The sequence below is a fragment of the Streptomyces sp. CA-243310 genome, assembly GCF_050936775.1.
Lineage (GTDB): Bacteria > Actinomycetota > Actinomycetes > Streptomycetales > Streptomycetaceae > Streptomyces.
Genome location: NZ_JBNJMF010000001.1, coordinates 3,073,820 through 3,130,115, shown reverse-complemented (window position 1 = coordinate 3,130,115; position 56,296 = coordinate 3,073,820). Strand labels below are relative to the sequence as shown.

At 73.5% G+C, this 56,296-nt stretch carries 46 protein-coding genes (1 of these 46 only partly in view); 28 read left to right on the top strand and 18 right to left on the bottom strand.

What is annotated here, in order from left to right; translation table 11 throughout:
* Nucleotides 1-185 precede the first annotated feature (185 nt).
* Both ACQEVM_RS13970 and ACQEVM_RS13965 read right to left on the bottom strand, forming a co-directional pair.
* Nucleotides 186-524: a MerR family transcriptional regulator gene (locus ACQEVM_RS13970; protein ID WP_433078465.1), complete on the bottom strand. Its 339-nt coding sequence runs from the start codon at nt 522-524 to the stop codon at nt 186-188.
* A 205-nt stretch (nt 525-729) separates the two neighbouring features.
* Entirely contained in the window at nt 730-1,458 is a 729-nt protein-coding gene (locus tag ACQEVM_RS13965) for an NADPH-dependent F420 reductase (RefSeq protein WP_433078463.1), read from the bottom strand.
* 516 nt (nt 1,459-1,974) lie between these two features.
* Between ACQEVM_RS13965 and ACQEVM_RS13960 the strand changes: the two genes are divergently transcribed.
* From ACQEVM_RS13960 to ACQEVM_RS13915, 10 genes are all read left to right on the top strand, one after another.
* Nucleotides 1,975-3,690 carry a BTAD domain-containing putative transcriptional regulator gene (locus ACQEVM_RS13960; protein WP_433078461.1) on the top strand — a complete coding sequence of 572 codons (1,716 nt, stop codon included), beginning with the start codon at nt 1,975-1,977 and terminating at the stop codon, nt 3,688-3,690.
* Between the two features lie 109 nt (nt 3,691-3,799).
* Complete coding sequence (locus ACQEVM_RS13955; RefSeq protein ID WP_433078459.1) at nt 3,800-6,022, top strand: TOMM precursor leader peptide-binding protein; 2,223 nt, start codon at nt 3,800-3,802, stop codon at nt 6,020-6,022.
* Nucleotides 6,012-7,955 carry a TOMM precursor leader peptide-binding protein gene (locus tag ACQEVM_RS13950; RefSeq protein ID WP_433078457.1) on the top strand — a complete coding sequence of 648 codons (1,944 nt, stop codon included), beginning with the start codon at nt 6,012-6,014 and terminating at the stop codon, nt 7,953-7,955. The genes ACQEVM_RS13955 and ACQEVM_RS13950 overlap by 11 nt, the downstream gene beginning before the upstream one ends.
* A gap of 51 nt (nt 7,956-8,006) precedes the next feature.
* Nucleotides 8,007-9,551: a SagB family peptide dehydrogenase gene (locus ACQEVM_RS13945; RefSeq protein WP_433078455.1), complete on the top strand. Its 1,545-nt coding sequence runs from the start codon at nt 8,007-8,009 to the stop codon at nt 9,549-9,551.
* 55 nt (nt 9,552-9,606) lie between these two features.
* Complete coding sequence (locus tag ACQEVM_RS13940) at nt 9,607-12,420, top strand: lantibiotic dehydratase (protein WP_433078453.1); 2,814 nt, start codon at nt 9,607-9,609, stop codon at nt 12,418-12,420.
* Nucleotides 12,408-13,469, top strand: a complete 1,062-nt coding sequence (locus ACQEVM_RS13935; protein ID WP_433078451.1) for a lantibiotic dehydratase C-terminal domain-containing protein — start codon at nt 12,408-12,410, stop codon at nt 13,467-13,469. Before ACQEVM_RS13940 ends, ACQEVM_RS13935 begins: the two co-directional genes overlap by 13 nt.
* 26 nt (nt 13,470-13,495) lie before the next feature.
* The gene (locus ACQEVM_RS13930; protein ID WP_433079995.1) at nt 13,496-14,590 is read left to right on the top strand and encodes a peptidase M50; all 1,095 of its coding nucleotides are present in this window, start codon (nt 13,496-13,498) and stop codon (nt 14,588-14,590) included.
* A gap of 118 nt (nt 14,591-14,708) precedes the next feature.
* A complete protein-coding gene (locus tag ACQEVM_RS13925; protein WP_433078449.1) occupies nt 14,709-15,656 on the top strand; it encodes an ABC transporter ATP-binding protein in 948 nt (315 codons plus the stop codon).
* Nucleotides 15,653-16,408, top strand: a complete 756-nt coding sequence (locus ACQEVM_RS13920; RefSeq protein WP_433078447.1) for an ABC transporter permease — start codon at nt 15,653-15,655, stop codon at nt 16,406-16,408. Before ACQEVM_RS13925 ends, ACQEVM_RS13920 begins: the two co-directional genes overlap by 4 nt.
* On the top strand, nt 16,405-18,423 hold the full coding sequence (locus ACQEVM_RS13915; protein WP_433078445.1) for a TOMM precursor leader peptide-binding protein: 2,019 nt from the start codon (nt 16,405-16,407) through the stop codon (nt 18,421-18,423). Before ACQEVM_RS13920 ends, ACQEVM_RS13915 begins: the two co-directional genes overlap by 4 nt.
* 93 nt (nt 18,424-18,516) lie before the next feature.
* On the opposite strand, the gene ACQEVM_RS13910 is transcribed toward ACQEVM_RS13915, so the two are convergent.
* Nucleotides 18,517-18,690 (bottom strand): thiazolylpeptide-type bacteriocin, encoded by a 174-nt coding sequence (locus tag ACQEVM_RS13910; RefSeq protein WP_007268044.1) that lies wholly within the window; start codon nt 18,688-18,690, stop codon nt 18,517-18,519.
* Between the two features lie 194 nt (nt 18,691-18,884).
* Between ACQEVM_RS13910 and ACQEVM_RS13905 the strand changes: the two genes are divergently transcribed.
* Nucleotides 18,885-20,144 carry an amidohydrolase gene (locus ACQEVM_RS13905; RefSeq protein ID WP_433078441.1) on the top strand — a complete coding sequence of 420 codons (1,260 nt, stop codon included), beginning with the start codon at nt 18,885-18,887 and terminating at the stop codon, nt 20,142-20,144.
* A 136-nt stretch (nt 20,145-20,280) separates the two neighbouring features.
* On the top strand, nt 20,281-20,772 hold the full coding sequence (locus ACQEVM_RS13900) for a hypothetical protein (protein WP_433078439.1): 492 nt from the start codon (nt 20,281-20,283) through the stop codon (nt 20,770-20,772).
* Between the two features lie 59 nt (nt 20,773-20,831).
* Here ACQEVM_RS13900 and ACQEVM_RS13895 read toward each other — a convergent pair whose 3' ends face one another.
* From ACQEVM_RS13895 to ACQEVM_RS13880, 4 genes are all read right to left on the bottom strand, one after another.
* Nucleotides 20,832-22,193 (bottom strand): FAD-dependent oxidoreductase, encoded by a 1,362-nt coding sequence (locus ACQEVM_RS13895; protein ID WP_433078437.1) that lies wholly within the window; start codon nt 22,191-22,193, stop codon nt 20,832-20,834.
* 182 nt (nt 22,194-22,375) lie between these two features.
* Nucleotides 22,376-22,909 carry a GNAT family N-acetyltransferase gene (locus tag ACQEVM_RS13890; protein ID WP_433078435.1) on the bottom strand — a complete coding sequence of 178 codons (534 nt, stop codon included), beginning with the start codon at nt 22,907-22,909 and terminating at the stop codon, nt 22,376-22,378.
* 232 nt (nt 22,910-23,141) lie between these two features.
* On the bottom strand, nt 23,142-24,347 hold the full coding sequence (locus ACQEVM_RS13885; RefSeq protein WP_433078433.1) for an alpha/beta hydrolase family protein: 1,206 nt from the start codon (nt 24,345-24,347) through the stop codon (nt 23,142-23,144).
* Between the two features lie 141 nt (nt 24,348-24,488).
* Nucleotides 24,489-27,317, bottom strand: coding sequence for an XRE family transcriptional regulator (locus tag ACQEVM_RS13880; RefSeq protein ID WP_433078431.1), 2,829 nt, complete (start codon nt 27,315-27,317; stop codon nt 24,489-24,491).
* A gap of 166 nt (nt 27,318-27,483) precedes the next feature.
* Between ACQEVM_RS13880 and ACQEVM_RS13875 the strand changes: the two genes are divergently transcribed.
* Both ACQEVM_RS13875 and ACQEVM_RS13870 read left to right on the top strand, forming a co-directional pair.
* Nucleotides 27,484-28,410 carry a hypothetical protein gene (locus ACQEVM_RS13875; protein WP_433078429.1) on the top strand — a complete coding sequence of 309 codons (927 nt, stop codon included), beginning with the start codon at nt 27,484-27,486 and terminating at the stop codon, nt 28,408-28,410.
* A complete protein-coding gene (locus tag ACQEVM_RS13870) occupies nt 28,403-28,816 on the top strand; it encodes a peptidase inhibitor family I36 protein (protein ID WP_433078427.1) in 414 nt (137 codons plus the stop codon). Before ACQEVM_RS13875 ends, ACQEVM_RS13870 begins: the two co-directional genes overlap by 8 nt.
* 150 nt (nt 28,817-28,966) lie before the next feature.
* Here ACQEVM_RS13870 and ACQEVM_RS13865 read toward each other — a convergent pair whose 3' ends face one another.
* Nucleotides 28,967-30,034, bottom strand: coding sequence for a GNAT family N-acetyltransferase (locus ACQEVM_RS13865; protein WP_433078425.1), 1,068 nt, complete (start codon nt 30,032-30,034; stop codon nt 28,967-28,969).
* A gap of 54 nt (nt 30,035-30,088) precedes the next feature.
* Entirely contained in the window at nt 30,089-30,601 is a 513-nt protein-coding gene (locus ACQEVM_RS13860; protein WP_433078423.1) for a hypothetical protein, read from the bottom strand.
* A 222-nt stretch (nt 30,602-30,823) separates the two neighbouring features.
* On the opposite strand from ACQEVM_RS13860, the gene ACQEVM_RS13855 reads away from it, so the two are divergent.
* The 4 genes from ACQEVM_RS13855 to ACQEVM_RS13840 all read left to right on the top strand — a co-directional run bounded on the left by ACQEVM_RS13855 (nt 30,824) and on the right by ACQEVM_RS13840 (nt 34,870).
* On the top strand, nt 30,824-31,393 hold the full coding sequence (locus tag ACQEVM_RS13855; protein WP_433078421.1) for an HPP family protein: 570 nt from the start codon (nt 30,824-30,826) through the stop codon (nt 31,391-31,393).
* A 153-nt stretch (nt 31,394-31,546) separates the two neighbouring features.
* Nucleotides 31,547-32,296 carry a VOC family protein gene (locus tag ACQEVM_RS13850; RefSeq protein WP_433079993.1) on the top strand — a complete coding sequence of 250 codons (750 nt, stop codon included), beginning with the start codon at nt 31,547-31,549 and terminating at the stop codon, nt 32,294-32,296.
* Nucleotides 32,297-32,354: 58 nt separating this feature from the next.
* Nucleotides 32,355-33,398, top strand: coding sequence for a PHP domain-containing protein (locus tag ACQEVM_RS13845; RefSeq protein WP_433078419.1), 1,044 nt, complete (start codon nt 32,355-32,357; stop codon nt 33,396-33,398).
* 110 nt (nt 33,399-33,508) lie between these two features.
* Nucleotides 33,509-34,870: an NAD(P)/FAD-dependent oxidoreductase gene (locus ACQEVM_RS13840; RefSeq protein ID WP_433078417.1), complete on the top strand. Its 1,362-nt coding sequence runs from the start codon at nt 33,509-33,511 to the stop codon at nt 34,868-34,870.
* 5 nt (nt 34,871-34,875) lie between these two features.
* Here ACQEVM_RS13840 and ACQEVM_RS13835 read toward each other — a convergent pair whose 3' ends face one another.
* Nucleotides 34,876-35,739 (bottom strand): UbiA family prenyltransferase, encoded by an 864-nt coding sequence (locus ACQEVM_RS13835; protein WP_433078415.1) that lies wholly within the window; start codon nt 35,737-35,739, stop codon nt 34,876-34,878.
* Nucleotides 35,740-35,818: 79 nt separating this feature from the next.
* On the opposite strand from ACQEVM_RS13835, the gene ACQEVM_RS13830 reads away from it, so the two are divergent.
* From ACQEVM_RS13830 to ACQEVM_RS13820, 3 genes are read left to right on the top strand one after another with little or no spacing between them, the layout of a single operon-like run.
* Complete coding sequence (locus tag ACQEVM_RS13830) at nt 35,819-36,880, top strand: type III polyketide synthase (protein WP_433078413.1); 1,062 nt, start codon at nt 35,819-35,821, stop codon at nt 36,878-36,880.
* A 13-nt stretch (nt 36,881-36,893) separates the two neighbouring features.
* Nucleotides 36,894-37,433 carry an isoprenylcysteine carboxyl methyltransferase family protein gene (locus ACQEVM_RS13825; protein ID WP_433079991.1) on the top strand — a complete coding sequence of 180 codons (540 nt, stop codon included), beginning with the start codon at nt 36,894-36,896 and terminating at the stop codon, nt 37,431-37,433.
* Nucleotides 37,430-38,455: an NAD(P)/FAD-dependent oxidoreductase gene (locus ACQEVM_RS13820; RefSeq protein ID WP_433078411.1), complete on the top strand. Its 1,026-nt coding sequence runs from the start codon at nt 37,430-37,432 to the stop codon at nt 38,453-38,455. The genes ACQEVM_RS13825 and ACQEVM_RS13820 overlap by 4 nt, the downstream gene beginning before the upstream one ends.
* A 67-nt stretch (nt 38,456-38,522) precedes the next feature.
* On the opposite strand, the gene ACQEVM_RS13815 is transcribed toward ACQEVM_RS13820, so the two are convergent.
* On the bottom strand, nt 38,523-39,494 hold the full coding sequence (locus tag ACQEVM_RS13815; protein WP_433078409.1) for a hypothetical protein: 972 nt from the start codon (nt 39,492-39,494) through the stop codon (nt 38,523-38,525).
* Nucleotides 39,495-39,677: 183 nt separating this feature from the next.
* On the opposite strand from ACQEVM_RS13815, the gene ACQEVM_RS13810 reads away from it, so the two are divergent.
* The 4 genes from ACQEVM_RS13810 to ACQEVM_RS13795 all read left to right on the top strand — a co-directional run bounded on the left by ACQEVM_RS13810 (nt 39,678) and on the right by ACQEVM_RS13795 (nt 42,158).
* Nucleotides 39,678-39,995: a hypothetical protein gene (locus ACQEVM_RS13810; RefSeq protein WP_266953185.1), complete on the top strand. Its 318-nt coding sequence runs from the start codon at nt 39,678-39,680 to the stop codon at nt 39,993-39,995.
* Between the two features lie 90 nt (nt 39,996-40,085).
* The gene (locus ACQEVM_RS13805) at nt 40,086-40,274 is read left to right on the top strand and encodes a DUF6381 family protein (protein ID WP_266953183.1); all 189 of its coding nucleotides are present in this window, start codon (nt 40,086-40,088) and stop codon (nt 40,272-40,274) included.
* Between the two features lie 16 nt (nt 40,275-40,290).
* The gene (locus ACQEVM_RS13800; protein ID WP_433078406.1) at nt 40,291-40,803 is read left to right on the top strand and encodes a mycothiol transferase; all 513 of its coding nucleotides are present in this window, start codon (nt 40,291-40,293) and stop codon (nt 40,801-40,803) included.
* A 194-nt stretch (nt 40,804-40,997) separates the two neighbouring features.
* Nucleotides 40,998-42,158 (top strand): serine hydrolase domain-containing protein, encoded by a 1,161-nt coding sequence (locus tag ACQEVM_RS13795; RefSeq protein WP_433078404.1) that lies wholly within the window; start codon nt 40,998-41,000, stop codon nt 42,156-42,158.
* A gap of 31 nt (nt 42,159-42,189) precedes the next feature.
* Here the strand turns inward: ACQEVM_RS13795 and ACQEVM_RS13790 are convergent, their stop codons facing one another.
* Nucleotides 42,190-43,542 carry a M64 family metallopeptidase gene (locus ACQEVM_RS13790; protein ID WP_433078402.1) on the bottom strand — a complete coding sequence of 451 codons (1,353 nt, stop codon included), beginning with the start codon at nt 43,540-43,542 and terminating at the stop codon, nt 42,190-42,192.
* 132 nt (nt 43,543-43,674) lie between these two features.
* Here ACQEVM_RS13790 and ACQEVM_RS13785 point away from each other — a divergent pair, with 132 nt between their 5' ends.
* Nucleotides 43,675-45,024, top strand: coding sequence for a tetratricopeptide repeat protein (locus ACQEVM_RS13785; RefSeq protein WP_433078400.1), 1,350 nt, complete (start codon nt 43,675-43,677; stop codon nt 45,022-45,024).
* Nucleotides 45,025-45,034: 10 nt separating this feature from the next.
* Here ACQEVM_RS13785 and ACQEVM_RS13780 read toward each other — a convergent pair whose 3' ends face one another.
* Nucleotides 45,035-45,568, bottom strand: a complete 534-nt coding sequence (locus ACQEVM_RS13780) for a putative immunity protein (protein WP_433078398.1) — start codon at nt 45,566-45,568, stop codon at nt 45,035-45,037.
* Between the two features lie 3 nt (nt 45,569-45,571).
* Nucleotides 45,572-48,448, bottom strand: a complete 2,877-nt coding sequence (locus ACQEVM_RS13775) for a TIM-barrel domain-containing protein (RefSeq protein WP_433078396.1) — start codon at nt 48,446-48,448, stop codon at nt 45,572-45,574.
* Nucleotides 48,449-48,636: 188 nt separating this feature from the next.
* Here ACQEVM_RS13775 and ligA point away from each other — a divergent pair, with 188 nt between their 5' ends.
* Nucleotides 48,637-50,682, top strand: coding sequence for an NAD-dependent DNA ligase LigA (gene ligA, locus ACQEVM_RS13770; protein WP_433078394.1), 2,046 nt, complete (start codon nt 48,637-48,639; stop codon nt 50,680-50,682).
* On the opposite strand, the gene ACQEVM_RS13765 is transcribed toward ligA, so the two are convergent.
* The 3 genes from ACQEVM_RS13765 to ACQEVM_RS13755 all read right to left on the bottom strand — a co-directional run bounded on the left by ACQEVM_RS13765 (nt 50,672) and on the right by ACQEVM_RS13755 (nt 53,039).
* A complete protein-coding gene (locus tag ACQEVM_RS13765) occupies nt 50,672-50,920 on the bottom strand; it encodes a hypothetical protein (RefSeq protein ID WP_433078392.1) in 249 nt (82 codons plus the stop codon). The genes ligA and ACQEVM_RS13765 overlap by 11 nt on opposite strands.
* Before the next feature lie 141 nt (nt 50,921-51,061).
* On the bottom strand, nt 51,062-51,736 hold the full coding sequence (locus tag ACQEVM_RS13760; RefSeq protein WP_433078390.1) for a response regulator: 675 nt from the start codon (nt 51,734-51,736) through the stop codon (nt 51,062-51,064).
* A gap of 7 nt (nt 51,737-51,743) precedes the next feature.
* Nucleotides 51,744-53,039, bottom strand: coding sequence for a sensor histidine kinase (locus tag ACQEVM_RS13755; RefSeq protein WP_433078388.1), 1,296 nt, complete (start codon nt 53,037-53,039; stop codon nt 51,744-51,746).
* 193 nt (nt 53,040-53,232) lie between these two features.
* On the opposite strand from ACQEVM_RS13755, the gene ACQEVM_RS13750 reads away from it, so the two are divergent.
* Nucleotides 53,233-55,434 carry an MMPL family transporter gene (locus tag ACQEVM_RS13750; RefSeq protein WP_433078386.1) on the top strand — a complete coding sequence of 734 codons (2,202 nt, stop codon included), beginning with the start codon at nt 53,233-53,235 and terminating at the stop codon, nt 55,432-55,434.
* Between the two features lie 100 nt (nt 55,435-55,534).
* On the opposite strand, the gene ACQEVM_RS13745 is transcribed toward ACQEVM_RS13750, so the two are convergent.
* Nucleotides 55,535-56,296, bottom strand: the final stretch of a protein-coding gene (locus tag ACQEVM_RS13745) for an ABC transporter permease/substrate binding protein (RefSeq protein WP_433078384.1). 1,035 nt of this gene lie beyond the right edge of the window; only the last 762 of its 1,797 coding nucleotides appear in the window; the start codon falls outside the window, past its right edge; its stop codon occupies nt 55,535-55,537.

The following is a 56,296-nucleotide window of genomic DNA, read 5'->3' as shown; positions in this document are numbered from 1 at the left end:
ATGAATCGGGGGGAGCACTTGAAGTCTTTGGGAACCACAACTGCAACTGAGAAGAACAGTAGCACAGCGCTAGCCGGTGAGCGCGGAAAGTTTTCGCCTCTCGGCCTGTCGCCACATAAACCCTGCACGCGTATTCGCTGAATTTCTACAGCGGCGGCAACAGGTATGAGCCGCAGGCCCGGCGCTCAGGGGGTCCTGTCGTCGGCGGGGCCGGGGCCGGTCATCCGCGCATTGGCCCGCAGGGCCTCGTCCAGCTGGTCCTCGAGCGCGATGATCCGGCACGCGGCGTCGACCGCCGTGCCCGCGTCGACCAGCTCCCGGGCGCGCGCCGCGAGGTGCAGCTGATGGCGGGAGTACCGGCGGTGGCCGCCCTCCGAGCGCAGTGGAGTGACCAGTCCGGCCTCTCCGATCACGCGCAGGAAGGCGGGCGTGGCGCCCAGTATCTCGGCGGCCCTGCCCATCGTGTAGGCGGGGTAGTCGTCATCGTCGAGACTGTCGGCGAGCGGGGACTTCTCGGGGGGCATGACACCTTCGTTTCGCTGGCTCACTACGCCAGAAATACTAGGCCTCTCGCTCTCCAATGACTACATTCGTGAGCACAGATTTACCTGACCGGGTGAGGGATCGCCCTCCGGACCGGGTGCGACGTGCCATCGGGGGCCGCACGCGCTTCGGACGAGCGGCGGCCAGGCCCGGGCGTGGCCGCCGCTCGTCCGACACACGGCTCGGTCAGCCGCGGAAGTCGGCCGTCCGCTCCGGGGAGGCCTCGGCGAGGGCCCGGGTAACGGCCGTCACGCCGGCGCGCAGTCCGTAGACCGGGGTGCCCGGCTGCTGGCGCCAGGACTCGTCGACGCCGCCGGCGTCGACGGTGTCGAAGCCGAGTGCGTCGATCAGGTCGCGGACGACCTTCTTGGCCGCCTCGTCGTCTCCGGCGACCGGTACGGCGATCCGGTCGGGGGCGCCCGACGGCAGCGGCTTGTCGAGGATGTCGTCGGCGTAGGTGCCATTGAAGGCCTTGATCACCGGGTGGCCCAGGTGGTTCTGGGTCCAGCGGCTCTCGGTCAGGCCCTCGTCCTCGATGGCGGCGATGCGGCCGTCCCGCTGCTTCGGGTAGTAGTTGCCGGTGTCGATGACGGCGAAGCCCTCCGCCGCCCCGTCGAAAAGACCCGCCGGCAGGTCCGGCACGTTCTTCAGCGGGACGGTGACCACGACGATCTCGGCGCCGCGGGCGGCGTCGGCGACCGTGACGGGGGTGGCTCCGGTTTCCCCGGCGAGGGCCGAAAGGGTTTCGGGGCCTCGGGAGTTCGCCACCGAGACCTCGTGGCCGAGCGAGGTGAGCCGACGGGTGAGGTTGCCGCCGATGTTGCCGGCGCCGATGATGCCGATCTTCATGAGCTCTCCAGTGCGTGCGGAGTTCGGGTGTCGCGCTTGTCCGAACCTCCGGGAGGCGCGCGGCATTCCACCCTTCGGCGACCGATTTCACGGTTCCCCCGTACGGACGACTCCCGGACCCCGTGACGGGTGCGGCGCGGTCCCGGCGGGCCGCAGTGCGTCCCGGGCGGGACGCGCGTTCGGCTTCCGATTCTTCAAGGCCATCGTGGCCGGATTCGACCGTCGAGGATCAGTCATATCGCCGGCGGGATAACGATTCTCATTCGTGCCGGGCAGGCCCCACACTCATGATTCGTTTACGCCTGAACCTTTTTGACGAGCCGCCGGTAACTCCACGGGGCGGTCATGTGACGGAAAGGAGAGGAACACCCGTCACGTCGGATTCGAGCCGGCGCATGGCTCGACTTTCACAAGATCCGTTATGTAGTGTTCCGTTTGTGCACCGCCCAACGGGGGGCGGGAGAGCAGCCACAGGTTTGGTATGGACCAGTTCCGTACCGGGTCTCGCTCGCGGGCTCGGCCGACCACCGCCCCCGTCATTCGCCGTTCCGCTCCATACGTGACCCGACACGGGGGACCTTCATGCGGTTCCAGCTTCTGGGGCCCTTGAGTATTGCCCACGGCCCCGAAACCGTAGTTCTCAAACCATCCAAACCAACCAGCCTGCTCGCCGCTTTGCTGTTGCATCCGGGCACGGTGGTTTCCACCGACTATTTGTTGCGAGCCGTGTGGGACGAGGAACCTCCCACCACCGCACGGGCCGCACTTCAAACGTGCGTCCTGCGACTGCGCCGACTATTCGTCAAGTACGGCATATCCGCCACCACCATTGAGGCCGTACCCGGTGGATACCGTATGGCCAATGACGTCGAGACCCTCGATCTCGCACTGTTCCGATTTCTCGCGGGACAGGCCCGGGCCGCCACCGGCGAGGAAGAGGAGTTGTATCGACTTCGCGCGGCGCTCGCCCTATGGCAGGGGCAGCCCCTGGCCAACGTGGCCTCGCGCATGCTCCAGCGGGACGCCGTCCCGGCCCTGGAACAGGAGCGGTTGCGCGTCCTGGAGCGCGTCTGCGATCTGGAACTCGCCGCCGGCAATTGCCATCAGGTGCTCGTCGACCTCTACGAGGGCGCTCGCCGGCATCCGGTGCGCGAACGCTTCACGGAGCAGCTCATCGAGGCGCTCTACCGCACCGGGAGACAGGCGGAGGCCCTGGCCGAGTACCGGGCGATCAAGGATCGGCTGCGCGACGACCTCGGCGTCGATCCCGGACCGGGACTGCGGCGGTTGGAGCTGGCCATCCTGCGGGCCGAGGAACTCGGGCGGCCGGTCCCCGTCGTCACGCGAAGACCGCCGGTGGTCGTGGAGTTGCCGGCCGCCACCACCGAGCGGCTGTCGCCCGTGACGGGTTTCACCGGACGCGAGGCCGACCGCGGCGCCATCGCGGCACGGTTGACCGCCCCCGGCGGGCCGCGGCTGGTCGTGGTGTCGGGTGCGCCCGGGATCGGCAAGTCGGCCCTGGTCCGGCAGAGCGCGTACGAGGTACAGGACGCCTTCCCCGGAGGGGTGTTCACGGTTTCGTTGACCCGGTCGGACGGGAGTCCCGTCGACGTCGAGGAGGCCCGCAAGCTGCTGGCCGAACCCGGCGACGGCAGAAGGCTGTTGATCCTCGACGACGCCGTCGGCGCCGGGCAGGTGCTGCCGTTGCTGCCGACCGCGGGCGACACCTCCGTGGTGGTCAGCAGCCGACGCGGACTCGCGGCCGTCGTCGCGACCCGCGGAGGCTCCGTGCACCGGCTGGACGTCCTCGGGGCGAGCGAGGGGTACGCGCTGCTCGCCGGACTCGTCGGGGAGGAAAGGATCGCGGCCGAGGAGGAGGCGGCTCGTGAACTGGCCTCCGTCTGCGGGTACTTCCCTCTCGCCCTGCGCATCGCCGCAGGCCGGCTCCTGACCCGCCCCGGGCTTTCGGTCGCCGACTGCGCGGCGTGGCTCGCGGAGGATCCTCCCGTACGGCTGGCCCTGGCGGAGGATCCCCGACTGTCCGTGCCCGAGGTGTTCGGCCAGGCCCTGGCCGCACTCGGCCCGGAGCCACGCGAGGCGTTCCTGCGTCTCGGCTCGCTCGAACCGGGGGCCGACCTCACGTCCGCCGGGGCCTCGACCGTCCTCGAACAGCTGGTGGAGGCCGGGATGCTGGAGGACGGACCGCCCGGACACCCGTACCGTCTGCACGCCCTTCTGCACGGCTACGCGCGTCACGTCGCGCGAGAACGTGCCACCGCCCCTCCCCCGGCGCACTGACACCCGACCACCTCCGCCTCGGCCGACCACGGCCCGGCGTCCCCCACCACAGCTCCCGACCCGTACGTTCCGCTCCCCGTACCGCCCAGACCGCAATCAGGGGTGACCCATGTCCCAAGCCAGTTACGAAGCCGTCGCCACGACCCGGCCCCGGATCCGCCGGGACGTGCTCTTCACGCAGACGCCCGAGGGCGTGCTGTTCCACAACACCGACGGCGGGTTCCGGCTCAACGCCCGTACCGCGTACCGGTTCGCCACGCTCGTCGTCCCGCACCTCACCGGGGAGCACACCGTCGCCGCGTTGTGCGAGGGGCTCGGCGACGACCACCGGGCCATGTTCGGCGAGCTGGTCAAGACCCTCTACGAACGGGACTTCGCCCGCTCCGTCGGCGCGCCCGAGACGGACGCGACGCCGGTCCTCCCGCCCGACGTGGCACGGCGCTTCGCCCCGCAGATCGCCTACGCCGACCACTACGCCGACGACGCCGAGAACCGGTTCCTGCGGTTCCGCGACACGCGGGTGGCGGTGCTGGGGGACGACCCCGTCGCCCGCTGGTGCGCCCTGAGCCTGGTGCGCAACGGCTCGGCCCTGGTCGGCGTGCTGCCGGGACCCGACCTCGGGGAGATCGAGCGGGAGGCCGCGGAGGCCTCGGCCGACGGCGCCCCGGTGGAGGTGCGCCCGCTGGCCGACCTCGGGGCGGAACCCGGTTGGGCCGCGTTGCACGGCTTCGACACCGTGGTGGTGACGGGCGGGACGGCTGCGGCGGCCCGGGTGCTGCCCCTGCTGCGCGCCGGCATACCCGAGGGCCGCACCCTCCTGCCGGCCTGGTCGTACGGCTCCGACGCCGTCGTCGGCCCGTTGATGGCCCACGGGGCCACGGGTTGCTGGGCCTGCGCGGCCCTGCGGCTCGGCGCGAACGGGGACACCGCCGGCGCCTCGGCGGAGCTGTGGAGCGCGCTGGCCCTGCCGGGGGCGCCGGCGCCGGTCGGCCCGGTGCCGGGACGGCCGCTGGCCGCGATGATCGGCAACCTGCTCGGGTACGAGGTGTTCCGCACGGCCTCGGGCGCCCTGCCCGCGGAGACCTCCGGCCGGCTCCTGGTCCAGGACGTGGAGTCGCTGGACGTCACCGCCGAGCCTCTGCTGCGCCATCCGCGCTGTCCGTTCTGCGCGGAGTCCGATCCCGGTGAGGCGGAGCCGGTGGACCTCGGCGCGGCCGGCGCGTCGGGCGCGGTGTCGCTGCCCACGGTGGAGACGGCCCGCGAGGCAGACGCCCTGGTGGAGGAACTGAACCGGCGCTCCGCGCTGGTACGGCCACGCGCCGGGGTGTTCACCCGGTACGCCGACGAGGCCCTGACCCAACTGCCGTTGAAGCTCGGCGTGGTCGAGCTGGGCATCGGTCACACCGGCCGGAGGTCGGTGGCCGCCTTCGACGTCCACCATGTCGCCGGGGCGCGGATGCGCGCGTTGGACGCGGCCGCGCTGGTGTACGCCGAGCACGTGGTTCCGGCGCGCGGGCCCCTGGCCGACGACGGGTCGGTGCCCGTCGTCGACCCGGCGGCGCTCGCCCTCGCGAGCGGGCTGCCGGGCCGGGTCCACGCCTACGAGCGGGCCGTGTCCCTGCTCACGAAGGAGCACGTGCTGGTGCCGGCGGGCGCCGTCAGACCGTTCGGGCCGTACAACGCGGACCGGCTCTTCGAGCGGACCCGGGCCGGGGCGGGCGCCGGTCCCTCCACGGCCGACGCCGCTGCCGCGGGTCTGCTGTCGGCACTGGGGCACGCCGCGCTGCTGCGCGTCGTACGGGGCGGGGGCGCCGCCGTCGTACCGCTGCCCGACACGGACGGGGCGGAGGTCGAAGGGTCGGGCGCCGAGCTGGTGTTCCTCGTACGGTCCGCGGACCGGTTGGGGTTGGCGGTGGAACTCCTGGACCTGGGTGAGGGCGCGCACAGCGGTGCGCAGGTGATGTTGGCCCGGACCGGGGGGCGCTGGGCGGTCGGCGCCGGTCTGGATCGTCGTACGGCGGCGGTGGAGGCGCTGCGGGAGCTGCTGGGCGCGGCGCAGTACGAGGCCGACGCGACGGTGACGGGCTCCGTCGCGGACACCGGTGATCCGCTGCTGCGGGACCTGGACCCGCGCGCGCTCGCGGTGGCGGGCGAGGCCGCCCCCGTCGAGGGTGGGGCCGGGACCGACTGGACGGCGGTGTCGGCGCGCCTGGAGGCCGCCGGACGGGACGCGTACGTGGTGGGGACCGGGTCGGCGGACGTGGCGGGCGTGGGCATCCACACCGTGCGGGTGCTGCTGACCGCGCCGCGGGAGCTCCGCGATGACGCGTAGCGCGCTCGTGGACGGGCTCGGGGTGGAGGCGGCCGGGCGGTTCGCCGACCTGCTGCGGCGGTCGCTGGACGCACTGGGCGGGCCGCCCGTGCGGTTGTCGGTGCTCGGTGTGCAGGACGCGTTCGCCGGTCCCGGAGGGTCGTCGCCCGTGACGGACGACGCCTCCGAGTCCGCTGCGGAAGCCTCCCCGGGCGCCGTGCCCGTCTGGCTGTACGGCCACCAGGCCGTCGTCGGTCCGGTCGTACGGCACGCGGGCGGGGCGGGGTGCCCGCACTGTCTGGAGCGGCGTTGGCAGGGGGTCCGCTCGGTGGCGCTGCGGGACGCGCTGGAGTTGGGCGGGGGCACCCGGCCGGCGGGTGAGTGGCCGTACGCGCACGCCTTCGCCGCCGATGTCCTCGCGGCGCTGGTCGCGGGGGTCGGGTCGGGCGCGGGAGGTGGGCTGTTCCCCGAGGTGCGGGTGCTGGACCTGCGGACCGGCACGGTCCGACGCCATCCGCTGGTGCCCGATCCCGAGTGTCCGGTGTGCGCCGTGCCCGTCGTGGACGTACCGAGGTCGTTGGAGCCGGCGCCGGCGGTGAAGTACCGGCCGGGGGTGTTCCGCACCCGGCGCGTGGAGGAGTACGGCATCGACGTCGGGGCGTTCGCGAACCCGCTGTGCGGGGCCCTGGGGCCCTCCCTGGTCCAGGACGTCTCCTCCACCTCCACCTCGGCGACGATCGGTTGCTTCTCCATGCGGTCGGGCGACTACTTGCGCGAGACGTTCTGGGGCGGCCACACGGACTCGTTCGAACGGAGCGCGCTGGTCGGGGTGTTGGAGGGATTGGAGCGTTACGCGGGAATGCGTGCGCGATCCCGGGTGACGAACGTGCGTGGTTCGCTGAGTGAGTTCGCGGGGCGTGCCGTGGATCCGCGCGAGGTGGGCCTGTACGACTCGGACTTCCACCGGGACAACCCGCGGGTGCGCCCCTTCGATCCCGATCGGGAGATTCCGTGGGTGTGGGGCTGGTCGCTGCGCGATCGGGAACCGCGGCTGGTTCCGGAGATCCTCACCTACTATCACGCGCCGGGTCTGGAGAACCGGTTCGTGCAGGAGAGTTCCAACGGGTGTGCCTCCGGCGGGAGTCTGGCCGAGGCCTGCTACTTCGGGCTGATGGAGGTCGTCGAGCGGGACGCGTTCCTGCTCGCGTGGTACGGGCGCCGGCGACTGCCCGAGATCGACCCGACGACCAGCACGCGGGCATCGACGCGGGCCATGGTCGACCGGCTCGCCCTCTACGGGTACCGGGCGCGGTTCTTCGACACCCGGGTCGACTTCCCGATCCCCGTGGTGACCGCCGTCGCGGAACGGTTCGACGGGGGGCTCGGACGGATGTGCTTCGGGGCCGGGGCCGGCCTGGACCCGGAATCGGCCCTGGATTCGGCGCTGTGCGAGATCGCGACGGACGCCGTGAACCTGGCCGGCCGGACCGAGCGTGACGAGGCCCGGTTGCGGGCCATGGCCGCCGATTTCGACCTGGTGACGGCGCTGCACGACCATCCGCTGGTGTACGGGGTGCCGGAGATGGGCCGACACGCCGATTTCCTGTTGCGCGGGCCGCGGGACCGGCCGCCGGCCCCGGTGTCGGACCTGTACTGGTCGGATGCCTCGGGCGGTGGTGTGTCGGCGGACGTCCGCGAGGACCTCGACCGGTGCGTCGGGGCCGTGACCGGCGCCGGCTTCGACGTGGTGGTGGTCGACCAGACCCTGCCCGAACAGCGGGCGCTCGGCCTGCACACGGTGAGCGTGCTGGTGCCGGGGCTGCTGCCGATCGACTTCGGTTGGTCGCGGCAGCGGGCTCTCGGGATGTCCCGGTTGCGGGGGTTCACGCGGCCGAGCGGATCCCACGACGGGACGCCCGGGGACTTCAACCCGGCCCCGCATCCCTTCCCTTGACGTTCCGTCCGTCAGTTTCGACCGTATCCGCCGACGACCGCAGGAGGACGTGTGGGCTTCGCCCATGACTATGCCGACGCCATCATGCACCGGGGCAGGGTGCCGATGGAGCCCGTCGACTTCGTACCCGACTGGGCGGACCGCCCGCGCGACGCGAAGTTCTACCCGGGCGCCGAGACCCTGCCGCTTCCCGAGCCGGAACCCGGCGCCGGGGACGGTGTGTTCACCTTGCCGCTGCTGTCCGGGATGCTGCGGGACTCGTACGGTCTGACCGGCCGACGCCTGGGCGTGCAGGCCAACACCGACCTGGCGGCGCTCCCGCACTACACGCACGCCAACTGGTCGCGGGGCACTGCGTCCGGGGGCGGCCTGTACCCGGTCGGCGTGTACTGGGTGGCGGGCTCGGGCGGGCCGCTCGTGCCCGGGGTGTACCACTACGCGCCGCACCAGCACGGACTGCGGCGGCTGTTGAGCGGTGAGGTGGGCGCGGAGGTCCGCGGCGCGCTGGGAGCGGGCCTCCCGGACTCCGGCCAGTACCTCGTCCTGAGCGTCAAGTACTGGCAGAACGCCTTCAAGTACAACAACTTCTCCTTCCACGCCGTGAGCATGGACGTGGGCACCGTGCTCCAGACCTGGCGGCTGTGGGCCCGGGAGCGCGGTCTGCGGATCGCGCCGGTCCTCTGGTTCGACGAGGAACGGCTGGCCCGGCTGCTCGGTGTGGTCCCGCGGGAGGAGGGGATCTTCGCGGTCGTGCCGCTGGAGTGGGAGGGCACGGCGCCGGCGCTGCCGCCGTCCGCTCCGGTCGCCCCGGCTCCCGCCGTACGCCACCGGGACGCGGAGCGTTCGCGTACCGTCCTGACCTTCGAGACCGCCGGCCGGATCCACGCCGCCACCCTCGGGCGCGCCGAGGACCGGCCCGGGCCCGGGGCGCTCGACGCCGCCGCCGCGGGTCCGCCGGCCGGCGGCGCCCCGGTGCCGCTGCCGCCGGCGGCGCCCCCGGTCAGGGAGGTCACCGCGGCGTTGCGGGCCCGGCGCAGCAGCTTCGGCCGGTTCGACGCGTCCCGGGCGGTGGCCGCCGATCGGTTGGCCGCCGTGCTGGCCGACTGCGCCGCCGCCACCGTGGGCAGCGACGCGGAAGGGCCGGACGGGCCGCGGCTCACGGCGCTGTACGTCTTCGTCAATCACGTGGAGGGCGTCGAGCCGGGCGCGTACGCCTACGATCCGGACGGTCACGCCCTGCGGCTGGTGGTTCCCGGGCCTCCCGGGCCGTTCCTCCAGCGCAACTACTTCCTCTCCAACTACAACCTGGAGCAGGCGGGCGCCGTCCTGGTGCCGACCGTGCGGACCGCCGCGGTGCTCGACGCCGTGGGAGACCGCGGGTACCGGCTCGTCGGGGCCACCGTCGGCGCGGTCGCCCAGACCTTCTACACCGCCGCCGCCGCGCACGACCTGGGGGCGGGGGTGGCCCTCGGCTTCGACAACATCTCGTACGCCGAGGAGTTGGGGCTGACGGGGACCGACGAGGCCGCTCTGCTGATCATGCTGCTCGGTCACGAGCGGTCCCGGCCCGCCGACTTCCGGCATGAGATCGCCTGAGCCGCACCGCGGCGCACTCCTTCGGCGCAACGACGAGAGAACCAGGACGTTCAGGATGAACACCACCACCGATTGGCACGCGGGCGACCGCTTCATGCTGCGCGTGGCCGGGCTGCCCCTGACCTCGGTCGACGGGCTGCGCGGCACGGACACCCCGCGCTGGGCCGCCGATGTGCTGAGCGCCGAGGACGTGGTCCGCGCGGACGCGGAACTCCTCGGTGACCTGCTGCACCGGGCGGTCGGCGCGACCGACCCCGCGCCGGGCGGGCCGGGCGCGGCCCTGCGCCGGGAACTGCTCAGGCTGCGGCGCCTGGTCCACAACGGGCGGGCGCCCGCCGACCCGGACGCGGCCGTGCGGATGGTCGCCGGGCTGGACGGGGACATGGGGCACCGACTGGCCGGCTGGCTGGAGCGGCGCGCGGCACTGGAGAAGCTGCGGGGCGACGGGGAGGCGTTGCTCGCCGCCGATCTGCGGCGCGGTCGTGACGCGCTGCGTCGGCTGCTCGCCGACGAGCGGGTGCGGCACGGGCTGTTGTTGGCCTCGCCGGTGCTGGAGGCGCAGCTCGACGCGTACGCGGCGGCGACCTCGGACGGCCGCGAGCCGGGGGGTCGCATGCGCAAGGTCGAGCGGTCGGCGCTGTCGTACGTGTACCGAACCGCCTGCAAGACCAGCCCGTTCAGCACCTTCACCGCGGTGGCGACCGGCCGGTTCCGGGCCGGCGCGGGCACCGAGGGCATCCGCGCCGAGGACCGGTGGAGCAGTCGCGTACGGCTGAACGTCGTGGTGCTCGCCCGGCTCGCCGAGCTGATCCTCGCCGACCCGGTGCGCCGCCTCGACCTGCCGCTGCGGCCGGCCTCCGGCTGGGGGCGCGAGGACGAGCGGATCCGGTACGTCCGCCGCTCGGTCACGCCCGGGGACGACACCGCGGCGGTCACCTTCGACGCCGTCCGCGACCGGCTGTTCTTCCTGCGGCGCAGCGGCACCCTGGACCGGCTGCTCGCCCTGTTCGCGGACCGGCCCGAGCTGCGCCGGCGCGAACTCGCCGACTGGTTGGCGGTGGAGCACGGCGCGGCGCCCGCCGAGTGCGAGGCGTACGTGTCGGCGCTGATCGAGCTCGGGATGGTCCGGGTGCCGTGCCTGGACACCGAGGTCCACGACGGCGATCCGCTCCCCGCCTTCCGGCGGTCGCTGGCCGCCCTGGAGCGACCGTGGGCCGACGATCTCGCCGCGCTCCTGGACGGGCCGGCGCGGGCGCTGGAGCGCTACCCGGTCGCCGGACCGGCGGAACGGGCCGCCCTGCTGCGGACGCTGCGCGGCGATCTGGGAGCGGTGGCAAGGGAGTTGGGGGCCCCACCGGACACGGCGCTGCCGCAGACCCTGCTGTACGAGGACGTCAGCGCGGGCCGTGACCTGTCGTGCCCGGCACCCGACTGGACGTGGGACGGGGGCGCGCTGCGCTCCGTCGAGCGGATCCTTCCCGCCTTCGACCTCACGCTGGCCCAGCGCATCACCTTCGAGGGGTTCTTCACCGCCCGCTACGGTGCGGGCGGTCGTTGCGAGGACCTGTTGGGTCTGGTCCACGACTTCCACGAGGACTTCTTCGACCAGTACCTGTCGTTCACGGCCCGGCGCACCCCGTTCGACGCGCACGGGGAGTACGTGCCCGAGGAGAACTGGTTGGGTCTGTCGGGACTCCGGGCGCTGGACGCGGCGCGGAGGGCGTTCGTGACGCGGATGCGGGCGCGCTGGTCGGCCCACGAGGAGACCGGCGGGGCCGGGCTGCGGCTCACCGAGGGAGACGTGGCGGCCGTCGCCGTCGAACTGGAGGGTGTGGCAACCGGGTTCGCACCGCGCTGCCACCACCTTCAGTTCGCCCGGGACCCCGCCACGGGTGACCGGATGACCGTGCTCAACCGCTCGTACGGCGGTCTGTCGTTCCCCTTCAGCCGGTTCACGCACGTGTACGAGGAGGGGCCGGGCGGACGCCCGGACCTCGCCGGGGAACTGCGCGGGACGGCCTCGCGGGTGACTCCCGTGGGCGCGGTGTTCGCGGAGGTGACCGGCGGGCCGGTGACGACCAACCTGAATCTGCACGGACCGCTGACGGACTACGAGATCGTCTGCCCGGGAGAGAGCGGGACCCTGCCCGAGGACCGTCGGCTGGACCTCGGCGACCTGTACGCCGAGCACGATCCGGGGACGGGGCGGGTGGCCCTGCGTTCACACCGGTTGGGGTGCGAGGTGATCCCCGTCTACCTGGGCTACCTGGTCCCGCTGGCCCTTCCCGCGATCCCGCGCACCCTGCTGCTGCTGTCCCCGTCGTCGATGTCGCCGTTGGACGTGTGGGCGGGCGTGCCGGAGGGTCCGGCGCGCGACGGGGTGACCTCGCGTCCCCGGGTCGTCCACGGGGACCTGGTGCTCGGTCGGCGCTCGTGGAGCACGACGGCGGGTGAGCTGCCGGTGTCGGGGGCCCGGGAGGCCGCGCACTTCGTGGAGTGGCAGCGCTGGCGCCGGACGCACGGACTGCCCGAGCGGGTGTTCGCGACGGTGTCGGCGGGGCCGTCGGCGCTCGGTGCGAAACCTCAGTACGTCGACTTCGCGTCGTTGCTCTCCCTCTCCGTCTTCGAATCGCTGTTGCGGGAGCCGGGGCACCGGGTCGTCTTCCGCGAGATGCTGCCCGACCCCGACGGGCTGCACACGTACACCTCGGCGGGCGCCCACGTGGCGGAGCTGGCCGTGGAGACCTTCACCGCCCCGAGCCCCCCGAGCCCCTCGAACCTCCCGGGTCCCCCGGGTCCCTCGCAGTACTCGAAGTCGCCCCTTTCCCCCGACCGACGCCCGGAAGGCGGTTCCCGATGTCAGAGCTGAGCGAGACGCGCGGTGCGTGGCAGGCGGTGCACGTCTTCTATGCCGCCAACCCGCAGCCGTTGCTGGTGCGGTGCGTGCGTCCGTTGATCGCCTCGCTGACCGAGGACGGGCTGCTCGCCGGCCACTTCTTCATCAACTACTGGCTGGAGGGCCCGCACGTGCGGTTGCGCCTGCGGCCCGTGACCCCGCAGGCCGCCCCGGAGGTGCGGCGCCGCACCGAGGAGGCCGTCGCCGCCTTCCTCAAGTCCCGGCCGGCGCTGTACGAGGTGGACTCGGGCTTCCTCAACGAGTTCTACAACACGCTCTTCGACATCGAGTTCCCCGAGGGCGACCGCGCCGGCTTCATGGGGCCGGACGGCCGGATGAACCTGCGGCCCAACAACTCCTACGCGTACGAGCCGTACGAGCCCGAGTTCGGGAAGTACGGCGGCCCGGCCGGGGTCGAGCTGGCCGAATGGCACTTCGCGCACTCCAGCGATCTCGTCATGGACGCGCTGGGCACGATGAACCTGCACCTGCGGACCGTGCTGTTGGGCACGTCGGCGCAGCTGATGATGGTGATGGCCGGGGTCTTCCTGCCCGATCGGGAGGAACTCGGCGGCTACCTGGACCGCTACTACGAGTTCTGGCACCGTGCCTTCCCGGGGACCGGCTTCATCGGATCGGCCGAATACGACCGTACGTACGGGCAAAGCGCTCCGGGGATCGCCCGCAGGTTCGCCGCCGTCCGCGAGGCGCTCGGGTCCGGGGAGACGGGACGGCTGCCCGCGTTCCTGGCCGGGTGGGCCGAGCACTGCCGGGAGCTGCGCGAGCGGGCGGAGGCGCTGGCGGCCTCCGGGGAGCTGGTGTTCCGTTCCTGGGACGGGACCCGGGACGAGCGGGTGACGGATCCGGCGGTGGCGCTGCCGCTGCTGCTCTCCCCGTACATGCACATGACCAACAATCGGCTGCACGTGACGATCCGGGACGAGGCCTACCTCGCCCATCTGCTGGGTCGGGTGCTGCGGGAGGGCGTGGACAGCGGGGCCGCCGAGGCGGCCCGGCCGTGACCGCCTCCTCCCCCGCGCCCTCCGGGATGTTGGCGCACCGGCCCGCGCTGCGACCCGGGGTCCTGCTGTCGCCGCCGTTGCTCAACGGCCCGGCGACCGTCCACCTGGTCAAGGACCCCGTGTCCGGTGCCTCGTTCGAGATCGGGCCCAAGGAGTTCTTCCTCGTCTCGCGGCTCGACGGGCGGCGCAGCCTCGCGGAGATCGGTGAGGCCTACGCCCGGACCTTCGGGCGCAGGCTCGGCGAACGGAACTGGCAGCAGTTGCTGGGCCTCCTCGGTACGCGGCGGCTGCTCGCCGGCGGACCGCCGCCCGAGCCGGCGGCCGGCCCGGGGCCGCAACGCACCGGGACCCTGCTGCGGGGCACGCTGCGGCTGGTCTCCGACGCGGACGCCACGACCGCCCGACTGCACCGCTTCCTGCGGCCCGTGTCGCGTCCGGCGGTGCTGGTCGCGCTGTTGCTGTGCTGTCTCGCCATGGAAGGGGTGCTCGCCGTGTCGGCGGGCCGGCTCGTGGGCGACCTGTGGTGGTTGCTCTCGCGTCCCGTACCGCTGCTGGCCGTGGCCACGCTCATGTGGCTCAGCACCGCCCTGCACGAGTTCGCGCACGGGGTGGCCGCCCGTCACGTCGGCGGGAGCGTCGGCGAGATCGGGCTGCGGTGGCGGCTGCCCGCCGCCCTCATGTACTGCACCGTCGACAACTACCGCTACCTGCGCCGTCGTCGCCACCAACTGGCCGTCGCCGGGGCGGGGGCCTTCGCCAACCTGCTGTTCCTGCTGCCCTTCCTCGGCTGGTGGGCCGCCCGGCCGGTCGGCGACCCCACCGGCCGGGTGCTCGGGGCGCTGTTGCTGCTCGGCAGTGTCCAGGCCCTGGTCAACCTCCTTCCGCTGCCGCCGCTCGACGGCTACACCATGCTCGGTCACGGCCTGCGGGTGACCCGGTTGGCTCCGGCCTCCTCGGCGTACCTGCGGCTGCGGTTGCGCGACCGGACCGCCGCGGCCGCGTACCCCGTGCGGGCGCGCCGGATCTACCTCGCGTACGGCATCGGTTCGGCCGTTCTCGTGCTGCTGCTCCTCTGCGCCGCGGCGGCCGTCTGTTGGTACGCCGTGGCCACCACGACCTGACCCCGACCCGACCCCGACCCCTTGTCCGCAACCGTCCCCGATACCCGTCCGTCCCGAATTCGCTCCTCGCACGATCCGCACCGATTCCGATCCCGACACCGAGGGAACCGCACATCCCATGACAACTGACAGCAACCGGCCGGCCGACGAGTCCGCCGTCACCATCGAGGACGTCCGCAAGCGCTACGGCGACCGGCATGCGGTCGACGGGATATCCCTCGACGTGCGCCGCGGCGAGTTCTTCGGCCTGCTCGGCCCCAACGGCGCGGGCAAGACCACCCTCATCGAGATCATGGAAGGACTGCGCCAGGCCGACTCGGGCACCGTCCGGGTCCTCGGTCACAGCCCCTGGCCGCGCAACACCGCGCTGCTGCCCCGCATCGGCGTACAGACCCAGGCGTCGGCCTTCTTCGTACGACAGACCGCCCTCGAACACCTCTCCACCGTGGCGGGTCTCTACCGCCGCGACCGGGCCGCCGCCGCCCGCACGTTGGAGACGGTCGCGCTGACCGAACAGGGCGGGGTGTTGGTCGAGAACCTCTCCGGGGGTCAGCGCCAGCGCCTGGCCATCGCCTCGGCCCTGGTCCACGACCCCGAGTTGATCTTCCTGGACGAACCGACCGCCGCTCTCGACCCGCAGGCCCGCCGTGACCTGTGGGAGGTGCTGCGCACCCTCAAGAGCGAGGGCCGCACCATCGTCTACACCACCCACCACCTGGACGAGGCGGAGGCCCTGTGCGACCGGGTGGCGATCCTGGTCGGCGGCAAGGTGGCCGCCCTGGACTCGCCGCACCGGCTCGTCACGGCGGCCGGGGCGCCGGCCCGACTGCTGTTGCCCGTCGGCAGGATCGGCGTCGAGGAGGCCTCGGCGCTGCCCGGGGTGGACCGGGCCGACCTCCAGGGCGGCTCGCTGGTCCTGGAGACCGCCGTGCCCGGCAAGGTCCTCCAGGCCCTCGACGGGCTCACCGGGCTCGACGGGGTGATGACCCGGACGGCCACCCTGGAGGACGTCTACCTCGAACTGACCGGCGCAGCACACCACCACCCGACGGAGTCCCAGGCATGAGCGCGTACACGGCCCTGACCGCAGCCGGCTACCGGGCGCAGGTCCGGGACAAGGCCACCCTCTTCTTCACCTTCGCCTTCCCCCTGCTCTTCCTGGTCGTCTTCGGGCTGATCTTCAGCGGGCAGGACGTCGAGGAGAGCGGACGCCCCTACATCTCGTACATCGCGCCCGGCGTGATGTCCTGGGGCGTCGCCAACGCCGCGGTGTTCGGCATCGCCTTCACCCTCATGCAGTGGCGGCGCGACGACCTGCTGCGGCTGATCCGGCTGACGCCGACCCCGCTGACCACGGTGCTCGGCTCGCGGTACGTACTGGCGCTGGTCGTCGGCGTGGTGCAGGCCGCGGTGTTCGTGGCGGTGGCGATGCTGCCCGGCTTCGGGCTGGAGCTGGACGGGCGCTGGCCGTTGGTGCTGCCCGCGCTGGTGCTGGGCATCACCGCCTTCATGGCGATCGGGGTGATCGTGGGCACCTACGCGAACACGCCCGAGGCGGTCGCGGCCATCGCCAACTGCATGATGGTGCCGATGGCCTTCCTGTCCGGCTCGTTCCTGCCGCTGGACATGATGCCGTCCTGGCTCAGGTCGGTCTCCCGGGTGTTGCCCTTGCGGTACCTCAACGACGCCGCGACCGGTTCGCTGACGGGGTCGGGCTCGCTCGCCACGATCGGTGTCGGGTGTGCGGCGCTGGCCGGCTTCGCCCTCCTGTTCGGGGCCATCGGCCTGAAGACCTTCCGGTGGAGCAACCAGGCATGACCGGGACCCTCGCGGACGCGACGCCCCCGCAGTCGAAGGGCCGGTCGAAGGGCCGGGGGTCGACGGGCCCGGGACCAGGGGCGCCGCCGTCGCCGGCGCCCTCGGCCCCCGACGGGGCTCCGCTGGAGCGGGCCCGCCGGGAACTGGCCGGGGCCCTCGCCGGGCTCGGTGCGACGGTGGTCACCCTCGGCGTCCACGATGCCCTCGGACCGCGCGCCGCCGACCCCTTCGCCGGGGTCCGGCCGGCCGCCACGGTGCACCTGACCGCGCGGGACGTCCTGGTGGGCCCCTGGGGCGGCGACGGTACGGCCCCCGCCTGCGGGCAGTGCCTGGCGATGCGGCGGCAGCGGTTGCGCAGCCGCAGCGAGCGGGACGCGTTGGAGACCGGCGTCGCACCGCCGGTCCCGGCGGCCCGGGAGCGACCCTGGCTGACGGCGTTCGCGCGGGACGCCGTCCACGCCCTGCACCGCGCGGTGTTCGGCGGCGAGGTCGCCGCGGCCGGACCGTCGGCGGCCGACCGGGCGCTGCCCCGGGTGTCCCGGTTGGACCTGGAGACGCTGGCGGTCACCCAGCATCCGCTGGCCGCCGACCCGCTGTGTCCGGACTGCGGGCCGCGCGGGACCGACTCGCCCCGGCCGTTCGTCGCGCGGTCGCGGCCCACACCCCACCCGGGTGCGCAACGGCTGCGCGCTGCCTCCTCGTACCCGCTGCCGCGGGAGGCGCTGGCCAATCCGGTCACGGGGGTGCTGGGCGGGGGCACCTGGATCAACGTCACCTCGCCCACCACCGCGCCGGTCGCCGGCAGCGTGTTCATGCGCGGTTACGCCGGTCTGACGGACGTCACCTGGAGCGGCCAGGCCAACAGTTTCGAGGGGAGCCGCGACCTCGCGTTCCTGGAAGGGCTGGAGCGGTACGCGGGGACCCACCGCAGGACGGGGAGCTCCCTGCTGATCGCCTCCTACGCGGAACTGGGCGATCGGGCCCTGGATCCGGCGCGGTGCGGTTTCTACGCGCCCGCCACCTACCGGGACGACCCGCTGGTCTCCCCGTTCGATCCGCGGCGCCCCATCCCCTGGGTGTACGGGCACGCGCTCGGTGCGGACCGGCCCGTGCTGGTGCCGGCCCGGCTGGTGCACTACAGCGCGGGGGTGGAGGCCGACAACTTCGTCTTCGAGTGCTCCAACGGCTGTGCCATCGGCAGTTGTGTGGAGGAGGCGCTGCTGGGTGCGTTGCTGGAGCTGATCGAGCGCGATGCCTTCCTGCTGGCCTGGTACGGGGGCCTGCGGCTGCCGGAGATCGACCTGGCGACGGTACCGGGCGCCGCGGTCCGCATGATGGTGGATCGGGCGGCTCTCCAGGGCTACGACGTGCACGCCTTCGACAACCGGATCGACATGGCGGTCCCGGTGGTGACCGCCCTGGCGGTGCGTCGCGACGGCGGGCCCGGCCTGTTCTCCTTCGGCGCGGGCGCGGCGCTGGAACCGGCGGCGGCGGTGGAGGCCGCCTTGTCGGAGGTGCTCACCTACATCCCGCATCTGCCCGGGCAGGTGGCGGAGCGGCTGGGCGAACTGCGTTCCATGGCCGCGGACTTCGATCGGGTGCGGCACCTGAAGGACCACGCGCAGTTGTACGGACTGCCCGAGATGGCCCCGCACGTGGGGACCTATCTGGACCCGCCGGCCGTTCGTCCCCTGGCGGATCTCGACCCGTCCGCGGGGCGGGACGGGCGACCCGTGTCGCAGGACCTTCGCGATGATCTCCGTTGGGTGGTGGCGGAGTTGGCGCGCACCGGGCACGAGGTGATCGTGGTCGACCAGACGACGCCGGAACAACTGCGGGCGGGACTGGCCACGGTGTGCGCGATCGTGCCGGGGCTGTTGCCGATCGATTTCGGCTGGTCGCGACAGCGGGCCCCGTACATGACCCGGTTGAGGACGGCTGCCCGGCGGGCGGGACTGCGCGGGACGGACCTGACGGACGCCGACGTCCGGATGGTGCCGCACCCGTTCCCCTGACGCCCCGGATTCCCTGCGCCCCCCTGGCGCCCCGGCGACGAACGACGCCCCGGCCCCCGCGCGTGCGGGGGCCGGGGCGTTCCCGCGCTCGGGTCAGGCGCTGCAGGAGGTGGTGCTGGTCGTCGAGGAACAGGTCGACGTGGAACTGCAGCTCGTGGAGCCGGCGAGCACGACCTCGCTGGCGTCCGAGTAGTCGGAGATCTCGAAGGTCTCGGACTCCAGCTCCAGGATCTCGTCGGCGAGCGAGGCGAGGGGGGACTTCTCCATGGTGACTCCTTCGGTCGAGTGCGGTGGTCGTGGCGCCGTTGCCGTGGTGCCTTGCGGTGGTGCCTTGCCGTGGTGCCCTTCCATCAGAACCGGTCGCGCCGTCACCTCACCCGGCCTCCCGCTGTCACCTCTCTGACAGGAAGTGTCAGCGCCCTGTCTCCCCGGATCCGACCGGATCGGCCGATCATGGGGGAATGACCCGTGCCGCCGTCCTCGCCGGACTTCCCGATCTGCTCAGGCCGTTGACCGTGTTCCACCTCGATCTGCACCGGCATCCCGAGCTGTCGGGCGAGGAGCGGCGCACGGCCGGGCGGTTCGCGGACCGCCTGGAGGCCGCCGGCTACCGGACCGCGCGCGGGATCGGCGGGCACGGCGTGGCCGGGGTGCTGCGGCGCGGTGAGGGGCCTGTGGTGTTGCTGCGCGCGGAGTTGGACGCGCTGCCGGTGCGGGAGACCACCGGGCTGGCGTACGCGAGCGAGGGCGAGGTGGCGCACGCCTGTGGGCACGACCTCCACCTGGCCGCGGCGGCCGGGGCGGCCGAACTGCTGGCCCGCGCCGACGCGGGGGCCTGGGGCGGGACGCTGGTGGTCGTCGGGCAGCCCGCCGAGGAGACCCTGGAGGGAGCGCGGGCGATGCTCGTCGACGGGCTGTACGAGCGCGTCGGTGTGCCGGACGTGGCACTGGCCCAGCACGCGGCCCCGCTGCCGGCGGGGATGGTGGCGCACGGCTACGGGCCGATGACGGCCGGGAGCGTCACGTTCCGGGTCGTGGTGCACGGTCGGGGCGGGCACGCCGGCGCCCCGCACCTGACGGTGGATCCGGTGGTGACGGCCGCGCACGTCGTCACCCGGCTCCAGACGGTGGTGGCTCGTGAGGCCGCCCCCTCCGAACAGGTCGCCGTCACCGTCGGATCGCTGCGGGCGGGCGAACGGGCCAACATCGTGCCGGACCGGGCCGAGCTGGGGATCACGGTGCGGGCGGCGGGGGACGCCGCCCTGGCCCGGGCGGCCGGAGCGGTGGAGCGGATCGTGCGCGCCGAGTGCGCGGCGTCGGGGTGCCCCCGGGACCCGGAGATCGAGCGGGTGTCGACCTCGCCCGTCACCCATCCCGACCCGGCGACGACCGCCGCGGTACGCGGGGTCCACGCGGCGGAGTTCGGGGCGGAGCGGGTGGCGATGTGGCCGCCGACCCTGGCCACGGAGGACTTCGGGCTGTTCGGCGACGCCGGCCGGGAGTGGCACGGGGCGTCGGGGGTCCGGCTCGCCTATTGGATGTTCGGGGTGGTGGGGCCCGGCGCCTGGGCCGCGGCGCCGGGCGCGGACGCGGCGTCCAAGTTGGCCGCGCTGCCGGCGAACCACGCGCCGGACTTCGCGCCGGACGTGCGCACGGCGCTGCCGGCGGGGGTGCGGGCGCTGACCGCGGCGACCCTGTCCTGCCTCGGATCACCCGCGTAGCGCCCGGTCCGCCAGTTGTGTCCACTTTCCGGCCATTTCGCTGGAATGAAGAACCACCCCGGGGCCCGTGACGTCGATCAGGGCAGTGCCGGGGATCCCGTCGGCACGCACCGGACCACGGGGAAAGGCACCATCGATGTCCAAGCACGTGAGCAGGCGCACCGCCATCGCGATCACCGCCACGGCCGCAGCCGCCGTGGCCACTCTCTCCCTCGCCTTCGTCACCACGGCGACCGCGGACGGGGCCGCCCCGCGCGCCGGGCGGGCCGCCGCCGCGCTGCCGTCGGTGTCGGGCAGCCCGGAGGGCGCGTTCACCCGTATCGCGGACTTCTACGGTTCGTACGTCGACGCGGTCTACGACCACGACGGCAGGACGGCCGACCAGCTGCGTTCCTTCTACCTCTCCGCACCCCTCCAGGCGGACCTGAAGAAGTGGGAGGAGACCAACCACGCGAACGGGGTGCTGCGAGCCCAGAACGTGCCGACGCGGTGGAAGGTCGACTCCACCGGCAGCGGCGCGGGCAAGACCAACGCCACGGTGACCCTCACCTGGGGCGGCGGGGACACCACGCGGATCCACGTCCAGGCCGACCTGAAGACGAAGAAGATCACGTCCATCACGGACTGATCCGTCGCCGCGACGCGCGAGGGGGGCCCACCGGCGGTGGGCCCCCCTCGCGCGTTCGGTTACGCGCCGCTCGCGTCGAGCATCTCGTCACGCTCGACGATCTTCACGCGCTCGCGGCCCTGCGGCTCGCCCAGCGCCTTCTCGGCGGCGTCCAGGCGGTACCAGCCCTCCCACGTCGTGAAGCGGACCTGCCGCTCGACGAGGAAGGCCTCGACGGCCTCCGGCGCGGGCGTGGCCGGGGTGAGCAGGCGGCCCCCGGCGTGGTCGGCAAGGAGGTTCGCGACGGTCTCGTTCGCGTCGCCCTTGGTGTGGCCGATGAGGCCGACCGGGCCGCGGCGGATCCAGCCGGTGACGTACGTGGACGCGAGGTGCTCGCCGGCCTCGATCACCCGGCCGCCCTCGTCCGGGACGGTGCCGGACTCGACGTCCCAGGGAAGCTTGGGCAGCTCGTCCGAGAGGTAGCCGACGGCGCGGTAGACGGACTGGACGTCCCAGTCGGTGAAGGCGCCGGTGCCCTTGACGTTGCCGGTGCCGTCGAGCTCGGTGCGCTCGGTGCGCAGGCCCACGACCTTGCCGTCTTCGCCGAGCACCTCGACGGGCGACTCGAAGAAGTGCAGGAAGAGCTTGTGCGGGCGCTCGCCGATGTCGCGGATCGCCCAGTTCTCCAGGGTCTTGGCGACCATGTCCGCCTGCTTGTTGGAGCGGCGGGTGGCGATCGAGCCCTCGTCGTAGTCGATGTCCTCGGGGTTGACGATGACCTCGATGGTCGGCGAGTGGTCGAGCTCGCGCAGCTCCATCGGGCTGAACTTGGCCTGCGCCGGACCGCGACGGCCGAAGACGTGCACCTCCAGCGCCTTGTTCGCCTTGAGGCCCTCGTACACGTTGGCGGGGATCTCGGTCGGGAGCAGTTCGTCGCCGGTCTTGGCGAGGACGCGCGCCACGTCGAGGGCGACGTTGCCGACGCCGAGGACGGCGACCTTCTCCGCCTCCAGCGGCCAGGTGCGCGGGACGTCCGGGTGACCGTCGTACCAGGACACGAAGTCGGCGGCGCCGTAGGAACCGTCGAGGTCGACGCCGGGGATGCGCAGGTCGCGGTCCGCGGTGGCGCCCGTGGAGAAGACGACGGCGTCGTAGAACGCGTGCAGCTCGTCGAGGGAGATGTCGTTCGGGTAGTCGACGTTGCCGAAGAGGCGGACCTGCGGCTTGTCGAGCACCTGGTGCAGGGCGGTGATGATGCCCTTGATGCGGGGGTGGTCGGGGGCGACCCCGTACCGGATCAGCCCGAAGGGCGCGGGCATCCGCTCGAAGAGGTCGATGGACACGCCCGGCTCGGCGGCTGCCTCGGACTTCAGCAGCGCGTCTGCCGCGTAGATGCCGGCGGGGCCGGCGCCGACGATTGCTACCCGCAGAGGGCGAGGCATGAGTGGGTTCCCTTCGACCGAAAATCAGACTGATCAAAGGAACCCTAAACTAAGGCCACCCTAACCCGGCACCCGCCCCCTGGTTATGACCCCATAAACAGACCTTATGACTCCCCCAAGTCCTTCTTTGCCCTCTCGGGGGCGCGAGCCCCTCGGGCGGCCTTGATCAGGGCCCTTCCCGGTCAGGCCTCGTACTCGGTCAGGTCGATGCTGTAGAGGGTGAGCAGCGAGGCGTACTCGGGGTGGCTCGTGTCGCGGTCCCGGTTCATGTCGAGCTTGCGCAGCACGTTCTCGGACTCGTCGTTGCCCGCCCGGTTGACGGCGATGACGCGGTCGAGGCCCCGGTCCTGGAGGGCGAACTCCAAGGTGGCCTGGGCGGCCTCGGAGGCGTAGCCCTGGCCCCAGTAGGAGCGGCCGAGCCGCCAGGTGATCTCGACGGCGGGCATCACCTCGGGCAGCCACTCGGGCACCGACAGTCCGACGGCGCCGATCAGCTCACCGGAGGCCAGCAGCTCGACCGCGAAGAGGCCGAAGCCCTCCTCGTCCCATTCGTCCTCCCAGCGCTCGATGGCGTCGGCGGTCTCCTCCAGGTCGAGCGTGGAACCGTCGCCGATCCAGCGCATCACCTCGGGGTCGGCGTTGATCTCCGACAGGGGGACGAGGTCGTCGTCGGTCCAGCGGCGGAGGAGGAGGCGGGGGGTGCGGATCTCGGTCATGCCCCACATCCTGCCGAACGTGTCCGGCCAGGGGTAATCGGCCCCCTCCCTGCCGCCGCATCGCAGGTTCATGACCCGTGCGGCGGTGCGGTTCCCGACGGCGGACGGGAGCCCTGCCGCCCGCCGGGGACGCACCGAGAGGGGGTTCCGTCCATGTCCCTCGCGACCCGTGGCGCACCGACCTGTGCCACCCCCGCGACACGCGCGGTCACCTCCTCGACGCGGTCGCGCCTCACCCGGTGACGGTGGTCCGACCGGCGGCGGACCGTGGCGCCCACGGGTTGATGAAGGACACCTCCGGGGCGTCGGCGGACGGGCCGTCCAGCACGGGGCGGGGTTTGCCCTTGAGGTGCTGGTCGAAGAAGGCGGCGACGTAGCGGCGGGTCAGCTCGACGGAGCGGTCGCCGGGCAGCGGGGTCTGCGGATCGGGGAGCCCGAGCTGATCCCCGATGGCGGGCCAGTCGGTGAAGGTGAAGTGACCGGAGCCGGCGAAGCTGATCCAGCGCTTCCAGCCGTCGAGGCGATGCCAGTCGCGGTCCCAGCTCGCGTCCGTGCCGGGGCCGTGGTCCGAGGCTCCCAGCAGCAGGAACGGCCGCCCGCCGAGACCGCCTTCGGGGACGGGGGTGAACAGCGTGCCGTCCATGTCGACGCCCGCCTTGACCCGGGGATCGGCCGCCATCGCGGCGGCGGCCGAGGCTCCGCCGATGGAGTGGCCCGCCATCGCGACGCGGTCCCGGTCGATCAGGCCGGAGCGGTTCCAGGCCGGGTGACGGCCGGTGAGGCGGTCGAGCAGGAAGGACACGTCACGGGCCCGGTTGTCGCTGACGCGCTTGTAGCCGGCCTCGTCGCCGACCTTCTCGCAGGCCAGGCAGGTCGTCACGCGTCCGCCGGGGAAGGCGGTACCCGAACTCTCGTAGGCGTGGTCCACCGCGGCGACCACGTAGCCGCGCGACGCGAGGTCCTCGGCGAGCGCGGTCAGGGTGGCGCGCGGGACGGTGAACCCGGGCGACAGGACGATCAGTGGGTAACGACCCTCGACCGGGCGGGCCCCGGAACGGGCGGAGGACTTCGTGCCGGCGAGGGACGCGACCGGGATCGCCTTGTCGAGCCCCCGGTCCACGAGGAGCAGCCGGGCCTCCTCGTCGGTGAGGTAACGCACGGGTCCGCCGGTGCCGGGCCGGGCCGGATAGCGCATGGTCACCATCAGCTCGCGCGGCCCCGAGCCCGCCCACGGGTCGGTGCGGCTCCGGTCCACCAGGTGCAGGGTGTCCTGCCCGACCGCGAACCGTCCGGTGGGGCGCGGTAGTTCGGGCAGTGCCCGGAGCGTGTCGGACACGACCGGCGCCTCGGCGGCGACGGAGGTTCCCGCGGCGGTGAGCGGGAGCGGGAGCAGCAGCGCGCACAGGGCTGCGACGGTGACGGTGCGGCGACGATTCATGTTCCCGACGCTACGCAGCGTCTCGTGACGGATCATCACCTCGGAGGAGGACGGACACGTCCACCTGCGGGGGGCCACGCGTCCACCTCAAGTAGCAGCGGAATCAAGCCGGAACGCGATCGGTCCGGCCGCCGGAGGCGCTCACCCGCGCTCCAGGCCACTGCACGGCGGCGCGTAGTCCAGGTAGGGCATGTAGGTGGTCCACTGCTCGCGGCTGATCCGCGGCCCGGCGTGCGCGCAGGCCCCCGCGGCGGCCCGGTCCCGGTCGGTGCCCGCCAGTCGGAGGGTGTCGTCGTAGCCGCCCGACGCCAGAACGCTCCCGTCGGGGCTGAACGCGACGGAACCGACGGCGGTGACGTGCCCGGTGAGGGTGGTCGACAGGGCCGGGTGGGCGGGTCGGGCCACGTCCCACACCCGTACGGTGCGGTCGTCGCCGGCGGTGGCGAGGGTGCGGCCGTCGGGGCTGAAGACCACCGAGCCGACCACGTCGGTGTGGCCCCTCAGGGTGGCGAGGGGGGCCGGATGGTGCCGGTCGGTGACGTTCCACAGCCGTACCGAGGTGTGGCCGCCTCCGGCGGTGGCGAGGGTGCGGCCGTCGGGGCTGAACGCGACGGAGAAGACGGTGGTGTCGTGGCCCTCGACGGTCGCCAGCGGCGCGGGGTGTGCGGGGTCGGCGATGTCGGTCAGCCGTACGGTGCGGTCCTCGCTCGCGGTGGCCAGGGTGCGGCCGTCCGGGCTGAACGCGACGGCGCGCGGGGCGTCGCGGTGCCCGGTCAGGACCGCCGCCTCGACGGGGCGGGCGGGATCGGCCACGTCCCAGAGTCGTACGTCGCCAGTGGGGGCGGTGGTGGCGAGGGTGTGTCCGTCGGGGCTGTAGGCGAGGGCGCGTACGTCGCCGCCCCGGGCGACGGGTTCGGCCGCGAGGGTGGGGTGGGCGGGCTCCGCGACGTCCCAGAGCCGCACGTTCCCGTCGGCGGAGGCGGTGGCGAGGATCCGCCCGTCCGGCCGGTAGGCGACGGCGCGCAGCGCGGCGCGGTGACCGGTGAGGGTGGCGACGGCGACGGGGCGGTCGGTACCGCGGACGCTCCAGAGCCGGGCGGTTCGATCCCCGCCGGCGGTGGCGAGTTGACGGCCGTCGGGTCGGTAGGCGAGGGCGACGACCTCCTTGGCGTGGGCGGGGAACGAGGTCATCAGGGTGCTGAGGAGGCTGTCGCGGGTGCGGGTGGTGGGCGAGAGCCGGTGGGCGGTCAGGCCGAGTTGGACGGCCAGGCCCGGTTCGGTGTTGGTGAGGCCGCTCGCGGTCTCGGCGAGATTCTGCGCGACGGCGTCGTTGCGCTGCCGGGTGACCTCCTCCTCGGCCCGTACCGCGTTGCCGGTGGCGACCGCGGCGACCACCACGAGGGCGCCGAGCGAGGCGACGAGGATCCGCAGTCGGCGGGTACGGCGGCGCGCCGAGTCGCCGGCCGCGTCCTCCGCGGCGGCGGAGGCGTCGAGGAACTCCCTTTCCGCGACGCTCAGTCCGGCGGGGCCGGGGGTGTCGAGGAGGTCGCGGACGAGGGTGAGCCGGGTGCCCCGCAGCAGGGAGCCGGGGTCGCGCCCCACACCCTCCCAGGCCCGGGCGGCGTCGGTGAGCTGTCGGTGCCGGCGCAGCAGCTCCCGGTCCTCGGTGAGCCAGCCGCGCAGGCGGGGCCAGGCGCGGATCAGGGCCTCGTGGGTGAGTTCGACCCGACCGTGTCCGAGCGTGAGGAGCCTTTGTCGGGCCGCCCCGGCGAGGACGGCGTCGGTGTCGGCGCCCTGGTCGAGTTCCTCGCGGGCGACGGGCCGTTTGGTGTCCTCGGTGCCCTCTCCCAGGGCGATGAGGTGGACGAAGACCTGGCGGGCCAGCTCTCGCTGACGGCCGGTGAGTGAGGCGTACAGGGTTTCGGCGGACTGGGCGAGGGCGCCCTCGAATCCGCCGGCGGCGCGGAAGCCGTCCAGGGTGAGCGCGGCGCCCCGGCGGCGACGCCAGGTCTCCAGCAGGGCGTGGGAGAGCAGGGGCAGGACGCCGACACGGCCGTGCGCGTGGGCGACGAGGGTGGCCTGGAGGGAGCCCTCGACGGTGAGTCCGGCGCGGCGGGCGGGTTCGACGACGGCCCGGCGGAGTTCGGCGGCGCTCATGGGCCCGACGAGGACCTGGGCGTCGCGCAGGACGTCGACGAGTTCCGTGTGGCGGGTGCAGTGCGCGTAGAAGTCGGCGCGCAGGCACAGGACGACCCGGCAGCGCGAGCCGGGCCGGCGCGCGGCCCCGTCGAGCGCGGTGATGAACCGGGCCCGCTCCCCGGGGTCGGCGCAGACGGTGAAGACCTCCTCGAACTGGTCGACGATCAGTACGAGTTCTCCCGCGTCGGGGTCGTCCCGCCCGCCCAACGCCTCGGCGACGGCGCGGGTCGGGTGCGGGCCGGGGGTGAGGACCCGCACGGCGCGGCGCGGGGCGTCGGCGCACAGCCTGGGCAGCAGTCCGGCGCGCAGCAGGGAGGACTTGCCGGCTCCGGAGGCTCCGACGAGGGCGAGGACGCGGTGCCGGGCGAGGGTGGCGACGAGGTCCTCGACGAGCCGTTCCCGCCCGAAGAACAGTTCGGCGTCCTCGGCGCGGAAGGCGGCGAGCCCCACGTACGGCGGGTCCTGGCAGCCTTCCTCGCCGGCGAGCAGGTCCGGGGTCTCGACGGCCAGTTCGACGGCGACGGCGTGCCAGCGGCGTTCCCACTCCCCCGGGTCGCCACCGCAGGCCCGCACGTAGGACAGGGTCACGTCCAGGCTGGGCAGCCGGCGGCCGGCGGCGGCTCCGGACAGGGTGGCGACGGAGTAGTGGGCGCGGGCGGCGAGATCCCTGTAGGGCGGCGATCCCGCCTCGTGGCGCAGCCGGCGCAGGGCGCCGGCGAACGCCGGCAGGGGCCCGTCCCCACCTTCCAGCGGACGTTCCTTGCGTGCCATGCGCGGCCCCTTCCCCTGGGTGCATTCCTGCCCTTCGGGGTGGATTGTTCAGCAATTGTTTGTTCACTGCCAGGGCGCCGACGCCGAACAACGGAAGGCGGCTAGACCTGATTCCGGCACCACGGCGAACCCGCCGTGAACACCCGGAAAGGGGGGCACTGCGCGGATGAACCGAACACACGTGACGACGATGACGGCGGCGGCCCTGACGGCGGCCCTGACCCTGGGCGGCTGTGGATCCACCGCCTCGCAGCGGGAGTCGGGGCCGGCGCGGGAGCCGAGCGCCGCGCAGTCCCGGCTGCTGGAACGGGCCGAGCAGATCCTCATCGGCGCGTGCATGGCCGAACGGGGGTTCGTGTACGCCGTCACGGAGCCGGCACGGGAGGGGGAGGCGCAACGCTCGTTCCCGTACGGGGTCGACGACGTGGCGTGGGCACGGGCCCACGGCTACGGAGGGCGCGACGAGCGGGCCGCCGCCGAGACCCGGCGGGCCGACCCGAACCAGCGCTACTTCGCCGGGCTTTCGGCCCCGCGGCGGGCGGCGGCGCGTACCGCGCTCATGGGTGCCTCGCCCGTGGGGCTGACGGCCACCACCCCCACCGGGATGACCCTCACGGCGGGCTCCGAGGGGTGCGTGGCGGACGCGCAGCGCGCCCTGTACGGGGACCTGCCCGGCTGGTTCCGCGTGAAGGTCGTCACGATGAACCTGCGGCCGGTCCGGGAGGCGCGGGTGCGCGAGGACGCGCGCTGGACGGAGGCGGTCGGGCAGTGGTCCGCCTGCATGCGGGCCGCCGGCCGGCCGTACGCCACCCCGGCCGACTCCCGCCGGGCCGCGGTCGAGGCGACCGCCGGCGTCCCGCCCGGGAAGGCCGATGCCACCGAGACCGCGCTGGCGGTCACCGAGGCGACCTGCGCGACCGGCACTTCGCTGGCCCGGGTCTCACGAACTCTGGACCGTGCCCACGGCGAGGAAGTCCGTGCGGAGCACCAGGACGACATCGACCTGAGGCGACGGTTCCAGAACGACGCGCTCCCGAAGGCGGAGCGCGTCGTGGCACGACACACCCACCGAGAAGGAGATTCCCATGCGTAAGTTCCGCACGATGATGCTGGCCTGCGCCCTCGCGGCGCCGTTGTTCGCCGTCCCCGCGGTGCTGACCCCTGCGGTCGCGGCTCCCGCCGACAGCGCGGGCGTGGCGGCCGACGGCAACTACTGGGTCTGGGCGGACACCAACCGCGGCGGCCCGTCCTGCGGCTGGAGCGGCAACGACTCCGACTGGCGCACCTGTGGGAGCAGCGGCAGCTACAACATGAACGACCGGGCCTCGTCCTGGTGGAACAACGGCTACGCCGGCTCCCTGGGCGACGTCCGCGTCTACGAGCACATCGGCTACACGGGGGCCTCGACCTGCGCCCCGAACGGTTCCGCGGGCAACATCCCGTGGGAGTGGAACGACCGGATCTCCTCGCACAAGTGGGTGACCAACTGCGGCTTCTGAGGGGCCGTGGAGCGGCCGTCCGGTGATCGCCCGGACGATCCGCGTCGCCTCTCCGTCTCCTCTCCGTCGGATGGTCGGCGGAGGGGCGGCGGGGTCTCCCGGGCTTCGACCGCCCGGGAGGCCCTCGGGGATCGTCGGGGACGTCCGCGGCTACAGCGGGTTCAGGCGGTACCGGACCACGCCGTCGTCGGTACCGGACTCCTGGAACCCGGCCCGCCGGACCACGGCGTGGGAGGCCGCGTTGTCCTCGTCGACCCTGGCGTGCAATCCGGTCAGGCCGGGCTGCTCGAACGCCCAGCCGGCCAGCGCGCGGAGCGCCTCGGTGGCGTGGCCCCGACGGCGGGCGGAGGCGACGAGGTCGTAGCCGATCTCGGCCTGGCCGTCGGGGTCGGGGGCGCCGTGGAAGCCGATCCCGCCGATCGCGCGGTGGTCGCGGGCCCGGACGATGGCGTACGGGCCCCAGCCCGGCCGGTACTCGCCCACCTCGTGGGCGAGCCCCACCATCCCGGCGCCGATGCGGGTGCCCTCGGCCGGCCCGTCCTCGGTCCACGCGAAGCCCCCGGTGCCGCCGGAGTGCAGGTCGGCGGCGGCCTCCGGGCCGATCTCGCACAGGATGACGCCGACGCCGCGGATCGGATCGTTGTACCAGCGCCAGTTCCCCTGGGGGGCGAGGTCGGGGAGGTCGGCCCGGCCGGTGGCCGCGAGCAGCGAGTCCCAGGCGTCGCCGGTGGTGGACAGCGGCGCGTGCGGGAAGAGCCGGTCGAGGACGAGGGCGGCCGTCCGCTCGGAGCCCCGCCAGGCAGTGGCGCCCAGACCGTTCAGGATGTCGTGGCAGTGCAGCAGGGTCTCGGCGGCGCCCATCGCGGCGAAGCCGTCGGGGCCCGCCGAGCCGGCCGGGTGCCAGGCGCGGACGTCCGGCCCGGCCGCGTGCACGGCGGCCGCGAGCAGTCGTCCGCTCGCCTCCACGAGGTCGACGACCCCGCCGGGAGGGGTGTCGGGGGCGGCCGTGACCCGCAGGGGCAGCCAAGAGTCGGTGACCCGGCCGGCGAGCTGCGCGGCGAATCCCGTCAGGTCCCCGGCCAGGTGGACGGCGGTGTCGTGGCAACTCCACTCCAGGCCCGCCGCCGGGACGGACCAGTCGAGGTGCGCGACGCCCCGCAGGGCCCGGACGGCGTCGGAGACGGCGTGGTCGAGGTCGTGCGGGCCCATGATCGTCATGTCTTCAGACTAGACCCGCCCCGTGTCGACCCACAGCGCCGATTCGACGCGCGGTCAGTCCGGGAGCGGGCTCGCGCACCGGGAGCAGTACCGGGCGTCCCGTTCGGGGGCGAGTCGGCCGCAGTCGGGGCAGACCCGGTGGAGCAGGCAGGCCGTTTCACCGCCCTCGACGGGGGCGGCGGCGGGCGGAGCGCCGGCGGGGCCCGGGCCGATGCCGAGGCCGGGGCGGCGGGTGTGGACGGTCAGGTACGCCACCCCGTCCGGGCCCGCGGTGAGCGTGCGACGACTGTTCCTCGGCAGCAGAACGGTGACGTGGGGGCGCAGGTCGTGCGAGCGGCCCCCGGTGTCGAGCCGGCCGGCCCCCGCGACGACGACCAGCAGCACGTCGAGGACGGGTTCGGCGTGCTCCGCGATGACCGCTCCGGGGCGCAGCCGCACCAGGTTGGAGTCGAGCCCGCGGGTGGTGTCGGTCAGGCGCCACAGCGCCCCGCCGGCGTCCGCGGGCGCGCCGGCGATCACCGCGTCGAGGTCGACGGGCACCTCGTCGAGGTGCGAGTGGGTCGTCATGCTCGTCCTTCCCTGCGTCCTCGGCGGGACCGCGCCGGTGCCCATGGCAGTCATACACGATCCGCCGGGGCGCGCCGGGCCCGATGGCCCCTTTGCCCCACCCCGCGCGGGTTGTCGTACCGGCGGACGATAAGGTCGTGGGCACCACCTGCCCACGTCACCGCCTGCCGCTGCCTCGTACGGCCCCTGCGGGCCGCCCGCATCGGAAACACCCTGCCGCACATGACCACAGACACCGCGCCGTACCCCGGCACGCCCCCGACCCCCGCGGCCGATGTCGTGCCCGCGCCGCGCACGCCGCGGATCATCACCGGCAGGGCGCCGGCCCGTCCGACCGCGGCGGCGGCCTTCCACAGCGTCAGCGCGGCGACGACCGTGCTCCTCGGCCTGGTGGGGATCGGCGCGATGCTCCACGAACCGGTGCTGATCCCGCCGCTGGCCGCGAGCGCCGCCCTGGTGCACAGCGCGCCCACCCTGCCGCTGGCCCAGCCGCGCGGGGTGCTGCTCGGCCACCTGTTGGGCGCCGCCGTCGGGTACGGGGTCCTCGCGGCGGCGGGCGGCAGCGCGTGGGCCGCCGCCGTGGCGGCCGGCGTCACCCTGGCCCTCCTGATCGTCGCGCGGACACCGCACTCCCCCGCCTGTGCCACGGCCGTCGTCGTGGTGCTCCAGGGCCCGGATGCCGCCCGGTTCGTTCCGCTGCTGTTCGGCTCGACCGTGCTCCTCGTCCTCACCGGATACGCCGGATCCCGGATCCGGCGCAAGGCCCCGAGGTACCCCGCCTACTGGTGGTGACCCGACCGGGCAGGCGCGCCTGCGCGTCACCCGGGGTGCCGGGGCGCTACTTCTTGTGGTCGGACGGCGCGACCACGGTGGCGGTGAAGGGCGGAGCGAGCGGTGAAGATCTCGACGAGGGACGTGTTCGGGGCACCCTGTTGGGTGAGTCTGATGGCCCGGGACCTGGTGGCGTCCCAGCGCTTCTACGGAGCGGTCGTGGGCTGGACCTTCCGCCCGGCCCCCCTCGGCGACGCCTTCTCCGTGGCCCGACTGGAGGGTGTGCCGGTGGCGGGCATCGGGGCGCTCGCCGCGGATCTGGCGGTACCGGTGGCGTGGACGCCGTACTTCGCCGTGGACGACGTCGACGTGGCGGTGAGCCGGATCCGGGAGCGCAGCGGCACGATCGCCGTCGGCCCGGTGTCCTTCCCGAACGGCGGCAGGGCCGCGCTGGCGGCCGACCTGGACGGTGCGGTGTTCGGGATCTGGGAGGGGGTCGTCTCCACCGACTGGCGGTCCGACGAGGGGCGGGCCCCGGCCTGGCTCGAACTGAGGACCCGCGACGCCTTCGACGCCGCGATCTTCTACGGCGGGGTACTGGAGTGGGCCACCGGCAGGCCCGGCTGCTGCGAGGTCTCGTACGAGGAGGACCAGGTCGTGCTGCGACACGGCGGGGAGGCCGTGGCCCGGCTGAACAGCGGTCCGGTGGAGATGGCCTCGTACAGTCCGCACGCCAGGCCCCGCTGGCACGTCCACTTCCGGGTGCCGCTGCTGGAGCCCGCGGTCGAGGCGGCGGTCGAGCTGGGCGGGCGGGCCGTCTCGGAGGTCACGTCGAACACCCGGGAGCGGTGGGTCGCGCTCCGCGACCCGGACGGGGCCCTGTTCACCCTGACCGCCTCCCTCGTGCCGCCGGCCGCGCCGTGATCCTCCGATGTGCCCGCTCCGCCGTCCCTTGCCACACTGGGCTCAGGAGGTACCCCCGATGGACCCGGTCGCCGCGCTGAACCGGATCGCCTTCCTGTTGGAGCGCGGTCAGGCCCCGACCTACCGCGTACGGGCGTTCCGCACGGCCGCCGCCGCGGTGGAGCACCTGGGCGGGCCGGAGGTCGCCGAGCGGGCCGCCGCCGGCTCGCTGGAGTCCGTGAAGGGCCTCGGGCCGAAGACCGCGACGGTCGTGCGGGAGGCGCTCGGCGGGGAGATCCCGGAGTACCTGCGGAAGCTGGAGGACGAGGTCGCGGCGCACCCCGACGGCCCGCCGGCCAGTGCGCGGGCCCGCGCGCTGCGGGCGGCCCTGCGCGGGGACTGCCACCTGCACTCGGAGTGGTCCGACGGCGGGAGTCCGATCGAGGCGATGGCCCGGGCCGCGGCCGAGCTGGGGCACGAGTGGGCGGTGCTGACGGACCATTCGCCGAGTCTGAAGGTGGCCCGCGGGTTGTCGCCGGAGCGGCTGCGCGAGCAACTGGCGGTGGTGGCGGAGCTGAACGAGGGCTGGAAACCGTTCCGTCTGCTCACGGGCATCGAGTGCGACATCCTGGCGGACGGTTCGCTCGACCAGGAGCAGGAGTTGTTGGACCGGGTCGACCTGGTGGTGGGTTCCGTCCATTCGAAGCTGCGGATGGAGTCCCCGGCGATGACACGGCGTTTGCTGACGGCCGTGCGCAATCCGTCGATGGACGTACTCGGCCACTGCACCGGCCGACTGGTGACGGGCCGGACCCGGCCGGAGTCGGAGTTCGACGCCGCCGCCGTCTTCGCCGCCTGCGCCGAGTCGGGTACGGCGGTGGAGATCAACAGCAGGCCCGAACGGCTGGATCCGCCGCGCCGGTTGCTGCGGCGGGCCGCGGAGATCGGCACGCTGTTCGCGATCGACACGGACGCGCACGCCCCGGGCCAGTTGGACTGGCAGTTGACCGGCTGTGAGCGGGCCGCGGAGTGCGGGGTGGCGACCGAGCGTGTCGTGAACACCTGGAGCGCGGAAGGCCTGCTGGAGTGGACCCGAACCCGCCGACCGCCCGCACCGGTCTGACCTCGCGCCCCCCGTCGCGACCACACCGTCCCGAAACGGATGTGCATGGACCGCTTGCGCGGGGCAGACGACCGGGCACGGAACCACCGCACTGCGAAGGGACGTACACCGTGTCGCGATCGAGGATCCTCGTTGTGGGCGCCGGCTTCGCCGGGGTCGCGTGCGTACGGCGACTGGAGCGCCGCCTGTCCCCGGCCGAGGCGGAGATCTCACTGGTCACGCCCGCCTCCTACCAGCTGTACCTGCCCCTGCTCCCCCAGGTCGCCGCCGGCGTGCTGACCCCGCAGTCGGTGGCCGTGTCCCTGCGGCGCAGCAACAAGCACCGGACGCGGATCATCCCCGGCGGGGCGATCGGCGTGGACACCAAGGCCAAGGTCTGCGTCATCCGGAAGATCACGGGCGAGACCGTGGACCAGCCCTACGACCTCCTCGTACTGGCGCCGGGCAGCATCACCCGCACCTTCGACATCCCCGGGCTGGTGGAACACGCGCGGGGCATGAAGACCCTCGCGGAGGCCGTGTACCTGCGCGACCACGTGATCGCCCAACTCGACCTGGCGGACGCCAGTCAGGACGAGGCCGAACGCGCCTCCCGGCTCCGGTTCGTGGTGGTGGGCGGCGGATACGCGGGCACGGAGACGGCCGCCTGCCTCAACCGCCTCACGCGGCACGCGGCCACCCGCTACCCGCGGCTGGACCCCCGGCAGATCAAGTGGCACCTGGTCGACCTCGCACCGAAGCTGATGCCGGAACTCGGCGACAAGCTCGGCACGGTCGCCCTGGACATCCTGCGCCGGCGCGGGATCGAGGTCTCCCTCGGCGTGTCGGTGAGCGAGGTGAACGCCGAGAAGGTCACGCTCACCGACGGCCGGGTGCTGCCCAGTCGGACCCTGATCTGGACGGCCGGCGTCACCGCGAGCCCGCTGGTGTCCACCCTGGGCGCGGAGACCCTCAAGGGCCGGCTGGTCGTGCGCCCGGAGTTGACGGTGCCCGGGGTCGACGGCGTGTTCGCCCTCGGGGACGCGGCGGCCGTACCGGACGTGGCGAAGGGCGGCGACGCGCTGTGCCCGCCGACCGCCCAGCACGCGATGCGCCAGGGCAAGGCCGTCGCCGACGGTGTCATCGCCACGCTGCGGAACCAACCGCTGCGTCCTTACGTGCACAAGGACCTGGGGCTGGTGGTGGACCTCGGCGGCCGGGACGCGGTCTCCAAGCCGCTCGGCATCGAACTGCACGGCCTGCCCGCGCAGGCGGTGGCGCGCGGCTACCACTGGTCTGCGCTGCGGACCAACGTGGCCAAGACCCGGGTGATGACGAACTGGCTGATCAACGCGGTCGCCGGGGACGACTTCGTGCGCACCGGCTTCCTGGACCAGCGGGCCGCCACCCTGAAGGACTTCGAGCACACCGACGCCTACCTCTCCCCCGAGCAGGTCCGCAAGCACACGGAGTCGCTGCGGGCCGGGGGCTGAGCGGTTCAGCCGGCGCCCCGCCCCAACAGCAGCACCACGTCGGCGGCGGCGACCGCCAGCGCGCCGAGGAACGGCACGCGGCCGCGGGCCCGGAAGGTGCCGGCCACCAGCAGGCCGGTGAACGCGAGCAGCCCCCAGCCGTACGCGCCCACCGGTCCCGGCGGCCCGGTGACCAGGGCCGCGGTCGAGCCGAGCAGGAGCATGCCGGCGACCGCGGCCGAGCCGCGGGCGCCGAGCCGCTGGGGCAGTCCGGTGACGCCGGTGGCGAGGTCGTCGGCGATGTCGGGCAGCACGTTCGCGAAGTGCGCACCGGCGCCGAGCAGCGCGGCGGCGCCGGTGAGCCAGGCCGGTGGCCACGGTGACCCGGGCAGGCCGAGCGTCACGAAGGCGGGGAGCAGGCCGAAGGCCAGGGCGTACGGCGCCCATGACACGACCGTGCGCTTGAGCCACAGGTTGTAGCCCCAGGCGGCGGCGACCGCGACCAGGTGCACGACGCCGGCGAGCAGACCCGAGGCCAGGGACAACGGAACGCACACCAGCAGCGCCACGAACGCGGCGACGGCCACCGAGGCGGGCCGTGCGGAGCCCGCGACCAGCGGCTTGTCACGCCGCCCCGTGGCCAGGTCGCGGCGCAGGTCGGCGCGGTCGTTGCTCCAGCCCACGGAGAGTTGGCCCGCCGCGACCGCCCCGGCGGCGAGGGCGCAGCCTGCGGGCCCCCGTCCGGCAGCCAGGGCGAGGGCGGCCGTGAAGAGCGTCACGGCGACCGCCGGCACGGGGTGGCAGGCAGCCAGGAGGCCGGCCGTCCGGGTTCCGGCGCGGGGCCGCGCGGGGGCGTGTACGGCGGGCGGGGTCTGTCGGGTGACGGGCACGGCGCCACGCTATGCGTCGACGGCACGCCCGGTTCACCCGAATCCTCACGAACTGTCAGTTGTTCCCTATGTTGGGTCAATGACACGTGTCCTGGCAGTGAGCAGCGTGTTCCCGTCCCACCGCTACCGGCAGTCGGAGATCACCGAGGCCCTGGCCCGCTTCCTTCCGCCGGGTGCGGACACGGCGCTGTTGCGCCGTGTCCACGAGTCGGTCCGGGTGGACAGCCGCCATCTGGCGCTCCCCCTGGAGCGCTACGGTCCGTCGAACGACTTCGGCACCACGAACGCCGCCTTCGTCGTCGCCGCGCTCGAACTCGGCACGCGCGCTCTCGAACTCGCCCTGGCCGAGGGCGGTCTGTCGGCGGGTGACGTCGATCTGGTGATGTCCACGACGGTCACCGGACTGGCGACGCCCTCGTTGGAGGCCCGGATCGCCGGCCGGAGCGGGCTGCGTCCCGACGTGAAACGGATGCCGCTGTTCGGCCTGGGCTGCGCGGCGGGCGCCGCCGGTCTCGGCCACCTGCACGACCAACTGACCGGCCGGCCCGACGACGTGGCCGTGTTGCTGTCGACCGAGCTGTGCTCCCTCACCCTCCAGCCCACGGACACCTCGATGGCGAACCTCGTGGCGGGGGCCCTCTTCGGGGACGGCGCCGGGGCGCTGCTGGCGGTGGGCCGCGACCATCCGCTGTACGGGACCGGCGCCGGGCCGACGGTGGTGGCCTCCCGCAGCCGACTGTATCCGGGGACCGAGGACCTGCTCGGCTGGGACATCGGCCATTGGGGCTTTCGCATGGTGCTGGGTCGGGAACTCCCCGACCTGGTCCGGCTGCACGTGGTGGAGGAGGTCGAGACGTTCCTCGCCGGGCACGACCTGAAGCCGTCCGACGTCGACGCCTGGATCTGCCACCCCGGAGGTCCGAGGATCCTCGACGTCCTCGCCGAGACGCTGGGCCTGCCGGACGCCGCCCTCGCCGCGAGCCGGGGGTCCCTGGCCGAGGCGGGCAACCTTTCCTCCGCCTCGGTCCTGCACATCCTCGGCGGGATCCAGGCCGCCGGGCCGCCCCCGCCGGGATCCACCGGGCTCATGATCGCCTTCGGCCCGGGCTTCGCCTCCGAACTCGTCCTCCTGCGCTGGTGATCCCCTCATGTCGATGAACCTGTACCTGCTGATCCTCGCCCTGGTCGCCGTGGAACGGCTCGCCGAGCTGCTCGTGGCCCGGCGCAACGCCGCCTGGAGCCTGGCGCGCGGCGCCCGGGAGCACGGCGGTGGCCACTATCCGGCCATGGTCGCCCTGCACACCGCGCTGCTGGTGGGTTGCGCGGTCGAACCGTGGGCGGCCGACCGGCCGTTCCTGCCCGCTGTGGGTTGGCCGGCGCTCGCGCTGGTGGTGGCCGCGCAGGGGCTGCGCTGGTGGTGCATCGCCACGCTCGGCCCCCGCTGGAACACCAGGGTGCTCGTCGTGCCCGGCCTGCCCCTGGTCGCGGCGGGGCCGTACCGGGTGCTGAGCCACCCCAACTACGTGGCCGTGGTGGTCGAGGGGCTCGCGCTGCCGCTCGTGCACTCCGCCTGGCTGACGGCGGCCGGTTTCACCGTGCTCAACGCGCTGCTGCTGCGGGTGCGGATCCGCTGCGAGGACACCGCGCTCACCGGGGCCCGTACGACGACCCCGCTCGTGGGCTCCGCGTCGTGATCGACCTGCTCGTGGCCGGCGGTGGTCCGGCGGGGCTGGCGACGGCCATCCACGGGGCCCTGGCCGGGCTGGAGGTGGTGGTGCTGGAGCCCCGGCCCACGCCGATCGACAAGGCGTGCGGGGAGGGGCTGATGCCCACCGCCGTGCGGCGGCTGGAGGAGCTGGGCGTACCGGTGGCGGGCCGGCCGTTCCGGGGGATCCGGTACGTGGACGGCGTCAGCGGGCTCCGTGCGGAAGGGCTGTTCCGGGCCGGTCCCGGGCGCGGGGCCCGGCGTACCGACCTTCAGGCGGCGCTCGCCGAACGGGCCGCCGCCCTGGGCGTGCGGGTGCTCCCCCGGCGGGTGACCGAGGTGCGTCAGGACGAACACCGGGTGAGCGCGGCGGGGCTGACCGCCCGCTACCTGGTGGCCGCCGACGGCCTGCACTCGCCCGTCCGGCGCGGGCTGGGCCTGTCCGCGCCGGTCGTGCCCGGTCGGCCGGTCCGGTACGGGCTGCGGCGCCACTACGCGGTGGAGCCGTGGAGCGACCTGGTGGAGGTGCACTGGTCGGCCCGGTCCGAGGCGTACGTGACCCCGCTCGGGCCCGATCGGGTGGGGGTGGCGGTCCTGACCTCGGAACAGGCGCCGTTCGACGTCCAGCTGGCGCGGTTCCCGGTCCTGTCGGCGCGGCTGCCCGGGGCGCCCGGGGCGCCGGTCCGGGGGGCGGGGCCGTTGCGGCAGGGCGCCGTCACCCGGGTCGCGGGGCGGGTGCTCTTCGTCGGGGACGCCGCCGGGTACGTGGACGCGCTCACCGGGGAGGGGCTCACGCTGGCGGTGACGGCGGCGGGGGAACTCGTGCGGTGCGTGTCCGCCGGTCGGCCGCAGCAGTACGAGCGGGCCTGGCGGGAGCTGTCGCGGAGCTATCGCGCGCTGACCGGCTCCCTGGTGTGGGCCCGGGCGCGGCCGGGGCTGGCCCGGCGGATCGTGCCGCTGGCCGCCCGCCTGCCCGGGGTGTTCACCCGCGGGGTGAACCTGCTCGCGTAGGGCGGGCCGGGGCCCGTGCACGCGGGAAGGCCCCGGCGGAGGTCCGCCGGGGCCCCGTTTCCCCGGGTCAGACCCGGTCGACCCGCTTGGGCCGGTACATGAGCGCCACGCCCGCGAGCACCGCGCCGGCGCCCGCGCAGAGCACCGCGGTGACGCCCGCCCAGGCGTGCGGGCCACCCAGCGAGCCCTCCAGGGGATCGACGAGCGCCATGCCCGCGATCACGTGCAGCGCCACGACCGCGAGGGCCGTGACGGCCCCGGTCCGCCACACCGCCGGGGTGTCACGCGCCATCAGCAGTCCCCCGGCCACGAGGCAGAGGAACGCGACCGCGAGGGGCGGCACGTCGCCCGGTCCGAGGACGAACGGGGCGGTCGGGTCGCCCGGCAGGTGCAGCACGCCGCACAGGAGCAGCACGGCGGCCACCGGCCAGCGCAGCACGTGGCGCAGCGCGCCCCCGGCGCGCGGGGCGGGGGGACGGGGTTCGGGCCGGGTCACCGGCGGGCGCTCCCGCCGCGGTGCCGCGTGGTGGTCGGCCAGGGGGTGGGCGGACGGCGGTCCGGCGTGCGGCGGGGGGTCGGCCGGACCCTCGGCCCGGTCGGTGTCGAGGTAGCCGGCCAGCAGGGCCACGTCCTCGATGGACCGGCCCACGGCGGCGGCGCGCAGCGTGACGTCGGCGTCGACGTCACCGTGCGGGGGTTCGCCGAGCAGGGCGACCATCCGCCCGACCTCGTCGACCGGCCGGGAGACCGCGGCCGCCCGGAGTGCCGCGTGTCCGACGTCGGGTTGCTGTCCGGTCCGCTTCAGGAGGCTCACCAGTGCGGTGACCTCCTCCACCGGCCTGCACGTCGCCGCCGTCTCCAGCAGGGTCTGTACGGGTTCCGCGTGCGGCTCCTCGGCGGGGACGGCCGGGGCGGGCGGGGGGTGTCCGGGACCGGTCGGATCGTCGTGCCGGTCCTGATCGTCGTGCCGGTCCTGGGAATCGGGGATCTCGTGGCGGCCTTCGGGGTCGGTCGCCGCGAGGGTTATGGGGTCATTCATGGAAAGCTCCGTTCGCCGACACACGGGTCTACACGTCGCGCGCCGGTCATCGTGCGTCATGGGAAGCGCACGCTTGGTCACATTCAGCGGCACATCGGCGCACTGCGCCATTCGGGGCGGGCAAACGGGGGGCCGGCGCGCCGGTGACGATTCCCCCGGCGAGTCGCGGGCAAGCGCTGTGACATGACTGTCTACGTCGTCACCATTCCCGGCACCCTGCTCACGGAGCTGTCCCCCGAGGCCCGCACGCAACTGGTGCGCGCGCTGCGACCGGCGGATCCGCGCGGCACCGATCTCGGCGTCAAGGAGGATCTGGACATCCTGTCGTTCTACTCGGGCTCGTCGGCGTTCAGCCTGCACCTGGAGGTCGAGGCCGCCACGACGAAGGAGGCCCAGGCCGCGGCCCGTGAGCTCGCCTCGTCGGCGCTGAGCGGAGTCGGCCTGAACCAGGAGACCGCGCCGTTGGGCGATCCGGTGATCACCGGCATCGCGGGCGAGTAGAACGGCGCCGCGACCCTTCGAGATGCGTGCGCGCCCGACTGCTGATTGCCTGGTTGCGCCCGCTCTCCCCCACGGAGTCAAGGAGCGATCATGAGTGTTGCAGGCGAGTCCGGCCGGTCCCGGCAGCTGCGGGACAAGGCCCAGGAGATGAAGGCGGCGGCCGAGAAGTCGACCGACCCCCAGGAGCGCACGCGCCTCCAGGACAAGGCGCGTCGGCTCCAGGAGCAGAGCGAGATGGAGGGTCGCATGATGGACGACCCCGGCATGGACCTCCGCTAGTGGGACGGCTCGCTCCGTGAAGGCGACCGACGTCCTCGTCGACGGGTTCGGACGCGTCCGGGAGGTGGTCCACGAGGTGGTGGACGGGCTCTCGGCCGACGAGCTGAACGCGCGGGTGGACCCGGCCGCGAACTCCGTCGCGTGGTTGGTCTGGCACCTGACCCGGGTGCAGGACGACCACGTGGCGGACGCGGCGGGCGGGGAACAGGTGTGGCACACGGGCGGCTGGGCGGATCGGTTCGCCCTGCCGCTGCCCGCCGACGCCACCGGCTACGGGCAGAGTCCGAGCCAGGTCGGCAAGGTGCGCGTCGAGTCGGGCGAGATCCTGTCGGGGTACCACGACGCGGTGCACGAACGGACCCTGGGGTACGTGCGCTCCCTCGCGGCAGCCGATCTGGACCGGGTCGTCGACGAGGGCTGGGACCCGCCGGTGACCCTGGCGGCGCGGCTCGTCAGCGTGCTCTCCGACGATCTCCAGCACGCCGGCCAGGCCGCGTTCGTCCGGGGTCTGCTGGAACGACGCGGGTAGCCGACTTCGCGAGGCGGCGCGATGTCCGTACCCTCGCCGCGTACCCGGTGGGCGCCGACGGCGGTCTGCCGGGAGCGGCGAAGGGATCCGGTGGTGCCGCACCGATGAGTACGCGCCCTCCCGGGAGTCTGGATCGGGAGGGGCCCCCGCCGTCCGGCGCGGTGGGCCCGAGCGACATCGGCGGAGGTGGCGTCATGAGCGGCCTGAAGGACATCCTGGAACCCCCTGTGAGCAGCGGTTCCCTGCCCGGGGCGGTGGCCCTGGTGGCCCGCGGCGGCGCGGTGGAGGTGGCGGCCGTCGGTGCCGCCGAGGCGGGCGGGAACACCCCGATGGCAAGGGACTCGATCTTCCGTGTCGCCTCGCTGACCAAGCCGGTGACGGCCGCCGCGGTGATGGCGCTGGTCGAGGACGGGCGGCTCGGGCTCGCGTCGCCGGTTCGGGAGTGGCTGCCCGAGCTGTCCGCGCCCGTGGTGGTCCGCACGCCGTCGAGCACCGTGGACGACGTGGTGCCGGCCGCCCGGCCGATCACGGTCGAGGACCTTCTATCCTTCCGGGCCGGGTACGGGTTCCCGTCGGACTTCACGCTCCCCGCCCTCGCCCCGCTCTTCGGCGAACTGCGGCAGGGGCCGCCCCGACCACAGCTGGTCTCCGAGCCGGACGCCTGGATGAAGACCCTCTCCCGCATCCCGCTGCTGCACCAGCCTGGTGAGGCCTGGCTGTACAACACCTGCTCGGACATCCTGGGCGTGCTGATCGCCCGGGCCTCGGGGCAGTCGCTGCCGGAGTTCCTGGCGGAACGGATCTTCGCGCCGCTGGGCATGACCGACACCGGTTTCGCGGTCCCCCCGGCGGACCTGGGGCGGTTCACCGGGTACTACCGGGCGGATCCCGGGACGGGCGGGCTCGCCGCGGTGGACGCGCCCGCGGGGCAGTGGAGCCGGATGCCCGCCTTCCCCTCGGGGGCCGGCGGGCTGGTCTCCACCGCGGACGACCTGTACGCCTTCGGCCGGATGCTGCTCGCGGACGGCGCGGCACCCGACGGGAGCCGCCTGCTGTCCCCCGCGTCGGTGCGGGAGATGACCACGGATCGGCTGACCCCCGAACAGCGCGCGGCGGGGGCGCTGTTCCTGGAGGGCCAGGGCTGGGGGTTCGGTGGTTCCGTCGATGTCGCCCCGGTCGATCCGTGGAACGTACGGGGGCGCTACGGCTGGGTGGGCGGCACCGGAACCGCCGCGCACGTCGTGCCCGCGACCGGCGCCGTGTCCGTACTGCTGACCCAGCTCGAACTGACCGGACCGACCCCGCCCCCGCTGATGCGCGCGTTCTGGACGTACGCGAACGGGGACCGGGTCTGAACGACGCCCGGGGCGACAGGCCGGGTTCCGCTCAGCGGCGGACGTGCCAGTCGACCGTGGTGCGCAGGGTGCGGGCGATCTTCGGGTCGCGGACCGAGGGGGTGCGGTCCTCGACCCTGACGGACAGGGTCCGGGTCCGTGCGCCGGAGAGGTACAGGTCCGACACCCGCACCTCGGTCCGGCCCGCGAACCTCCTCAGTTCCCGGCCGTCGAGGTACCAGCGCACCACGAGTTGCCGTCCGTCGGGCGCCGCCAGCCGGGGCACCGCCGTCCTCGCCGTGTCGCGCGACCGGAGGGTGCGGTCGGTGGGGGTGAGCGGGGTGACGGTGTTCGCGTGGCGGTGGAAGCCGGCGATCATCGCCTCGACGCCGGGGAGGTTGAAGGGCTTGTCCAGGACCCGCATGAGCGAGTTGTCGGTGGGTCGGTTCAGCCCGGTGACGTAGTAGCCGCCGCCCTCGTACGCCCCGACCCTGCCGCCGTCGGGAGACTCCTCACCGAGCCACCGGTACCACTTGGCGCGGGTCCGGGCCATCCGGTCGGCGCTCAGCGTCGAGGTGTTGGAGTCCGAGGGCTCGGGGCCGGTGTACTTCTCGTAGTCCGGGGAGCCCGGGTAGAAGTACTCGTCGGCGAGCTTGCCGAGGGAGTGCCCGGTTTCGTGGATGGCGACCTGGCCGGACTTGGCGTTTCCGGCCGAGGCGGTGGAGATGCCCTCGTAGCCGAGGGTGGGGCTGGGTTCGTTGTAGCCCGCCCCGCCGTACTTGGAGCTGTTGGCGAGGACGATCACCAGGTCGGCGGCGGGAGCCTTCGCCACGTAGGTGTCCACCTTGGGCTGGTCGACGCAGAGCAGCCGTTCGATGTCCTCGCACCAGAAGTAGGACCCGAGCGCGGTGTCGCGGACGGTGCCCGGGTCGGGGTCGCCCGACACCCCGGACTCACGGGACACGGCGTCGACGGTCCAGACGTTGAAGAGCCCGCGGTACGTCGCGTAGGGCTCGACGGCCGCGATCTCGCCCCATTTGCGGCGGGCGTCCTCGTGGAACCGGTCGAGTTCGGCGGTGGTGTAGCCGTCGCCGACGACGACCACGTCGAGACGGTCGCTCGTGGGACCGTTGTCGACGAGGGCGGTGACCTCGCCGTCGACTTCCCGTTCGGCGGCGGAGAGCCGGGGCGCGGCCTTCGCCCGCCCGGCGACCGGTACCCGTACGTGGCCCGACCCCGCGATCCGGCCCTCTTGCGGGCCGGGTATCTCGATCTCCACGCCGGTGCCCGCGGCGCCGGACACCGGAGCGGGTGTCGGTGCGCCGGCGGCTCCGGCGGGTACCGCGGCGAACAGCACCGCGGTCGCCCCGGCCGCGGCGACGACCAACCGGACGGTTGAGTTCAAGGGGTCCCCCTCGGAGTTGAACGCGTTGATAATCAGACTTAACTGGTTGCTTAACCTAGGGGTGCGCGAGGGGCGTGCGCAATGGACTACTCCGGCCGGATGCCGGAGAGTTCACGTGAACAGGGGGAAGACATGGACGAACAGGCCTTGATCGGCATCCGGGTTCATCGACTGCGCACCGAACGCGGCCTGACACAGCGGCAGTTGGCGGAGCCTGCATACACCCCGGCCTACATCTCCACCCTGGAGTCGGGCCGGGTCCGCCCCTCCGAGGCCGCGCTGCGCTTCCTCGCGGAGCGGCTCGGCACCTCCTACGAGGAACTGGCGACGGGCCGCCCGCCACACCTGGCAACGGAACTGCGACTGGCCCTGACCGACGCCCAGCGGGCACTGGCCACGGGCGCCGCGGACGAGGCCGCCGCCCACTACCGGCGCCTGCTCGCCGACGCGGAGCTCCTCGACCTCACCCCCGAGCGGGCCGAGGCCCTGCTCGGTCTCGGCGACTGCGCCCTGGAATCCGGTGAACTGGCCTCCGCCACCGCGCATTTCGAGGCGGCCGAGCGGCTCCTCGCGGGCGAGCCGCTGCCCCGTCGCGCCCGGCCGATCCGCGGCCGGGCCGTCGCACACCTGCTGGCCGGTGAACTGCGGTACGCCTGCTACCTGCTGGAATCGACGATCGACGAGCTGAACGCCGGCGGCTTGGGCGACCCCGAGGCACTGGTGTTGCTGTACGCGGCGGCGATCGGCCCGTACATCGACATGGGCGCCCACGCGCGGGCCGCCCGCGCCGCCGAACTCGCCCTGGCGCTGGCCCCGCACGTGCAGGACCCGGCCCTGGTCGCGGGCATGCATCGACAGGTCGCCCGCACCTTCCTCGCCGAGGGGCGGGTGGCCGACGCCGACGCGTCACTGGCCAAGGCCCAGGAGGTCTATCGACAGTTGCGGATGCGCACCGACCTGGCGCACTGCCACTGGATGCGCGGCTACGTCCAGGCCCAGAACGGCGAACTCAAGGCGGCCGAGGTCGAGTTGCGCACCGCGCGGGAGATGCTCTCGGCCAAGCGTGCCGCGCTGTACACCGCCCAGGTCGAGGTCGAGCTGGCCGACGTGCTGCGCCGGCTCGGACGCCACGACGAGGCCGCCGGGCTGCTCTCGGCCGTGCTGGAACTGGGCGACAGTCACGGCGCGGTCCACGCGGGCGGCGCGCACCGGCTGCTCGGGCTCATCGCGGAGGAGCGCGGGGAGGTCGAGTCCGCGGAGGAGCACTACGTCCAGGCGCTGGCCCTGTTGGAACGCAGCGGGGCGACCGGGGACCTCGCCGACCTGTGCCGACTGTTGGGCGACCTGTTGCGCCGTACGGGCCGGATCGAGGCCGCCCTCGACGCGTACCGGACGGGTCTGGGCCACCGCGCCTCCCCGGGCACCACCACGCTGGGCCCCGCGCCGACGGGCCTGACCGCCGCTCCCCCGCGGGCCGGGTGAGCGCCCGGACTCAGGTACGGAGCACGGCGTCGAGATCGCGGATGTGCTCTCCCACGCGTCCCCCTCCGGACGGTGCGGCGGGCAGCCGGCCGAGTACCGCGCCGACGGCCGCCGGCGCGTGGTCGCGCGCCCATTCGAGGGTGCCCCCGGTGACCCGTACGTCCTCGCCGCTCTCCCGTTCCTCCGCCCGCGCCGCGTGGGCCGCCGCGCCGAGGATGTGCTTCACCTGGTGGGCGCTCGCCTTGGGGTGGAGGAACGCGGCGGCCGCCGCGTGGCTCGCCGCTCGCGCCGCGTCCGCCGCCGCGGGCGAACCGGCCTCGCCCGCCGCCTTGTAGGCCGCCCACGCGCTCTGCCGCAGGGCGGTCGTGCGCCGGCCGCCCGCGGCGAACTCGTCCGCCGCGTCGATGGCTTCGCGGGGGCGGGGGTCGACGGGAGGGTCCTGTTCGAAGATCGGCAGCGCCCTGCGGGCACACGCCGCCGCGTAGCCCGTGATCTCACGGAGTTCGTGTTCGCTCAGCTCGATCGCGTTCGACTCGGTTGGCATGCGTCAATCATGCCGCAGGTCCCGTCGAGCCCCCGCGTCGGCGAGGGGAGCATTGCCCGGGAGCGGCGACGCGCGGCCGGTGAGGGTGAGTTCGGCGACACTGGCCCAAGGGCCCCGGGCGCCCGCCTCGCCGAGGACCCTCACCCTGAGGTGGCGGCCGGTGGCGGCGGACAGGGGGATCGACGTGGCTGCCGGGGTGTCGGGGAGGGTGCCGGTGGCGACCGGTGGACCCCAGGCGGTGGGGTCGTCGGACACGTACACCTCGTAGCGGCCGATCCGACCGTTGACTCCGCCGTCCTGTCGGGGCAGGTGGCCGAGGGAGTCCAGCGCGTAGCGGGCGCCGAGGTCGATGCGGATCTCGTGCGGGAGCGCCGCCGGGGCGCCCGTGGACCAGGCGGTGTGCCAGAACGTCGCCGGGTCGCCGTCGAAGGCGTTGCGGGCGACGCCGTTCTCGGCCGCGGTCTCCTGGCTGTCCGCGGAGAGCAGGCTCCAGGCCGACGAGGGGACGGGGGCGGAGTCGGCGGGAACCGGGTCGGCCGGCGGGATGCCGGCGCCGGTGGCCGCGACGGTGAAGGCGCCGGACGTGGTGCCGGTCTTGACCCACAGGACGCCGGACCGGTCGGCCGGGTCGAAGAACCAGCCGGTGGCGGCGGACTCGTAGGCCTTCTTCGTGGTGAGTCGGGTCAGGGCGGAGCCGTTCGCGGTGAGGGCGGAGGGCGCGGAGGACACGTGCAGGGTGAGTTCGTAGGCGCGCGAGGCCGGCTTGCCGGCGTAGTCGCCGACGGGAGCGCCGACCTTGACGGTGATGTCGCCGACGCCGGTGGTGGGCGCGGTGACGGCCACCCGCTGACGGGCGAAGGCCCCCGACTGGTGGGCGCGGGTGCGGCCGTCGTCCTCGTACAGCTCGAAGGAGGAGGCGCCGCGCGGGTGGATGTCGTAGGTGAGGGTGGAGACCGGCTTCTCGCCCGTGTGGTTCATCTGGGGCCACATCGGCACGATGGCGCCGCCCTTGACGAACAGCGGGAGCGTGTCGAGCGGGGCCCGGTGGCCGTCGAGCCGGCCGGGGCCCTGGTAGGTCTTGCCGGTCCAGTAGTCCGTCCAGGTGCCGGCGGGCAGGTGGATGCCGTCGCGGACGGCGGTGTCGGAGACGACGGGGGCCACGAGGAAGGAATCGCCCGCCATGAACTGTCCGCTGGTCTGGTTTCCCCGGGCCACCGGGTCGTCGGGGTACTCCAGGACCATGGCGCGGGTACTGGGCACGCCGCTCTCGTGGGCGATGCGGCTCATCGTGTACAGGTAGGGCATCAGCCGCATCTTGAGCTGGAGGTACTTCCGGTTGATGGACAGGTAGGGCTCGGCGAACCGCCAGGGCTGCTTGTCCTGGTAACCGGCCCGGGGGTTGGTGGCGCCCCACCCCGACATGGTCATGAAAGCGGGGGTGAAGGCCTTCCACTGGAGGTCGCGGACGTAGGTCCGGGGGCTGCCGCCGAAGATGCCGTCGATGTCCCCGGAGGCGTAGTTGAGGCCGGACAGCCCCGCCCCGGTGATGGCGGGGACGTGCCACCGCATGTCGTCCCAGGTGCCGTTGGTGTCCCCGGTCCACACGACGGCGTTGCGCTGGGTGCCCGCCCAGCCGTCGACGGTCCAGACGTAGCGGCGGGCGTCGGAGTTCTTCTCGATGCCGTCCACGGCCTGTTGGACACCGTCGAAGGCGTACTTGTAGCCGCTGCCGATCCAGGCCACGTCGGTCTTCACGCCCCGGCTGCCGGCCGCGGCGACCTCGTCGGCGATGGAACCGAGACCGGTGGAGGTCCACAGGCCCGTCTGGAAGCCCTTGGCCTTGAGTGCGTCCACGGTGGACTTCAGGGGCGCGGTGTAGCCGCAACCGTACCCGTCGTTGGGCAGGAACCAACCCGAGGGCATGTCGGCGTCGCGGGCGTCGCGGGCGTACCCGACGACGTCGGGGGTGGTCTGGTGGCGCAGACGGCCGTGGTCGCCCTGGTAGTCGGGGTTGGAGGCGTTGAAGCAGTCGGCGTTGCCGAGTTCGAAGCCCCACATCGGCGCCAGGAAGGGCTTCCCGCTCACGTCGGTGTACGCGTCGAGGACGCCCTTGAGGGAGTCCCCCGCGAAGTACCACGCGTCGAAGCGGTTCTCGTCGTGCGTGAGGGTGGTGGGTGCGTTGAAGCCGTAGGCCCCCGGGGCCCATGTGTTGCGCATGACACCGTAGTTGTTGGTGGACATGTAGAAGGGGGCCGGGCTGGCATTGGTGTTCTCGCGCCACTTGTTGTCGACGGCGACGGGAACGGTCTTGCCGCGCAGCGCCCACTCCCCCAGCCGCAGGCCCGTTCCGTAGAACTGTTCGTCGGCTCCGCGGGTCAGGTACTGGGTGGTGCGGCCGCCCGACCAGGAGGTGGGCCGGCTCTCCTCCCAGACGAGTGTGGAGTCGTCGGCCCGCAGGACGGAGAACCGCAGGGGTGCCTTGTGGACCCGGATGGAGAGGGCTCCGGTGGTGATCCGGTAGTACGTTCCGGCGTCCGTGGAGGAGGAGTCGACGGGGCCGAAGTCGGTGGTGGGCGCGAGGTCCGAGCCGGCCGGGTCGTCGGTGAAGCTTCCGTCGGGGGCGAGCCGGAGCCGGAAGACGTCGGCGCGGGCGACGACCACGCGCGCCTTGGCCCCGCTGGTCGTCGTCACGGTGTAGGTGTTCCCGGAACGGCTGATGCCGGTGACGTCGCCCGCGGTGCCGGGGGCCGCCGAGGGCGCCGCGGTGGCGGGGCGGGCGATCGGCCCGGCCGCGGCCAGCCCCGCGACGGCGAGGGCGGCGGCGAGCAGCGCCGCGGCGCACCGTCGCCGCGGATTCCTGCTGAAGCGTGTCAGTGTCATGGGCAGCTCCTCGTGCGGTCCGGGCCTCGGACACACCGGCTTGGCATGCTCTCGGCAACATAGCGGCGGATGGAGATCACCTGAAGGAAGCTGCTCGAAGTCGGCTGATATCAAGCAGCTTTGAGCACGCGCCAGAGGTGCGGACATGAGGACCGGCCATTGTCAGACCCCTGGGTCACCATCGGGACATGACGATCACCACCCCTTCCGCCCTGGCCGGCCGTGACGAGTACGCCGACGCGATCGGCACCGCCATCAGGGCTTCCGCCGCCTACTACGGCTCGGGCGATTCACCGCTCGACGACGCCTCCTTCGACCTCCTGGTCTCCCTGATCCAGGCGTACGAGGCCGCGTACCCGGAGCACGTGGATCCCGCCTCCCCCACGGGGAAGGTGGCCGGCGGCGCCGTGCCGGCCGGGGAGGTGGCCCACACGGAACCCATGCTCTCCCTGGCCAACGCCTTCGACCCGCAGGACCTCCTCGACTGGGAGGCATCGCTGACGCGGCGCCTCGGCGGGCCCGTCACGGGCGGATACGTGGTCGAGCCGAAGCTGGACGGCGCGTCGCTGGCCGCGCGCTACCACGAGGGAAGGCTGACGCGGCTGGTCACCCGGGGCAACGGGGCCGCCGGCGAGGACGTGTCGCACGCCATCGGGACCATCGTGGGCCTGCCCCGCGAGCTGACCACGAACGACTCCTTCGAGGTCCGCGGCGAGGTCCTGCTGACCACCGCCCAGTTCGAGCGGGCCAACGAGACACGCGCCGCCCACGGGGCCGCGCCGTTCTCCAATCCGCGCAACGGCGCGGCCGGCACGCTGCGGGCCAAGGGCCGCCCGTACACGGTCGAGATGACCTTCTGGGCGTTCGGCGCGGTCGCCCTCGACGGCGCCGGCGCACTGCCCCGCGGCCGGCACTCCGAGGTGATGGCGTACGTGGCCGGGACGGGCGTGCGGACGGCGGCGGCCACCGAGGCGGGGATGACGGTGGTCGCCACGATCGCCGAGGTCCAGGAGCAGGTGGGGCGGATCTCCGCGCTCCGTGCCGCGCTGCCCTTCGGCATCGACGGGGTGGTCGTCAAACTGGACTCGGCGGTCGAACAGGCAGCGGCCGGGACGGGATCGCGCCACCCGCACTGGGCGACCGCCTACAAGCTGGCGGCCGTCGAACGGCGCACCCGCCTGCTGGAAGTCACCTGGGCGGTCGGCCGGACGGGCGTGCTGGCGCCGACCGCCGTCCTGGAACCGGTGGAGATCGACGGATCGGTGGTGCGGCACGCGACGCTGCACAACCCCGCCGACATCCTCCGGCGCGGGCTGCGGCTGGGCGACACCGTCACCGTCCACAAGGCGGGCGACGTCATCCCGCGCATCGAGGCCCCCGTGGTCGAGCTGCGCACCGGCGCGGAGCGGGAGATCGAGCTGCCCGAGGTGTGCCCCGGCTGCCAGGGGGAGATCGACCGGTCGCAGGAGCGCTGGCGCTGCGCGCAGCCCGCCGAGTGCGGGCGGATCGCGGCCGTGCTGTACGCGGCGGGGCGCGACCAGTTGGACATGGACGGCCTGGGCCAGACGTACGTGAGGGCACTGGTGGACTCCGGCCGGGTCCGCGACGTGGCGGACCTGTTCACGCTCGATCACGCGGCGCTCGCGGAGGCGGCCGGCAGCGAGCGGCGGGCCGTGAAGCTGCTGGAGCAGATCGAGGCGGCGAAGGGCAGACCGCTCTCCCGCGTGTTCTGCGCCCTCGGGGTGATCGGCACCGGGCGGGGCATGTCCCGACGGATCGCGCGACACTTCGTGACGATGGACGCGATCCGGGCCGCCGACACGCGGGCGATGACGGCCGTGGAACTGGTGGGTGAGGCCAAGGCGGCCGCGATCGTGGCCCAGGTCGCGGCGCTGGGTCCGGTCATCGACAAGCTGGTGGCCGCCGGGGTCAACCTCACCGAGCCGATCGCGCCGGTGGCGCCCGGGGCCGAGGAGGGGCCGTTGGCCGGTCAGTGCGTGGTGGTCACGGGGAGGATGACGGGCGCCCTGGCGGCGTACGACACCCGCGACCAGGTGCGCGAGCTGATCGAGCGGGCGGGCGGGAAGTCCGCGAGCGGCATATCGGGCAAGACCACCCTGCTGGTGGCGGGCGAGAAGGCGGGCGGCAAGGTCGCCAAGGCCGAGGCGGCCGGGATCGAGATCCTGGGCGAGGAGGCGTTCGCCGAGCGGATCGCCTCCTTCCTCACTGCCTGACCGGGACCGGCGGGGTCACGACCAGCAGGGGCGGAGCCGGGGACGCGTGGCGGTGCCCGCAGGGCTCGAAGACCAGCACGACGGGCTGTCCCGGGCGCTGGCGCCAGGAGATCCGTTCCGGTGTCCCGGTACAGACCGGGCAGGCGGGCAACGGACTCGGTCCGCGCGGACACTCGGCCTCGGCCTCGGCCTCGGCCTCGGCCACGAGCGTCGGCGGAATCGAGTGCGGGTCACGCATGGAGGCTCCCTGGTCCGTCGGTTGTGCTGCTGGCACTGTGCCATGCGCGACGCACCGTACGCATGGACGAATCATCCAGTGTTCCGGCTGGTCAGAGGTAGGGTCGGAGGTCGATTCCGGGCCTCTGAGGGCACTTGGTGATCAAGTGGTCCTCCGTTCGACCTCGACCAGGCCTCGTTCGTACGCCGCGATCACCGCCTGCGCGCGGTCGCGTACGCCCAACTTGCCGAAGATGCCGGTGATGTGGTTCTTGACCGTCGAGACGCTGATGTCCAGGTCCCGGGCGACCTCGGCGTTGTCGAGCCCCCGGGCCAGCAGCCGCCAGATCTCCAGCTCGCGCGGGGTGAGCCCGTCCGGCAGGGCCGCGGTGTCGGTGGGCCTCGAACGGGGGTCGGGCGCCCGGACGTAGGTGGAGATCAGGCGGGTCAGCAGTCGGGGCGCGACGACGGCCTCGCCGGTGTGGACGGTGCGGACCGCCGCCATCAGCTCCTCGGGGGAGACGTCCTTGGGCAGGAACCCGTGCGCGCCGGCCCGCAGCGCGGCGACCACGTACTCGTCCATGTCGAAGGTGCTCAGGGCCAGTACCCGGGACTCGGGGCAGACCCGGGCCAGTTCCGCGGTGGCCCGTACCCCGTCGAGGACGGGCATGCGGATGTCCATGACCACCACTTCGGGCCGCAGCCGCGCCGCGAGGTCCACGGCCTCGGCGCCGTCCCCGGCCTCCCCCACGACCTCGACGTCCGGGTCCGGGGACAGGATCAGCGCCAGACCCCGCCGCACCAGCGGCTGGTCGTCGGCGATCAGCACACGGATCATCGGCGTCTCACTCTCCCTCTCCCCCGGCCGCGCCCGATGTCGCCGGCATGCGGGCCGCCACCCGGAAGCCGCCGCCGTCGATCGGCGCGGCCTCCAGGGTGCCGCCTTGCAGGGCGACTCGTTCACGCATTCCCATCAGACCGTACCCGGCGCCGGGCTCCGACGGTGGCGGGAGCGGGAGCGGGCGGGGCTGCGGTACGCCCGCCCCGTCGTCGCTGACCTCCACCGTGATCTCGTCCGGGCCGTACGTCAGGCGTACGTCGGCCCGCGCGGGCCCCGCGTGCTTGCGGGCGTTGGTCAGGGCCTCCTGCACGATCCGGAAGACCGTCAGGCCGACCGTCGGCGGCAGGGGCCGGGCCCGGCCGTGGACGGTGAACCGGGTCTCCATCCCGGCCAGTCGGGACTCGGTGATGATCCGGCCCAGGTCCCCGGCCCCGGGTTGCGGGGCGGGCGGGGTGTGTTCGGGTTCCTCCCCGGCCCGCAGCACGTCGAGCAGTTGGCGCATTTCACGCAGCGCCATCCGTCCCGAGCCCTCCAGGGTGACCAGGGCGTCCCGGGCGGCCTCGGGGTCGTGGGCGAGGTTGGCCCGGGCCCCGCCGGCCATCAGCTGCATGGTGGTGATGTGGTGGGCCACGATGTCGTGCAGCTCGCGGGCGATGCGGCGGCGTTCCTCGGCCACCGCCCGGTCGGCGAGCAACCTGCGGTGCGCCGCGACCTCGTGCTGCCGACGGCGGACCGCGAGCCCCGCGGCGACGACGATGCCCGCCGCGACGAGGTTGCCGAAGACACCCCAGCCCGCGTCGACCCAACGCCCGTTGCGGCCGATCAGCGGGAGCGGCAGGACGGCCAGGGCGCCGGCCGTGACCGTGGCCGGTCCGCGCGTCAGGGCGACGGAGTACAGGGCGACCGCCAGGTTGGCCGTGAACCCCGGGGCGAGGGGGCTGACCAGGTTGAAGACCGCGGCGAGAACGAGTGCCGCCGCGAACACGCCCACCGGGTGCCGGCGCCGGGCCGGCAGAGCCAGCGAGGCGAGCACCAACAGGCCGAACGCGGGCACGCTGAGGGTCAGTCCGGAGTCCATGGTCCCGATCGAGTAGCCGGTCAGGTCCACCGCGCCGGACCCGATGGCCACCAGGGCATCATTGCGGGTCCAGGTGAACCCCTCCGCCAGGGCCCGCGGGCCGCGCGGTACGTACGGGTCGCCCCCTAGACGCGTGCGCATGCCGACCGGTCCCCCCTCGTCGCCGACCGCACCGGTCCGTACCGCCGCGCCCCGGGTCACGTAGGTGATCCATTCTCCCACCGCGGCGACCGCGGACGCCCGGGCCCCGGGGTGGATCCCGCACCCGGGACCAGGGTCCTGGTTCGGGCCCTCCCCCGGACCCGGGTCCCGGGTGCGGGCTCATCCCGGGCGCCGACGTTTCGGGAGGCGTCCGGTGATGGGCTGGGAGCAGCCGGGAAACCCCGGCTTCGAGACCCCCGTTACGGAGGATTACGTGATCCGCGCCCTGACCGGCTACGCCACCCGAAGTCCGTGGAAGGTGATCGCGCTGTGGGCCGTGCTGGGCATCGCCCTGAGCCTGCTGGGCCAGGCACTCGTCTTCCGCGCCACCCAGGCCTCGTCGGGCGCCTTCCTGCCGGCCGACTACGACTCGGCCGCCGCGTTGCGGGTCGCCGAGCGGCACTTCGGGGCCAGGCCCGACGCCAACCCCTCGACCGTGCTGGTGGCCCGCGCCGACGGGGAACCGCTGACCGCCGCCGACGAGCGGCGCATCGACGCGGAGACCGCGAAGCTGGCCCGGCGCCCGGTCGTGATGCCCCGGTCCGAGGACGCGCTGCCGTTCGCCCGGGACCACTCCCAGCGGCCCGTGGTCGAACCGGTCGTGACGGCCCCTGACCGGGGATTCCGGTTGCTGACCGTGGAGCTGACCGGAAACCCCACGGATCCCGGGATGCAGGACCTCTACCGCGCCTTCCGGGAGCAGGCGCGGGCCGAGTTCGCGGAGGCGGGGCTGCGGACCGGGTTCACCGGTGGCCTGGCCGACACCGTGGACTCCGCGGACGCCGGCAAGACCCGGTCCACCGTCGTGGGCATCGTGATGGTCCTGGCGATCGTGCTGCTGCACGTCCTCGTCTTCCGCAGCTTCCTGGCGGCACTGCTCCCGCTGCTCGCGGTGAGCGTGATCGGGGGCGCGGCGGCGGGCGCCGTGGTCGGTTCGGCCCTGTTGGCCGGGATCGATCTCGACCCGTCCACACCTCAATTGATCAACGTGGTGCTGGTGGGCATCGGCATCGACTACTTCCTCTTCCTGCTGTTCCGCTTCCGCGAGCAGTTGCGCGACCGGCCGGAACAGTCCGGTCGGGCCGCGGCGGCGGAGGTGGCGGGCCGGGTGGGCACGGCGATCACCTCGGCGGCGCTGACCATCGTGGCGGCCTTCTCCACGCTCGGGGTGGCCACGTTCGGCCAGTTCCGGGTCCTGGGTCCGGCCATCGCCGTGGCCGTCCTGGTGATGCTGCTCGGCAGCCTGACCCTGATGCCGGCGATCCTCGCCGTCGCCGGGCGCAGGATGTTCTGGCCCTCCCGGGAGCTGAAGCGGCAGCCCCGCGAGGGTGTGGCCGCGCGGATGGGCGACCGGGTGGCCCGACGCCCCCTCACGGTGGTGTTCGCCTCGGTGGCCTTGCTGGGGGCGCTGGCGGCGGGGCTGGTGGGGATGCGGATGGACTACGGGCAGAGCGGTGGGAACGGGGAGCGCACGGCTGCGGCGGGCACGGCCGCGGAGATCGCCGGCGCGCTGCCGGCCGGGGTCTCCGACCCCACCGGCGTCTACGTCACCGCATCCGACGGGGGCGTGCTGACCGCGGAGCGGGTCGGTGGGCTCGCCGAGGCGCTCACCGCGGTCGACGGGGTGGGTCAGGTGGCCCCGACCGTCCTGAGCGAGGACCGGAAGGCGGCTCGGATCGACGTGTTCCCGACCTCCGATCCCCATCGGCAGGAGGTCCGCGACCTGGTCTCGGGGCCGATCCGGGACACGGTGGCGGCGCACCGGCCGGCCGGTACCGAGGCGCATGTCGGCGGGACCGCGGCGGTGTTCGCGGACATCTCCGAGGCCGTGGACAAGGACCTGAGGGTGGTCTTCCCGGTGGCGGCGGCCCTGATCACGCTGATCCTGCTGGTGCTGCTGCGGAGCCTGCTCGCGCCGGCCGTCCTGATGATCTCCGTGGGTCTGGGCTTCGCAGCCACCCTGGGTGCCTCGGCGCTGGTGTTCCAACACGCCCTGGGGCGGTCCGGGGTGGACTTCACGCTGCCGCTGGTGCTGTTCCTGTTCGTGGTCGCGCTGGGCACCGACTACAACATCCTGATCGGCGACCGGATCCGGGAGGAGATGGAACGGCCCGGTCCGGCCCGCGCGGCGGTGGCGCGCGCGGTGCGGCACACCGCTCCGACCATCGCGACGGCGGGCCTGGTGCTGGCCGCCTCGTTCGGCAGCCTGGCCGTCGGCCCCGGGTCGGCGACGCAGCAGATCGGTTTCGCGACGGCGCTCGGGATCCTGCTCTCGGCCTTCGTCCTGTCGATCGCGCTGGTCCCGGCGCTGGCGGCGCTGCTGGGGTGGAGCATCTGGTGGCCGCTGCCGCCGCGTCGGACGGCGGGCCCGGCCGAGCCCGTACCGTCGCCGGCCGAACCGGTCCGGGTCGGCTGAACCACCGGTCCGGGTCGGCCGGACCGCGACCGGAACGCACGAAGGCGCCGGCGTGCGGAGGAACGTACCGTCTCCTCCGCGCGCCGGCGCCTCGCGGTGCTCAGGCCAGTTTGTCGATCTCCGGGTGATCGGCGAGCCAGGTGCGGACCGCCTCCTGCTCCTTGCCCTTGCCGGCCTCCTGGATCTTGGCTTCCAGGCCGGTCAGCTGCTCCTCGGTCAGCTTGAAGGAGCGCAGCCACTTGGCGACCTCGGGCTCGTCCGAGCCGAAGTCCTTGCGGGCCAGGGTGTGGATTCCGTCGCCCTTGCCCCAGGCTCCCTTGGGGTCCTCCAACTTGGTGAGCTGGTAGGAGGAGTAGGCCCAGTGCGGGGACCACAGGACGACCGCGACGGGCTCCTTCTTCTCGTAGGCCCGCTTCAGCTCGGCGAGCATGCCCGGGGTGGAGCCGTCGACGACCTTGTACTCGCCGTCGAGGCCGTACTCCCCGAGCACCTTGTCCTTGAGGATCGACATCTCGCCGGCGCTCGGCTCGATGCCGACGATCCGGCCCTTGAACTGTCCGGACTTGCCCTTGAGGTCGGCGAGCGAGCGCACGTCCTTCATGTACGAGGGAACGGCCAGTTCCAGCGAGGTCGGACCGTACCAGGAGCCCAGGTCCTCCAGCTTCTTCCCGTACTTCTCCCAGTACTTCGCGTGGGTGACGGGCAGCCAGGAGTCGGTCTGGAAGTCGATCTGTCCACCGGCCAGGCCGGTGTAGAGCGCGCCGGCCTCCAGCTGGCGGGCGTCGACCTCGAAGCCGCGCCGCTCCAGCAGTTCCTTCCAGAGGAAGGTGGAGGCGATGCCCTCGTCCCACGGGATGTAGCC

What these genes read in the sequence shown, in the direction of transcription:
- ACQEVM_RS13765 (WP_433078392.1), bottom strand. Translation starts at nt 50,920, where the DNA reads ATGCGTGACCCGCACTCGATTCCGCCGACGCTCGTGGCCGAGGCCGAG.
- ACQEVM_RS13785 (WP_433078400.1), top strand. Translation starts at nt 43,675, where the DNA reads ATGGACGAACAGGCCTTGATCGGCATCCGGGTTCATCGACTGCGCACC.
- ACQEVM_RS13955 (WP_433078459.1), top strand. Translation starts at nt 3,800, where the DNA reads ATGTCCCAAGCCAGTTACGAAGCCGTCGCCACGACCCGGCCCCGGATC.
- ACQEVM_RS13870 (WP_433078427.1), top strand. Translation starts at nt 28,403, where the DNA reads ATGCGTAAGTTCCGCACGATGATGCTGGCCTGCGCCCTCGCGGCGCCG.
- ACQEVM_RS13920 (WP_433078447.1), top strand. Translation starts at nt 15,653, where the DNA reads ATGAGCGCGTACACGGCCCTGACCGCAGCCGGCTACCGGGCGCAGGTC.
- ACQEVM_RS13930 (WP_433079995.1), top strand. Translation starts at nt 13,496, where the DNA reads ATGTTGGCGCACCGGCCCGCGCTGCGACCCGGGGTCCTGCTGTCGCCG.
- ACQEVM_RS13850 (WP_433079993.1), top strand. Translation starts at nt 31,547, where the DNA reads ATGGCCCGGGACCTGGTGGCGTCCCAGCGCTTCTACGGAGCGGTCGTG.
- ACQEVM_RS13845 (WP_433078419.1), top strand. Translation starts at nt 32,355, where the DNA reads ATGGACCCGGTCGCCGCGCTGAACCGGATCGCCTTCCTGTTGGAGCGC.
- ACQEVM_RS13940 (WP_433078453.1), top strand. Translation starts at nt 9,607, where the DNA reads ATGAACACCACCACCGATTGGCACGCGGGCGACCGCTTCATGCTGCGC.
- ACQEVM_RS13795 (WP_433078404.1), top strand. Translation starts at nt 40,998, where the DNA reads ATGAGCGGCCTGAAGGACATCCTGGAACCCCCTGTGAGCAGCGGTTCC.
- ligA (WP_433078394.1), top strand. Translation starts at nt 48,637, where the DNA reads ATGACGATCACCACCCCTTCCGCCCTGGCCGGCCGTGACGAGTACGCC.
- ACQEVM_RS13810 (WP_266953185.1), top strand. Translation starts at nt 39,678, where the DNA reads ATGACTGTCTACGTCGTCACCATTCCCGGCACCCTGCTCACGGAGCTG.
- ACQEVM_RS13970 (WP_433078465.1), bottom strand. Translation starts at nt 524, where the DNA reads ATGCCCCCCGAGAAGTCCCCGCTCGCCGACAGTCTCGACGATGACGAC.
- ACQEVM_RS13830 (WP_433078413.1), top strand. Translation starts at nt 35,819, where the DNA reads ATGACACGTGTCCTGGCAGTGAGCAGCGTGTTCCCGTCCCACCGCTAC.
- ACQEVM_RS13915 (WP_433078445.1), top strand. Translation starts at nt 16,405, where the DNA reads ATGACCGGGACCCTCGCGGACGCGACGCCCCCGCAGTCGAAGGGCCGG.
- ACQEVM_RS13875 (WP_433078429.1), top strand. Translation starts at nt 27,484, where the DNA reads ATGAACCGAACACACGTGACGACGATGACGGCGGCGGCCCTGACGGCG.
- ACQEVM_RS13890 (WP_433078435.1), bottom strand. Translation starts at nt 22,909, where the DNA reads ATGACCGAGATCCGCACCCCCCGCCTCCTCCTCCGCCGCTGGACCGAC.
- ACQEVM_RS13805 (WP_266953183.1), top strand. Translation starts at nt 40,086, where the DNA reads ATGAGTGTTGCAGGCGAGTCCGGCCGGTCCCGGCAGCTGCGGGACAAG.
- ACQEVM_RS13965 (WP_433078463.1), bottom strand. Translation starts at nt 1,458, where the DNA reads ATGCCGCGCGCCTCCCGGAGGTTCGGACAAGCGCGACACCCGAACTCC.
- ACQEVM_RS13760 (WP_433078390.1), bottom strand. Translation starts at nt 51,736, where the DNA reads ATGATCCGTGTGCTGATCGCCGACGACCAGCCGCTGGTGCGGCGGGGT.
- ACQEVM_RS13950 (WP_433078457.1), top strand. Translation starts at nt 6,012, where the DNA reads ATGACGCGTAGCGCGCTCGTGGACGGGCTCGGGGTGGAGGCGGCCGGG.
- ACQEVM_RS13900 (WP_433078439.1), top strand. Translation starts at nt 20,281, where the DNA reads ATGTCCAAGCACGTGAGCAGGCGCACCGCCATCGCGATCACCGCCACG.
- ACQEVM_RS13825 (WP_433079991.1), top strand. Translation starts at nt 36,894, where the DNA reads ATGAACCTGTACCTGCTGATCCTCGCCCTGGTCGCCGTGGAACGGCTC.
- ACQEVM_RS13885 (WP_433078433.1), bottom strand. Translation starts at nt 24,347, where the DNA reads ATGAATCGTCGCCGCACCGTCACCGTCGCAGCCCTGTGCGCGCTGCTG.
- ACQEVM_RS13815 (WP_433078409.1), bottom strand. Translation starts at nt 39,494, where the DNA reads ATGAATGACCCCATAACCCTCGCGGCGACCGACCCCGAAGGCCGCCAC.
- ACQEVM_RS13895 (WP_433078437.1), bottom strand. Translation starts at nt 22,193, where the DNA reads ATGCCTCGCCCTCTGCGGGTAGCAATCGTCGGCGCCGGCCCCGCCGGC.
- ACQEVM_RS13775 (WP_433078396.1), bottom strand. Translation starts at nt 48,448, where the DNA reads ATGACACTGACACGCTTCAGCAGGAATCCGCGGCGACGGTGCGCCGCG.
- ACQEVM_RS13960 (WP_433078461.1), top strand. Translation starts at nt 1,975, where the DNA reads ATGCGGTTCCAGCTTCTGGGGCCCTTGAGTATTGCCCACGGCCCCGAA.
- ACQEVM_RS13925 (WP_433078449.1), top strand. Translation starts at nt 14,709, where the DNA reads ATGACAACTGACAGCAACCGGCCGGCCGACGAGTCCGCCGTCACCATC.
- ACQEVM_RS13855 (WP_433078421.1), top strand. Translation starts at nt 30,824, where the DNA reads ATGACCACAGACACCGCGCCGTACCCCGGCACGCCCCCGACCCCCGCG.
- ACQEVM_RS13935 (WP_433078451.1), top strand. Translation starts at nt 12,408, where the DNA reads ATGTCAGAGCTGAGCGAGACGCGCGGTGCGTGGCAGGCGGTGCACGTC.
- ACQEVM_RS13780 (WP_433078398.1), bottom strand. Translation starts at nt 45,568, where the DNA reads ATGCCAACCGAGTCGAACGCGATCGAGCTGAGCGAACACGAACTCCGT.
- ACQEVM_RS13860 (WP_433078423.1), bottom strand. Translation starts at nt 30,601, where the DNA reads ATGACGACCCACTCGCACCTCGACGAGGTGCCCGTCGACCTCGACGCG.
- ACQEVM_RS13880 (WP_433078431.1), bottom strand. Translation starts at nt 27,317, where the DNA reads ATGGCACGCAAGGAACGTCCGCTGGAAGGTGGGGACGGGCCCCTGCCG.
- ACQEVM_RS13865 (WP_433078425.1), bottom strand. Translation starts at nt 30,034, where the DNA reads ATGACGATCATGGGCCCGCACGACCTCGACCACGCCGTCTCCGACGCC.
- ACQEVM_RS13905 (WP_433078441.1), top strand. Translation starts at nt 18,885, where the DNA reads ATGACCCGTGCCGCCGTCCTCGCCGGACTTCCCGATCTGCTCAGGCCG.
- ACQEVM_RS13910 (WP_007268044.1), bottom strand. Translation starts at nt 18,690, where the DNA reads ATGGAGAAGTCCCCCCTCGCCTCGCTCGCCGACGAGATCCTGGAGCTG.